The sequence below is a fragment of the Gemmatimonadota bacterium genome (assembly GCA_040882465.1).
In the GTDB taxonomy this organism is placed as follows: Bacteria; Gemmatimonadota; Gemmatimonadetes; order Longimicrobiales; family Gaopeijiaceae; genus JBBEBG01.
Map to the genome: position 1 here is coordinate 57672 of JBBEBG010000018.1, position 57671 is coordinate 115342.

49 protein-coding genes, 1 tRNA gene and 1 pseudogene (2 of these 51 cut by a window edge) are annotated in these 57671 nt (G+C 66.0%); 35 read left to right on the forward strand and 16 right to left on the reverse strand.

What is annotated here, in order from left to right:
• The 4 genes in view from panB to lepB are tightly spaced (at most 54 nt apart) and all read left to right on the forward strand, a layout consistent with a single transcriptional unit that may run on beyond the window.
• A protein-coding gene (gene panB / locus WEG36_05605; GenBank protein ID MEX1257076.1) for a 3-methyl-2-oxobutanoate hydroxymethyltransferase crosses the window boundary here: on the forward strand, window positions 1–629 show its 3' portion. 250 nt of this gene lie to the left of the window's left edge; 629 of the gene's 879 nt are visible here — the last part of the coding sequence; its start codon lies off the left edge, out of view; the stop codon is at window positions 627–629.
• Window positions 626–1546 (forward strand): pantoate--beta-alanine ligase, encoded by a 921-nt coding sequence (gene panC, locus WEG36_05610; GenBank protein ID MEX1257077.1) that lies wholly within the window; start codon window positions 626–628, stop codon window positions 1544–1546. The genes panB and panC overlap by 4 nt, the downstream gene beginning before the upstream one ends.
• A gap of 54 nt (window positions 1547–1600) precedes the next feature.
• Window positions 1601–2056, forward strand: coding sequence for a LytR C-terminal domain-containing protein (locus tag WEG36_05615; protein ID MEX1257078.1), 456 nt, complete (start codon window positions 1601–1603; stop codon window positions 2054–2056).
• A gap of 3 nt (window positions 2057–2059) precedes the next feature.
• Window positions 2060–2851, forward strand: coding sequence for a signal peptidase I (lepB, locus tag WEG36_05620; GenBank protein ID MEX1257079.1), 792 nt, complete (start codon window positions 2060–2062; stop codon window positions 2849–2851).
• 189 nt (window positions 2852–3040) lie between these two features.
• Here the strand turns inward: lepB and rlmN are convergent, their stop codons facing one another.
• The gene (gene rlmN / locus WEG36_05625) at window positions 3041–4225 is read right to left on the reverse strand and encodes a 23S rRNA (adenine(2503)-C(2))-methyltransferase RlmN (protein ID MEX1257080.1); all 1185 of its coding nucleotides are present in this window, start codon (window positions 4223–4225) and stop codon (window positions 3041–3043) included.
• Window positions 4226–4467: 242 nt separating this feature from the next.
• Between rlmN and aspS the strand changes: the two genes are divergently transcribed.
• The 11 genes from aspS to WEG36_05680 all read left to right on the forward strand — a co-directional run bounded on the left by aspS (window position 4468) and on the right by WEG36_05680 (window position 23455).
• Window positions 4468–6267 (forward strand): aspartate--tRNA ligase, encoded by a 1800-nt coding sequence (gene aspS / locus WEG36_05630; protein ID MEX1257081.1) that lies wholly within the window; start codon window positions 4468–4470, stop codon window positions 6265–6267.
• A gap of 17 nt (window positions 6268–6284) precedes the next feature.
• Window positions 6285–7256, forward strand: coding sequence for a PhoH family protein (locus tag WEG36_05635; protein MEX1257082.1), 972 nt, complete (start codon window positions 6285–6287; stop codon window positions 7254–7256).
• A gap of 5 nt (window positions 7257–7261) precedes the next feature.
• Window positions 7262–9583, forward strand: a complete 2322-nt coding sequence (locus WEG36_05640) for an HDIG domain-containing metalloprotein (GenBank protein MEX1257083.1) — start codon at window positions 7262–7264, stop codon at window positions 9581–9583.
• A gap of 47 nt (window positions 9584–9630) precedes the next feature.
• Window positions 9631–10068: an rRNA maturation RNase YbeY gene (ybeY, locus tag WEG36_05645; protein ID MEX1257084.1), complete on the forward strand. Its 438-nt coding sequence runs from the start codon at window positions 9631–9633 to the stop codon at window positions 10066–10068.
• The gene (locus tag WEG36_05650; GenBank protein ID MEX1257085.1) at window positions 10065–11714 is read left to right on the forward strand and encodes an AarF/UbiB family protein; all 1650 of its coding nucleotides are present in this window, start codon (window positions 10065–10067) and stop codon (window positions 11712–11714) included. Before ybeY ends, WEG36_05650 begins: the two co-directional genes overlap by 4 nt.
• On the forward strand, window positions 11689–12525 hold the full coding sequence (gene meaB / locus WEG36_05655; GenBank protein ID MEX1257086.1) for a methylmalonyl Co-A mutase-associated GTPase MeaB: 837 nt from the start codon (window positions 11689–11691) through the stop codon (window positions 12523–12525). Before WEG36_05650 ends, meaB begins: the two co-directional genes overlap by 26 nt.
• A gap of 249 nt (window positions 12526–12774) precedes the next feature.
• Window positions 12775–13752 carry a universal stress protein gene (locus WEG36_05660; GenBank protein ID MEX1257087.1) on the forward strand — a complete coding sequence of 326 codons (978 nt, stop codon included), beginning with the start codon at window positions 12775–12777 and terminating at the stop codon, window positions 13750–13752.
• 21 nt (window positions 13753–13773) lie between these two features.
• Window positions 13774–22260, forward strand: a complete 8487-nt coding sequence (locus tag WEG36_05665) for a glucoamylase family protein (protein MEX1257088.1) — start codon at window positions 13774–13776, stop codon at window positions 22258–22260.
• Window positions 22257–22673: a cobalamin B12-binding domain-containing protein gene (locus tag WEG36_05670; protein ID MEX1257089.1), complete on the forward strand. Its 417-nt coding sequence runs from the start codon at window positions 22257–22259 to the stop codon at window positions 22671–22673. Before WEG36_05665 ends, WEG36_05670 begins: the two co-directional genes overlap by 4 nt.
• Window positions 22670–22885, forward strand: a complete 216-nt coding sequence (locus WEG36_05675) for a hypothetical protein (GenBank protein ID MEX1257090.1) — start codon at window positions 22670–22672, stop codon at window positions 22883–22885. Before WEG36_05670 ends, WEG36_05675 begins: the two co-directional genes overlap by 4 nt.
• Before the next feature lie 24 nt (window positions 22886–22909).
• Window positions 22910–23455: an HPF/RaiA family ribosome-associated protein gene (locus tag WEG36_05680; GenBank protein ID MEX1257091.1), complete on the forward strand. Its 546-nt coding sequence runs from the start codon at window positions 22910–22912 to the stop codon at window positions 23453–23455.
• Window positions 23456–23542: 87 nt separating this feature from the next.
• On the opposite strand, the gene cimA is transcribed toward WEG36_05680, so the two are convergent.
• Complete coding sequence (gene cimA, locus WEG36_05685; protein ID MEX1257092.1) at window positions 23543–25114, reverse strand: citramalate synthase; 1572 nt, start codon at window positions 25112–25114, stop codon at window positions 23543–23545.
• A 127-nt stretch (window positions 25115–25241) separates the two neighbouring features.
• Between cimA and WEG36_05690 the strand changes: the two genes are divergently transcribed.
• The 5 genes from WEG36_05690 (at window position 25242) to WEG36_05710 (ending at window position 30432) form a co-directional block, all read left to right on the forward strand.
• A complete protein-coding gene (locus WEG36_05690) occupies window positions 25242–26624 on the forward strand; it encodes an ATP-dependent DNA helicase RecQ (GenBank protein MEX1257093.1) in 1383 nt (460 codons plus the stop codon).
• A 323-nt stretch (window positions 26625–26947) separates the two neighbouring features.
• Window positions 26948–28570, forward strand: coding sequence for an Rne/Rng family ribonuclease (locus tag WEG36_05695; GenBank protein ID MEX1257094.1), 1623 nt, complete (start codon window positions 26948–26950; stop codon window positions 28568–28570).
• A gap of 100 nt (window positions 28571–28670) precedes the next feature.
• Window positions 28671–28982, forward strand: a complete 312-nt coding sequence (gene rplU, locus WEG36_05700; protein MEX1257095.1) for a 50S ribosomal protein L21 — start codon at window positions 28671–28673, stop codon at window positions 28980–28982.
• A 52-nt stretch (window positions 28983–29034) separates the two neighbouring features.
• Window positions 29035–29289 (forward strand): 50S ribosomal protein L27, encoded by a 255-nt coding sequence (rpmA, locus tag WEG36_05705; protein ID MEX1257096.1) that lies wholly within the window; start codon window positions 29035–29037, stop codon window positions 29287–29289.
• A gap of 204 nt (window positions 29290–29493) precedes the next feature.
• The gene (locus WEG36_05710; GenBank protein ID MEX1257097.1) at window positions 29494–30432 is read left to right on the forward strand and encodes a lytic transglycosylase domain-containing protein; all 939 of its coding nucleotides are present in this window, start codon (window positions 29494–29496) and stop codon (window positions 30430–30432) included.
• A gap of 28 nt (window positions 30433–30460) precedes the next feature.
• Here the strand turns inward: WEG36_05710 and WEG36_05715 are convergent, their stop codons facing one another.
• Window positions 30461–30784: a chorismate mutase gene (locus tag WEG36_05715; GenBank protein MEX1257098.1), complete on the reverse strand. Its 324-nt coding sequence runs from the start codon at window positions 30782–30784 to the stop codon at window positions 30461–30463.
• On the reverse strand, window positions 30781–31077 hold the full coding sequence (locus tag WEG36_05720; protein ID MEX1257099.1) for a hypothetical protein: 297 nt from the start codon (window positions 31075–31077) through the stop codon (window positions 30781–30783). The genes WEG36_05715 and WEG36_05720 overlap by 4 nt, the downstream gene beginning before the upstream one ends.
• 211 nt (window positions 31078–31288) lie before the next feature.
• On the opposite strand from WEG36_05720, the gene WEG36_05725 reads away from it, so the two are divergent.
• From WEG36_05725 to WEG36_05735, 3 genes are read left to right on the forward strand one after another with little or no spacing between them, the layout of a single operon-like run.
• Entirely contained in the window at window positions 31289–32680 is a 1392-nt protein-coding gene (locus WEG36_05725) for an NfeD family protein (GenBank protein MEX1257100.1), read from the forward strand.
• Window positions 32677–33687 (forward strand): flotillin-like protein FloA, encoded by a 1011-nt coding sequence (gene floA, locus WEG36_05730; protein MEX1257101.1) that lies wholly within the window; start codon window positions 32677–32679, stop codon window positions 33685–33687. Before WEG36_05725 ends, floA begins: the two co-directional genes overlap by 4 nt.
• An 18-nt stretch (window positions 33688–33705) precedes the next feature.
• A complete protein-coding gene (locus tag WEG36_05735) occupies window positions 33706–34422 on the forward strand; it encodes a hypothetical protein (protein ID MEX1257102.1) in 717 nt (238 codons plus the stop codon).
• Here the strand turns inward: WEG36_05735 and WEG36_05740 are convergent.
• A complete protein-coding gene (locus WEG36_05740) occupies window positions 34394–37246 on the reverse strand; it encodes an aconitate hydratase (GenBank protein MEX1257103.1) in 2853 nt (950 codons plus the stop codon). The two genes, WEG36_05735 and WEG36_05740, sit on opposite strands and share 29 nt — an antisense overlap.
• Before the next feature lie 212 nt (window positions 37247–37458).
• On the opposite strand from WEG36_05740, the gene WEG36_05745 reads away from it, so the two are divergent.
• Complete coding sequence (locus WEG36_05745) at window positions 37459–38874, forward strand: MATE family efflux transporter (GenBank protein MEX1257104.1); 1416 nt, start codon at window positions 37459–37461, stop codon at window positions 38872–38874.
• Window positions 38875–38992: 118 nt separating this feature from the next.
• A tRNA-Leu gene (locus WEG36_05750) sits at window positions 38993–39076 on the forward strand.
• Between the two features lie 73 nt (window positions 39077–39149).
• On the opposite strand, the pseudogene WEG36_05755 reads toward WEG36_05750, so the two are convergent.
• The 3 genes and pseudogenes from WEG36_05755 to WEG36_05765 all read right to left on the reverse strand — a co-directional run bounded on the left by WEG36_05755 (window position 39150) and on the right by WEG36_05765 (window position 40677).
• A pseudogene (locus WEG36_05755) lies at window positions 39150–39617 on the reverse strand (tyrosine-type recombinase/integrase).
• A gap of 12 nt (window positions 39618–39629) precedes the next feature.
• Entirely contained in the window at window positions 39630–40112 is a 483-nt protein-coding gene (locus WEG36_05760; protein MEX1257105.1) for a site-specific integrase, read from the reverse strand.
• 181 nt (window positions 40113–40293) lie between these two features.
• Complete coding sequence (locus WEG36_05765) at window positions 40294–40677, reverse strand: hypothetical protein (protein MEX1257106.1); 384 nt, start codon at window positions 40675–40677, stop codon at window positions 40294–40296.
• Window positions 40678–41010: 333 nt separating this feature from the next.
• Here WEG36_05765 and WEG36_05770 point away from each other — a divergent pair, with 333 nt between their 5' ends.
• Window positions 41011–41652 carry a hypothetical protein gene (locus tag WEG36_05770; protein MEX1257107.1) on the forward strand — a complete coding sequence of 214 codons (642 nt, stop codon included), beginning with the start codon at window positions 41011–41013 and terminating at the stop codon, window positions 41650–41652.
• A 437-nt stretch (window positions 41653–42089) separates the two neighbouring features.
• Window positions 42090–43355 carry a hypothetical protein gene (locus WEG36_05775; protein ID MEX1257108.1) on the forward strand — a complete coding sequence of 422 codons (1266 nt, stop codon included), beginning with the start codon at window positions 42090–42092 and terminating at the stop codon, window positions 43353–43355.
• Window positions 43356–43416: 61 nt separating this feature from the next.
• Here WEG36_05775 and WEG36_05780 read toward each other — a convergent pair whose 3' ends face one another.
• The 6 genes from WEG36_05780 to WEG36_05805 form a co-directional block, all read right to left on the reverse strand.
• A complete protein-coding gene (locus WEG36_05780) occupies window positions 43417–43827 on the reverse strand; it encodes a hypothetical protein (protein ID MEX1257109.1) in 411 nt (136 codons plus the stop codon).
• Between the two features lies 1 nt (window position 43828).
• On the reverse strand, window positions 43829–44332 hold the full coding sequence (locus WEG36_05785) for an RES family NAD+ phosphorylase (GenBank protein MEX1257110.1): 504 nt from the start codon (window positions 44330–44332) through the stop codon (window positions 43829–43831).
• Between the two features lie 7 nt (window positions 44333–44339).
• Window positions 44340–44687, reverse strand: coding sequence for a helix-turn-helix domain-containing protein (locus tag WEG36_05790; protein ID MEX1257111.1), 348 nt, complete (start codon window positions 44685–44687; stop codon window positions 44340–44342).
• A 205-nt stretch (window positions 44688–44892) separates the two neighbouring features.
• Complete coding sequence (locus tag WEG36_05795) at window positions 44893–45354, reverse strand: hypothetical protein (GenBank protein ID MEX1257112.1); 462 nt, start codon at window positions 45352–45354, stop codon at window positions 44893–44895.
• 1330 nt (window positions 45355–46684) lie between these two features.
• Entirely contained in the window at window positions 46685–47485 is an 801-nt protein-coding gene (locus WEG36_05800; GenBank protein MEX1257113.1) for a CDP-alcohol phosphatidyltransferase family protein, read from the reverse strand.
• Between the two features lie 213 nt (window positions 47486–47698).
• Window positions 47699–48943: a DUF4238 domain-containing protein gene (locus WEG36_05805; GenBank protein ID MEX1257114.1), complete on the reverse strand. Its 1245-nt coding sequence runs from the start codon at window positions 48941–48943 to the stop codon at window positions 47699–47701.
• Between the two features lie 804 nt (window positions 48944–49747).
• Here WEG36_05805 and WEG36_05810 point away from each other — a divergent pair.
• The 6 genes from WEG36_05810 to WEG36_05835 all read left to right on the forward strand — a co-directional run bounded on the left by WEG36_05810 (window position 49748) and on the right by WEG36_05835 (window position 53102).
• The gene (locus tag WEG36_05810) at window positions 49748–49975 is read left to right on the forward strand and encodes a DUF433 domain-containing protein (protein ID MEX1257115.1); all 228 of its coding nucleotides are present in this window, start codon (window positions 49748–49750) and stop codon (window positions 49973–49975) included.
• Between the two features lie 33 nt (window positions 49976–50008).
• A complete protein-coding gene (locus WEG36_05815) occupies window positions 50009–50341 on the forward strand; it encodes a DUF5615 family PIN-like protein (protein MEX1257116.1) in 333 nt (110 codons plus the stop codon).
• A gap of 164 nt (window positions 50342–50505) precedes the next feature.
• The gene (locus tag WEG36_05820; GenBank protein ID MEX1257117.1) at window positions 50506–50724 is read left to right on the forward strand and encodes a hypothetical protein; all 219 of its coding nucleotides are present in this window, start codon (window positions 50506–50508) and stop codon (window positions 50722–50724) included.
• Between the two features lie 190 nt (window positions 50725–50914).
• Entirely contained in the window at window positions 50915–51982 is a 1068-nt protein-coding gene (locus WEG36_05825; protein ID MEX1257118.1) for a hypothetical protein, read from the forward strand.
• A gap of 33 nt (window positions 51983–52015) precedes the next feature.
• Complete coding sequence (locus tag WEG36_05830) at window positions 52016–52699, forward strand: SOS response-associated peptidase (GenBank protein ID MEX1257119.1); 684 nt, start codon at window positions 52016–52018, stop codon at window positions 52697–52699.
• Between the two features lie 73 nt (window positions 52700–52772).
• Window positions 52773–53102 (forward strand): TfoX/Sxy family protein, encoded by a 330-nt coding sequence (locus WEG36_05835; GenBank protein ID MEX1257120.1) that lies wholly within the window; start codon window positions 52773–52775, stop codon window positions 53100–53102.
• A gap of 43 nt (window positions 53103–53145) precedes the next feature.
• Here the strand turns inward: WEG36_05835 and WEG36_05840 are convergent, their stop codons facing one another.
• Complete coding sequence (locus WEG36_05840; protein MEX1257121.1) at window positions 53146–54402, reverse strand: MgtC/SapB family protein; 1257 nt, start codon at window positions 54400–54402, stop codon at window positions 53146–53148.
• A 399-nt stretch (window positions 54403–54801) separates the two neighbouring features.
• Here WEG36_05840 and WEG36_05845 point away from each other — a divergent pair, with 399 nt between their 5' ends.
• Together WEG36_05845 and WEG36_05850 are read left to right on the forward strand one after the other, a co-directional pair.
• Window positions 54802–56340 carry a hypothetical protein gene (locus WEG36_05845; GenBank protein ID MEX1257122.1) on the forward strand — a complete coding sequence of 513 codons (1539 nt, stop codon included), beginning with the start codon at window positions 54802–54804 and terminating at the stop codon, window positions 56338–56340.
• Window positions 56341–56422: 82 nt separating this feature from the next.
• Window positions 56423–57355: an SUMF1/EgtB/PvdO family nonheme iron enzyme gene (locus tag WEG36_05850; protein MEX1257123.1), complete on the forward strand. Its 933-nt coding sequence runs from the start codon at window positions 56423–56425 to the stop codon at window positions 57353–57355.
• 7 nt (window positions 57356–57362) lie between these two features.
• Here the strand turns inward: WEG36_05850 and WEG36_05855 are convergent, their stop codons facing one another.
• Window positions 57363–57671 carry the 3' portion of a DUF5916 domain-containing protein gene (locus tag WEG36_05855; protein MEX1257124.1) on the reverse strand. Its footprint extends 1983 nt past the window's final position, so the window shows 309 of its 2292 coding nt (coding positions 1984–2292); its start codon lies off the right edge, out of view — the gene reads right to left on this strand; the stop codon is at window positions 57363–57365.

Sequence of the window (57671 nt, forward strand, 5' to 3'; positions counted from 1 at the left end):
TCGAGGAGATGATTCATCACGCGGGAGCGGTACGCCGGGGGGCGCCACACACCTTCATCGTGATGGACCTCCCTTTCCTGACTTATCAGGCCTCGGACGAGGATGCGGTGCGAAGCGGGGGGCGGGCCCTGAAAGAGGCCGAGGTGGAGGCAGTGAAGCTCGAGGGGGGGCACGCTTCAGCCTGCGACCGCGTGCGGGCGCTCGTCCGGGCGGGGATTCCCGTGATGGGCCACCTGGGTTTCGTCCCGCAGTCGGTTCATGCCCTCGGCGGCTACAGGGTCCAGGGACGTGGACCGGAGGCGGCGGACCGGCTCCTCGAAGAGGCCAAGGCTCTGGAGGAGGCCGGGTGTTTTTCGATCGTCCTCGAGCTCGTGCCCGGAGAGGTCGCCGCGAAGATTTCCCGGATTCTCACGATTCCGACCATTGGAATCGGGGCCGGCGCGGCATGCGATGGGCAGGTCCTCGTCCTTCCCGACGCCCTCGGCTTGAATCCGGGGTTCACTCCCCGCTTCCTGAAGCGGTTCGCGGAGCTCGGGGCGGCGGCGGAGGAGGGGGTGAGGGCATATCTCGAGGAGGTGCGCGCTCGCCGCTATCCGGGGCCCGAACACACCTTCGGGACGGAGGGATGATCCCCGGTGAGGGCCGGCCCGCAGTGGCGCGCACCCGAGAGGAACTCGACAAGCTCCTCGCCGAGGTGCGTGCGAGCGGAAAGAGCGTAGCCCTCGTCCCGACGATGGGGTCGCTCCACTCGGGTCACCTGACGCTTTTCGACCGCGCAGCGGTTCTCGGAGACGTCGTCGCGGCCTCCATCTTCGTGAATCCGCTTCAGTTCGGACTGGACGAGGATTACGCGCGTTACCCAAGAGACCTCGGCCGCGACGCGGATCTCGCCGGCTCCAGGGGCGTTTCGCTGGTTTTCGCCCCCGATGAATCGGTGATGTACCCGGACGGGGCGGCTCTCGTCCGCGTATCTCCTGGTCCCCTGGGCGAACGGCTCTGCGGCCCTTACCGCCCCGGCCACTTCGAAGGGGTGTTGACGGTTGTCGCGAAGCTGTTCGGGATCGTGCGTCCCGACTTCGCGGTCTTCGGCCGAAAAGACCTTCAGCAGGCGGTCCTCATCGGCCGCATGGTCAAGGACCTCGAGCTCGGGGTGCGGATCGAGATCGCGCCCCTCGTGCGCGACGAAGACGGGCTCGCGCTGAGCTCGCGGAATGCGTACCTGTCTGACCAGGAACGCGCGCAGGCCCTCGGGTTGTCGCAGGCCCTCGCGGCGGCCGACGGACTCTTTCGCTCGGGCGAGATCAGCGCAGGGAACCTGATCGGGCGATTCGCCGAAGTCGCCGCCGGGCATCCCGGGCTCACGCTCCAATACGCGGAGCTCGTTGACCCCGAGACCCTCGAAGCCGCACAAAGCGTCACGGTTGGAACGGTCCTCGCTGTTGCGGCCTTCGTGGGACGGACCCGTCTCATTGACAATCTCGTGCTCGGCGCGAAAGTCCTGGATCCGCGGATCCCCCTAGCGAAGCCCGTGGAGGCAAAACGATGAGAGAGACTCCAGGCCGCCGGAGCGCGGGCGACGCATGCGAGGGCGCGGCGCTCCATGGGTAGGACGAGAAGGCGGGAGCCCATCTGGCCGCTCGGCCTCATGCTTGCAGTCGTCGCCGCCGGACTCGGAATCGGAGGGCTTTTCCCCGGCGTGCTCGGCCGAGGGGACGGGAGCGGCCTTGTCGAGAACCTCGCCGAAGATGGCGCGGTTCCAGCCCCGGGCGCCCGAGTTCGCGTGGAGGTGTTGAACGGGGGCGGGGTGCAGGGGATGGCGGGGCGCGCCACGGAGCTCCTCCGCGACGACGGGTTCGACGTCGTCTATTTCGGGAACGCGCAGAGCGTTGCGCGGGGCGGATCGGTCGTCCTGGCGAGAACCTCGAATCGGGATGCCGCCGCCGAGGTGGCGGCCGCGCTCGGGATCGGGGTGGTCAGGCTCGAGCCGGATTCCACGCTGCTCGTGGATGTGACCGTCCTCCTTGGGTCCGAGTGGGCCCCCGCCGAGGAGAGGTAAGTGATGGATAGGCGCGAACGCATGCGGAGGAGGAGGGACCAACGGCCGCAAGCGGGGGGGCGCGCCTCGGAGCTGGCCGGGCCGTCCGGGGAAGGGCCCCGGGGCGGAAGAGCTCGAGGCGGAGAGCTCTGGGAGTGGACGAAGACCATCCTCCTCACGCTCGGCCTCCTGGTCGTCATCCGCACCTTTCTCGTCCAAACCTTCGTGATCACTTCGGGTTCGATGGAGGACACCCTCCTCGTCGGCGACTTCCTGATGGTGAACCGCGTCGCGCTCGGAACCCGGATTCCCGGGACCCTCACCCTGACCCCTGGATATTCTGAGCCGGAGCGGGGCGATGTGCTCGTCTTCGATCCCGCGCACGAAGAGGGGATGAAGCTGGTGAAGCGCCTCGTAGGGATGCCGGGGGACACGCTCGAGATGCGCCAGAAGCGGCTCTACCTGAACGGGGCCATACAGGAAGAGCCCTATGTGAAATGGAGCGACCCAACTGGCGACGACCAGGATCCGCGCATGCTCTGGCAACGCGACCACCTGGCCCCCGGGGTGGATCCGGCGGCATACCGGCCTACGCGCGACACTTGGGGTCCGCTGGTGGTCCCGATGGGGCACTATTTCATGCTCGGGGACAACCGGGATTTCTCGCTGGATTCCCGATATTGGGGCGTGATCGAACGCTGGCGCCTCGAAGGACGGGCGATGTTCTTCTACTTCTCCTACAACCGCGATTCGACCGAAGCCTTTCCCTTTTTCCGCGAGATCCGTTGGGACCGGATCGGGAACAGGATCGAATAGGGTCGCGGGGAGGGAGGCGGAGGGGAGCATGCGTCTCCCTACCGTACTTTTTCGCCCCGCGCGTTCCGGGGTTCGGCCCCCGGACGGTCGGCGCATGCTCCCCTCCGCCTCCCTCCCCGCGACCCCCGTCGAATAGTGAATAACTGCGGGGGCTTGGGGGAACCGGAGCATGTCGGAAATTGAGTAGACCTACCCTGTCGTAAGTCTCCGGAAGGGCGCGGCTAACCGGAATGGGAGAGCAATCCCACGGTCCAATGCCCTCGCACCCACACGCCCGCCCATATGCACCAGAGACTTCGCCCGTAGCTGCCCGCAAGCCGCGCCGATGTCTCGCCCGCGAGGCTCCCGGACCGCGACCGACACTCCTGCCCGCTCCAACGTCCTGCGGAAATGCTCGACCCGATCGGGAGTGGACGGTTTCCAGTCCTGATCGGGAATCGGGTTGTAGGGGATGAGGTTCACGAAGGCTCGAACCTCCCGCGCGAGACGCGCGAGCTCCGGGGCCAGCTCGTCCGCGTCGTTGATCCCCCCGATCATCGTGTATTCGAAAGTGACCCGGCGCCCCTTTCCCTCGGTGAAGCGCCGGACCGCCTCGATCACCTCGGGGAGCGGGTAACGACGCTCGAGGGGGATCAGTTCACCGCGGAGCTCGTGCACCGGGGCGTGAAGCGAGAGCGCGAGCCCGAACTGTTCCGGGCGCGCGGCGAGTTCGAGGATCCCGGGGACCACGCCGACCGTCGAGACCGTGATTCGGCGCGCGCCCATGCCAAAGCCCTGATTCAGGATGGTCAGAGATGCGTTGACGGCGCTCCTGTTGGCGAGGGGCTCGCCCATCCCCATGTACACCACGTTGGTGAGCGACCCATAACCCTCTTCGTGGGCCCACCGCCGTGACGCCCGGTACTGCCCCGCGATTTCTCCGGCGGAGAGCTGGCGCGAAAACCCGCCCCAACCCGTCGAGCAAAAGGTGCACCCCATCGCGCACCCGGCCTGGGAAGAGATGCAGAGTGTGAGCCGATCCTCCGTTGGAATGAGGACGGATTCGACCAGGTCCCCGTCGTCCAGCCGCCAGAGATGCTTCGCCGTCCCGTCCGCGGACCGTGACATGGTGGCGAGGTGCGGCTCACCCAGGGTGAAGGCGGCCGCCAGGGCCCCGCGCTCCGCGGCGGGGAGATTGGTCATTTCCTCGATGGTGGCAACATCGGACTCGTACACCCATTTTCGTACCTGTTCGGTCCGGAAGGCGGGTTGGCCTCGGGCCGCGAAGTGAGCCCCGACCGCAGAGGCGAGCTCCGCCGGGGTCAGGTCGAGAAGAGTCACGGGCCCGCTTGCCGGGGACGGCGGCTTCCCCGAGCCCCGATCCGATTCCGTCATAGGTCCCCTCGTTGCTTGAGTACCGCAGAGTGCGCCATTAAGTTAGCGATCGCCTCACTCCCGATGAATCGGGCGTCGGACGGCTCCGGAGGGCCGTAGGTTCGGCGACGCGGGAGGCGCTTCCCGGGGTCCCCTTTCTCATTGCGAGAGCTTCGAGAAGCGACGGTTCCGCACTTCCGATCGATCCCGACCCCCTCGCCGGTTCCCCGAACCCGCCGTCTCACGTCAGCCGCAGGAGCCGAATGAAGGGCACGAGCGCGGGGATCTCCGACTTCTCCACCGGGCTGCGCACGCGGCTCGCCGGTTCGCTCGACGCGGGTGCCGCGGGACGCCGGGAGACACTGGTCGGGTGGGTCCATCGCCGGCGTGACCTCGGAGGGCTCCTCTTCGTGGACCTCAGGGACCGGGGAGGTGTGGTCCAACTTTCTTTCGGACCTGAGTGGACCGAGGCCGAAAGCCTGCGTCGGGCGGGAAAGCTCGGGAGCGAGGACGTCATCCGTGTGGAAGGGGAGGTCGCTCCGCGTCCGCCGGAAGCCCGCAACGTAGAGCTGGCCAGCGGCGAGATCGAGGTGAAGGTCCATCGGTTGGAGCTTCTCAATCCCGCCGAAACGCCCGCAATCCCGGTCTACCGAGCCCCCGACGAGGAGCTCCCGGCCGAGGAGTTGCGGCTGAGGCACCGCCACCTCGACCTGCGCCGCGCCGAGCTCCAGGAGCACCTCCGACTCCGGCACCGCCTCCTCCTCACGACGCGGAACTACTTCGACCGAATGGGTTTCGTCGAGGTCGAGACTCCGATCCTCACAAAAACGACGCCGGAAGGCGCCCGCGACTACCTCGTCCCCAGCCGCGTGCACCCCGGCGAGTTTTACGCCCTGCCGCAGAGTCCCCAGATCTACAAGCAGGTCCTGATGACGGCCGGCTTCGACCGGTACCTGCAGATCGCGCGTTGCTTTCGTGACGAGGACCTCCGAGCGGACCGCCAGCCCGAATTCACTCAGATCGACGTCGAGGCCTCCTTCATTACGCCTGAGGACATCGTCCGTTGGATCGAGGGGCTCATGCGCGAGCTCGCGGAGGTGGCGGGGGTCGAAGGAGAGCCCCCCTTCCCACGGCTCACGCACGCGGAGGCCCTCGAACGCTTCGGTTCCGACCGTCCGGACCTTCGTTGGACTCTCGAGGTCTCCGACTGGACCTCGGCGCTCCGGGGGGTGGAGTCCGATCTCCTGCGCAAGATCGTCGCGGAGGGCGGGCGGATTCGCGGCCTTCGGATTCCGGGGGGCGCGCGGCTTCCGAGAAAAGGGGTCGAGGCGCTCGAGGGGGTGGCGAGGTCAGCGGGCGCTCCGGGCCTTCTCTGGGCGAAGCACGGCGCGGACGACACCAGCGGCCCGCTTTCCCGTTGGCTCGGCGATGCGGAGTGGAGTGCGCTCGGAGCGGCCGCAGAGGACCTCTTTCTGGTGGCGGCCGGGCCGGACCGTGTGACATCGCCCGCCCTCTCCGCGGTGCGAGGCGCGGCCATCCGGGCGCTCGAGATTCCACCGGAGCGCGCCCACGCCTGGCTCTGGGTGCTCGACTTTCCCCTCTTCGAGGAAGTGGACGGTGTCCTGTACGCAGGCCACCACCCCTTCGTTCTCCCCCACCCGGACGACATGGAGCTCCTCGACTCCGCTCCGGGGTCGGCGCGGGGGCTCGCCTACGACCTCGTATACAACGGCTCGGAGCTGGGGTCCGGAAGCATCCGTATTCACGAGCCCGGGCTCCAGCGCCGCATTCTCCGAATCCTCGGGCTGGAGGATGCGGCGATCGGCCGCAAGTTCGGGTTCCTCCTGGAGGCGCTCGGCTCGGGCGCGCCTCCCCACGGAGGGATCGCGCTCGGCGTGGATCGCATCGTGAAGGACTTCACCGGGGCGGGAAGCCTCCGTGACGTCATCGCCTTCCCGAAGACGACGGCCGCCCGGGCCCTGTTCGAGGGTGCACCGACGCCGGTCACTCGCGAGGAGCTCGACTCGCTCCGGCTCACGGTGCGCGCCGAGCGGACCGGGTAGAGCCGCGCATGGAGCGGATGGAGCGAACGATCGTCGAACATCGGCTGGACGCCGAAGGAGCCGACCACCTCCTTCTGGCCGGAGTGAATGACGCGAACATGCAGGAGCTCGCCAGGCTCTTCGAGATCCGAGTCGTCCTGCGAGGGGATCAGCTCCTCCTATCCGGCGAAGTCGATCGGATGGAGCGCGCGGTTCCGGTGATTCAGCACCTGATCGAGCTCGCGCGGCTTCGCGCACCCTTCGACACGGGTGACGTGGCGCGAATCGCGGAAGAGTTCGACCGGAGCGGTGCGGTCCGCATTCTCTCCGACGACGAACGGATCCGGATCGCCCTTCCGGGAACCCGTCGTGTGATCACCGCGAAGTCGGCGGGCCAGGAAGGGTACCTGCGCGCGATTCTGGACCACGACATCGTGATCGGGATCGGTCCGGCGGGGACGGGGAAGACCTATCTCGCGGTCGCGGCGGCCGTGGACGCTCTCTACCGGAAACGCGTCCGCCGCATCGTCCTCGCCCGTCCCGCGGTCGAAGCCGGAGAAAACTTGGGCTTCCTCCCCGGCGACCTCCAGGAGAAGGTGGACCCTTACCTCAGGCCACTCTACGACGCGCTCGAGGACATGATGCCGAGCGACCGCGTGAATCGGGCGCTGGAGGACCGCACCATCGAGATCGCTCCTCTCGCCTACATGCGTGGTCGGACTCTCTCGGACGCCTTCGTGATCCTGGATGAGGCACAAAACGCGACCACAGCGCAGATGAAGATGTTCCTCACTCGGCTCGGGTTGAACTCGAAGGTGGTCATCACGGGCGACAAGACTCAGATCGACCTTCCCCGATCGGAGGATTCCGGGCTCCTCGAGGTGGAGCGCATTCTCAAGGGAATCGAGGGGATCTCCTTCATTTACCTGGACGGCGCGGACGTGATTCGGCACCGTCTGGTGAAGGACATCATTCGAGCGTACGCCGAGGCCGGAGACGAGGAGGAATAATCGCGATGCGCGCCTCTTCGACGAGCCGTACCCTGCGGGAAGTGACGACATTGGAGCGCCTCTCCGGCGCTCCCGGGACGGGGTGGAGCGCTCGCCTCACCCACCACGGGACGCGGGCGCTCCTCCTCCTCGCGGTCGCGGTTGCGGTCACCGTGTTCATTCCCCAGCCGCGCGGACAGCGGGTCGGGACCTACCAGATGGGGATGGTGGCCGGCGAGGATGTCATCGCCTCGATGGACTTCGCGGTCCACAAAAACACCGAGGAGCTGGAACGGGAGCGGGCGGCCGCCGCAGCCACGGTCCCACCGACCTTCCGCTTCGACCCGCAGGCTGCGCCCCGGATGGCACGGGCGATCGAAGGGTTTTTCGCCTCCGTGGCCGCGGTCGAACGGGCGAACAACCCAGTGGATGCGCTCGACCGGATCCTCGACGACCACGGACTGGCGGTGTCCGAGAGTCAGCGGGGCCTGCTCCGGGAGGCCGCGACGCGCGAGCTCCTGGAAGTCACGGCGCTCCGCGCGGCGAACGAAATCCTCCCCCTTGGAGTCCTGGACGAAAGTGGCCCGATCCAGCCGGGCACGCCCGGGATCGTGATCCGGGAGATCTCGGGAGTCGAGCGCATCGAGGCGCAGGACGCGGTGCTGACCTCGAGAGAGTTCTTCGAACAGGCGGCGCAGCTCCTTCCCACCGGGTCGAGTCCCGAGGTGAGCGAGCTTCTCCGCCTGACGTTGATTCGCTTCATGGACGCCACTCTGCGCTACGACGCGACGGCGACCGAAATGGAGCGGAACGACGCGCGTCAGGCGGTGAGTACCGTGAAGGTCACCGTGCTCCGGGGCGAGGCGGTCGTCCGCGCCAACCAGCAGGTCGGCGCATCCGAGCTCGAGCGGCTTCGCGCCTACGAAGAGGCACTGCGCACGGAAGGGGGCCTCGAGGACCGAGCACTGGACTTCGGGGGAGTGGTCGCCGGAGTCATTCTCAACTTCGTCCTGCTCGGTGTTTTCGGATTCCTGACCTTTCTTTACGGGCACGATGTCTACCGGAACTTTCGCTGGCTCATTCTCCTCGGCTTCCTCGTCGTGGCCTTCGCGGGCGCGGCGGGGATCGTCGCTCGTAACGACGCCCTCCCGCCCGAGAGCCTGCCGATCGCTTTCGTCGCGCTCGCGGTAGCCGTTCTCTGGGACGGCCGGCTTGCTCTCATCCTGGTCGGGACCCTCGCCGCCCTGATTGGCGCGCAGGCGCCCTTCAGGGACGTCCACGCCTGGCTCCCCGTCTTCGTCGCCGGCTCCGCGGCGGCGCTTTCCGTGCGGGCGGTGCGGCGGCGCGCGCAGACTTGGATCTTCGCCGCGATCATTGCGGCCGCCTACGTGGCGGTCATCCTGACCCTCGGGGTGCTGACAGCGCGGGGACTCCCTTCCCTCGTGACTTCACTTTCCTGGACGACAGGGAATGCCCTGGTCAGCGCCATTCTCGCGATGGGCTTCCTCCCTGTTTTCGAGTGGTTCACCCGGATCACCACGGACCAGACTCTTCTCGAGTGGGCGGATCCCAATCGGCCCCTCCTCAGGAAGCTCTCCATGGAGGCCCCAGGGACTTACGCGCACACGATCAGCGTGGCCAATCTCGCCGAGGCCGCCGCGAATGCGATCGGAGCGAATGGCCTCCTCTGCCGCGTCGGCCTCTATTACCACGACGTCGGAAAGATGCTCAAGCCCCAGTATTTCATCGAAAACCAGCCGTCGGGGAGGAATCCCCACGACAAGCTGAAGCCGGCGACTTCAGCGGCAATCGTCATGGAACATGTGACGGAGGGGGTCCGCATGGCGGAAGAGGCAGGCCTCCCGGACGTCCTCGTGGACTTCATCCCCGAGCACCACGGCACCCAGGAGATCTCTTACTTCTACGAGCGTGCCAAGCAGGAGGCGGAGGCGGAGGGAGAGGATCCACCGGACCGGGAAGCCTATCGGTATCCCGGACCCAAGCCCCAGCGAAAGGAGACCGCGATCTCGATGCTCGCCGACTCGGTGGAGTCCGCGGCACGTGTCCTCCAGGACCCGACCCCCGAGCGCGTACGCGATCTCGTCGAATCGATCGTGGACGACAAGATCCGTCAGGGCCAGCTGGACGAGTCTCCGCTGACGCTGAGGGAGATCGGGAAGATCAAGGACCAGTTCCACAAGGTCATGATGAGCGTGTACCACCACCGAATTGACTATCCCGCCACACGGCATCTCACGGAATCCCCTTCCGCGGCCTCCCCATCCAGCCCTGTGCAGAAGGGGGGGGAGGCCGGGACGGAAGTGGAGGGGAGCGAAGAAGGGAACTGAGCGAACCGGCGATCGTCCTGAGCGCTCCGGATGGCCACGCCCTCCCGGTGCCTCTCCTCGAAAGGGCCGTCAGGGCCACCCTCGCGGGGGAAGGCGTCCCGCGGGGAGAGTTTTCGATCGCCTTCCTGGCGGATCCACCGATTCGAGAGCTGAACCGAAAGTGGCTCGGCCACGACTGGGCTCCGGATGTCCTCTCCTTCGCCCTTCACGATCCCGGCGAACCACCGGTCGCCGACGTCTATGTCGGTGTGGAGCAGGCCGATCGGCAGGCGCGTGAGCACGGCGTGTCCTTCGAAGAGGAACTCGTTCGCCTATGCATCCATGGAACGCTCCATGTCCTCGGATACGACCATGGCGCGCAGGAAGAGGAAGAAGGGACTGCTAAAAGCGCGATGTTCAGAAAGCAGGAAGCGCTCGTCCGCGAAGTGATGGCCGGGGCACGGGTGGCCGGATCCGCGAGCCAGAGCCGGAGACCGGAGATATGAGCCGGATCGCGCGCGGGGGCCGGATCTTTTTTGCTCTCCTTCCATTTCTCGGCGCCTTCCTGAGAGACCGGCACCGATTCGTCCTCGTGGGGCGGCCCGCGAAGCGCGCCCCAGGCCATCATGACCGCCGCGCGAGGAGGCTCGTCGAAACGATCGCGTCGCTCGGACCGACGTTCGTGAAGCTCGCCCAAGTCTTCGGCGCGCGCGCGGACCTCGTTCCGGAGCCCTACCTCTCCGCCATCGGGACGCTGCAAGACCAGGTGCCCCCGGAGTTGGAGGGCGCGATTCGCGCCGTCGTCGAGGCCGAGTTGGGACGGCCGGTCGCGGATGTCTTCGACTCATTCGATTCCGCGCCCGTGGCGGCGGCCTCCCTCGGGCAGGTCCATCGCGCCAGCGTTCGGAATCGGGACGTCGCGGTGAAAGTCCTTCGCCCCGGTGTGGAAGAGGTGGTGGCCCTCGATCTCGACCTCTCGTTCCGGGTCCTCTTTTGGCTCAACATCCTTTTCCCAAATCACCACGTCCGCGGAATCACCAACGTGGTGCGCGAGTTTTCCGTTCGGGTGCGGGAGGAGATGGATTTTCGGCGGGAGGCGGAAAACATGGAGCGCGCGCGGCGCATCTTCCACACGGTGCGCGGCGTGCGGATCCCGGAGGTGCTCGAGGACCTCACGACGCGCCGGGTGCTCGTGATGGAGCACCTCCAGGGCACCAAGGTGGACCGCCTCCAGGATCGCTTCGCCTCCGGCGACCTCCAGTTCGACGACGTGATGGAACGACTCTCGGGGGTCTATCTCCGCATGATGATGATGGAGGGCTTTCTCCACGCGGACCCACATCCGGGGAATCTCCTCGTGGCGGAGGACGGCGCGATCGTAATTCTCGACTGGGGGATGGTCCTCGACGTGCCTCGGTGGAGCCGCGATGCGATCCTCTCGATCGCGTTGGCTGTGGAGCGACAGGAGCTCGATGGCGTGATCAATGGGATGTATCGTCTCGGGATGATCTCCCCCGAAGTGTCGCGAAGCGAAATTCGCGACGGGGCCACGGAGATCATGCGGATCATGGAGCGCGCGCGTGTCTCGGCGCGAGAACGGGCGCAAGAGGTCGTCCAGCAGCTCTGGGACACCTTTTATACATGGCCCCTCCTCCTTCCGCAGGAACTCGTCTATTTTTTTCGCGCTGCCGTTCTGCTGGAAGGGATCGGCTTCCGTTACGACTCCGACTTCAATGGGCTCCACCTGATCCGGCGGGTGATCCGCACCCACCGCGCGGAGCTGCTTCGCCAAACCGGGCGGGAACCGATGGCCGTCGCGCGCGACCTGATCGGGGAGGTGACCCACGTCCTTCGTTCGGTGCGAGAGCTTCTCCACCGGACCGAGAGCGAGGAGCTCCGTGTACGGGTGCACCCCAGGGATGCGCAGGCGCAGGAACGCTTCCTCCATCTCCTGGAGCGTCGCTTCCTCCTTTCGATCTTCGCGACCGCGACCGCGGTGATCTCGGCGATCGTCTTCGTCGCGGTTCAAAGCCTTTGGCTGCTCGGACTGGGCCTGGGGGTCGCGCTCGTTCTTTTCGTCGTGGTGTTTTTCATTCCGACCCACCTGCTCGAAAATCCGCTTCGGCATGCCCGCGGAATCCGACCGCGATAGGGCCGGATCGCATCCGGGGCTCGTGGCGGCGCAACGCGAAGGAGACCTTCGCGCTCTCGCGCGCGCGATTTCCGTCGTGGAGAACCGCGAGCCCGGATTCGACGCCCTCCTCGCGGAAACGCGCCGGGGGCTCACGCCCCGCGCTCATCGGGTCGGAATCACCGGTCCGCCCGGCGTCGGGAAGTCGTCGCTCGTGAGAGAACTTGTGAGACGGCTGCGCGCACGCGGAGAGACCGTCGCCGTCCTCGCGGTGGACCCGTCGTCGGACAAGTCGGGTGGCGCGCTGCTCGGGGACCGGATCCGGATGGGAGAGCTCGGGAGCGACGCCGGGGTCTTCTTCCGATCGATGGCCGCCCGCGAAGCGCTCGGTGGGCTCGCTCCCGGGGCGGCGGACGCCCTAGACCTGATGGATGCCTTCGGCTTCTCTCGCGTGCTGGTCGAGACGGTCGGGGTGGGGCAAAGTGAACGGGCGGTCGCGGGAAGCGTGGATTCCGTCGTGGTCGTCCTCATGCCGGGTCAGGGCGATTCAATTCAGGCGATGAAGGCGGGCATGACCGAAATCGCCGATCTCTTCGTGGTGAACAAGGCCGAGCTCGGCGGAGCGGAACGCCTCTCGCGCGAACTTCGTGAAGCGTTGGAGCTCGGTGTACCACGGGCGGACGGATGGAGTCCACCTATTCTGGCCACAACCGCCGAAAGCGGCGTGGGGGTGGATGCGCTCCTCGATGAGTTGGACAGGCATCGCGCAGCACCGAGGGAGGGCGCGGGTCCCCGAATCAGGGATTGGGGCGGGGTGACCGCGGAAGAATGAGAGGGGCTCTCGATCCCAGGGAAGGGGGGGCAAAATGTCCCGGTCGCCAGGACGCGAAGTCCCGCTCCGTCACCTCATTAGCAGGAGGTCGGCGGAAGCGGGACCTTTCGAGATGGCCCGGGTACACGAGCCTTCCCCCGCTTCGTTGCCGCAGGGCCCGGGTCTTGCATAATATAAAGTCGGGAGGCATCGCCCATCGCGGGCGACTTCGTTTCCCTCGACCCCTCGCACCCTACGGAGGTCGGACGCATGATCCGCCGGATCCTCGTGCCCTTGGATGGTTCGTTCCAGGCGGAGGCGATCTTGCGGCATGTCCTCGTCCTCTCGAAGGTCTTCGAAGCCCGCCTCGATCTTCTCCATGTCATTCCCGGCCAGAGGTGCTTGGCCCACGGGTCCCCCACCGATCCGCTCGGTTCGCGAATGGCGCGTGCCGAGCGAGCCCGGTACCTGGAAAAGGCCGCAGCCCTACTCAGGCGCGCGGGTTGCGAGGTCTGGACGCGCGTCGAGGAGGGCGGTCCCGCCGCCGTCATCGTGGATCGCCTTCGACGCGGCGAACACGACCTGGTGGCTCTGACGCCCCACGGCGCCGGGGACGACCAGCACCTCCGCATGGGATGCACCGCGCTCGCGGTCATCATGAACGCACGGGTGGGGATCTTCCTCGCACCGAGGGGGATGGTGCCCACGGGGAACGGAGATCTGGTGGGCGCCAAGTACGCGCACGTCTTGGCTCCCGTGGACTGCTCCCCGCGAAGCGACTGGTCCCTCGGCCTCGCGGCCGCGATCGCGCGCGCTTCGGGCGGCCGTCTCAAGATCGTGCATGTACTTGATTCGCCGGAAATCGTCAGCCGTCTTCCCAGGTCTCCCGAGGCCGGAAGCCTCGCCGACCGCCTGCGCGAGGAAAATCGCTCCGAAGCGAAAAGTTACCTGGACCAGGTGGCCTGGCGTTTCGGGGCGCCGGACCTGCCGGTTGACTACGAGGTGCTCGATGGCGGGCACGCTCCTGCCGAGGCCCTGCTCGAACTCTGTGAGGCGCGGGACGTGGACCTCGTGGTCCTCAGCGCGCACGGGCGGGGCGCCTCCCCCGCGTGGGCGCTCGGAGGGACCGCAGCCAAGCTCGTCCAGTGCGCCGAACGGCCCGTCCTCATCCTCCAGGACTTCCCCATGGAACGCCCTCAGCACGAACGGGTTTCCCGTTCCATTCGGGCCCTCGCTCGCGATCGGTAATCGTACGTTCTTCGGCGGTAGATGACTTCACTACTCAGCGACGCCTCCCGACGGGACGGCCACCAGCTGGCCACCCGCCACGTCCTCGGTCCGTCCACCTTGCGGACCCGGGAGATCCGGCGGCGCCTCCGCACGCTCGACCGTGAGTTTTCGCGTGTCTTTCGGCGCACCCGCGACGAGCTCTCCAAAGACACGGCGGTCCGCGTCGCCCCGGGCGGAAGGATCTGGCTCCTCGAAAACGACTTCATCATTGCGGAGGCGCTCGAAGAGCTGGAGGGCGCGCTACCAAAGGGATTCGTGGACCGGCTTCCGGGACTGCGACATCCCGAGCCGCTTCGGGGGAAGACGCGCGCCGAGGTGCTCGCGCAAGAGATCGTCCGGAGAGAGGGGGGGCGGGTCGAGGTGGAGGAAATCCTCCTCTTCCTCGAAGGTTATCAGGAAGTGCGTCCTCTCCGGCTCGCGGAGCTCTGGGCTCTGCCTTCCTTTCTCCGCCTCGCCCTCCTCGACGACTTGATTGGACAGGTCTCGGGCGAGGACGGCCGGGTGGAAGTCGGACCGTACATCCTCTCCCTCAGAACGCTCGCCGGCGAAGACTGGCGAGACGTGGTGGAGGCGCTCAGCCGAGTCGAGGCGGTGCTTCGCGAAGACCCGTCCGGCGTGTATCCAGCGATGGACTTCCGCACCCGCGACCGATACCGGAGGGAGATCGAACGCGTCGGGACGCGGGCGAAGCTCGAAGAGGAACTCGTTGCGCGGCAAGTCCTCGAGTGCGCGCGCGCGCGGGCGACCGAGGATAGGGAGGGGCACGTCGGGTATTACCTGGTGGACGAGGGGCGTGCGGACCTCCTTCACGAGCTCGGAATTAAGAGGCCCTGGAACGGCGTCCCGTCCTCGCGGCGCCGGTGGCTGGGGTGGGCTTATTTCGGGGGCATGGCCCTCGTCACCGTCGCCTTTCTCGCCGTTCTCTGGGCGATCGCCCCGCCCACATGGCCCAGGATCGTCGCTCTGGCCATCGGGCTCATTCCCGGGCTGGGGTTGGCGGTTTCCCTCGCGAACCGGGTCGCGGGCCAGCTCAGCGCACCCCGTCCGCTTCCGCGTCTCGACGTGCGACGAGGGATTCCGGAACGCTTCCGCACCGTGGTCGCGGTCCCCGTCCTTCTCAGCTCGAGAGAAGAGGTGGACGATCTACTCCACACCCTCGAGTCGAACTACCAGGCGAACTCGGATCCGGCGTTCACCTTCGCCCTCCTCTCCGATTTCTCCGACGCGAAGTCGAAGCGCGTCGAACATGATGATGCGCTGATCTCCTACGCCGCGGGCGGAATCCGGGCGCTCAACGAGCGCTACGGGACGAAGGGATCGGGCCCTTTCCTCCTCCTCCACCGCCCCCGGCGGTGGAATCCCTCGGAGGGAGTCTGGATGGGATGGGAGAGGAAGCGGGGAAAACTCACCGAGCTGAATCTCCTCCTCCTCGGACGGCCCTCGGAGCTCTGGGTCGTCGAGGGATCGCCGGCTCGCCTGGAGGGAAATCCCTTCGTCCTGACGCTCGACGCCGACACTCGCCTTCCGCGAAGCGCCGCCGCGCGACTCGTGGGGACGCTCGCCCATCCGCTGAACCGGCCCGAGTCCGGAACGGGCGGGCGCGTCCTCCGCGGCTACTCCGTTCTCCAGCCACGGATCGAAATCCTCCCGGACGCCGAAGGGGGCACGCTATTCAGTCGCGTCTCGGGAGGAATCCAGGGGCTCGATCTCTACGCACACGCCGCCTTCGATGTGTACCAGGACCTCTTCGACGTCGGAATCTTCGCGGGGAAGGGGATCTACGATGTCCGCGCCTTCGAAGGAAGCCTCGCGGGGAGGACGCCGGAAAACTCACTCCTGAGCCACGACCTCTTCGAGGGCGCCCACGGCCGCGCCGGTCTCGTATCCGACCTCATCCTCCTCGAGGACTTCCCGGGGCACCTCCTGACGCACGCGCGGCGAGCGCACCGCTGGATCCGGGGCGATTGGCAGATTCTCCCCTGGCTTTTCCCCCGGGTTCCTGGGGAGCGGGGAGAGAAGCTCCGGAATCGGCTCCCCTTCCTGTCGTGGTGGATGATCTTCGACAACCTCCGCCGGTCGCTCCAGCCGGCGGCGCTCCTCCTTCTCCTCGTCCTCGGATGGGCCGTCTTCCCGGCGCGCGCCACGGTTTGGACCCTCCTGCTCGTGGCGATGGTCGGCCTCCCTTTTTTGACCGGGTCGGTGGACGCCACCTTCCGGTTTGTCCGCCAGTTTCCGAGGAGGGCGGACTTCGAAGCGGAAGGGCGCGCGCTGGTCCGTGCCCTCGGGCGGTGGATCCTCGATCTGACGCTCCTCCCCTTCGAAGCATGGAACGCGAGCGATGCGATCGTCCGCGCACTCCATAGGATGTGGGTGACCCGGCGGGGGCTCCTCGAGTGGACCTCGGCAGCCGCCACCGCCCGGTCTATCGGACGCGCCGATTCGGTCGGTTTTATGGTGAAGCACGTCCGGGGGGGGCCGATTCTGGGCCTCGCCTCGGGCACCGTGCTTCTCCTACTGCCGGGCGCGGTCGCGCCGGCCGCGCTCCCCCTCCTCGCACTCTGGGTGCTTTCGCCGCTGGTCGCCCACCAGGTCAGCAAGCAGAGGGGGCCGCTCCGTGAGCCGCGCGGCGAGTTTCCGCGGGCACGCGCTCGCTCGCTCGCGCGAAGGGTGTGGGGCTATTACGAGCGCTTCCAGGGTCCCGAGAACCACTGGCTCGCGCCGGACCACTTCCAGGAGGACCCCGGGGGTGAGATCGCCCGCCGGACCTCCCCGACCAACGTCGGAATGGCAATGGTCGCGGCCGTCACGGCCTGGGACCTCGGGTTCATCGGAACCGCGGGCTTTGTAACGCGCATCCGGAATACCATTGACGGTCTGGGCCGACTCCAGCGTTACCGGGGGCACTTCCTCAACTGGTATGACACCTCGAACCTCGAGCCGCTCCACCCTCTCTACGTCTCGACGGTGGACTCGGGAAATCTTTCCGCGGCCTTCCTCGTCACCCGCGAAGCGCTTCTGGAGACGCGGCACATTCCCGTGCTGGGCCCGCACCGCACCGACGGCCTTGGGGACAGTTGCCAGGTCGTCTCCGAGATCCTGCGCGGGATGAGGGGGGATGGGGCGGCGCAGGCCCTTGCGATCGAGGTGGAGGCCCTGGCCACCTGGGTGCGCCGTCGCCTCACGGGAGCGTGGGCCGAAGGATTCCGGGCTTACCTGAGCGCCCTCGAGGAGCTCCGGGATGTGGAAATCCCCAAAGTGGAGGGGCACTTCCTCGACATCCGAGAAGGGGGTGAAGATCCCGCGTACTCCGAGCGCTGGGGAAGCGTTCACGCCTGGCTCGGACATCTGAGGAATGACGCCGAGCAGGGGATCGCCGAGGTCCTCCTCCTCTTTCCCTGGCTTGAGCGCAGCCGTCGCGAGTCGCCCGAAGGGTTGGAGCTCCATCGCCGGATCGTCCCCGAGCGGGGGAGGATTCCGTCCCTGGCCCGCCTCGTCCTCGTTCTCGAGAGGGAAGTGGCAAGGCCGCGAGTCGCGGCGGTCGCCTCGGGGACCGGGGGACTGGAGGAGGACGGGCTCCGTGCAGGGATCGAAAGCGCCCTCGAGGCGGCTCGGCTCCTGCTCGAGGACGTCTCCCGGCTGGCGGACACACTCGACGATTGGTTCCGGGAGATGGATTTCAGCTTCCTCTACGACCGGCGCCGCGAGCTCTTCCGCATCGGGTTTTCCGTCTCCGGCGGTGAGTTGGATCCGAACCACTACGATCTTCTCGCCTCCGAGGCGCGGATCGCGAGCGCGATCGCGATCGCGAAGGGGGAGGCGCCGCCCGCCCACTGGCTGCACTTGGGGCGTCCCTTCGCCTGGACCGACCGCGGGCCGATTCTCGTCTCCTGGGCCGGGACGATGTTCGAATACCTCATGCCCTCCCTCTTTCTCCAGATGCCTCCCGAGACGGTCCTCGAGGAAGCGTGCCGGCGGGCGGTGGACGTCCAGGTGGACTACGGAAAGTCGGAACGGGTGCCCTGGGGAATCTCGGAGTCGGGCTACCACGTGCTGAGCGCCGAGGGGCACTACCAGTATCGGGCCTTCGGCGTCCCCACTCTGGGACTCCGGAGAAATGCGGGCACCCGACTCGTCGTGGCCCCGTACGCCTCGCTCATGGCGGTGTCGCTCGCGCCCGGCGCCGTGCGCCGAAACCTCGACTTCCTCGAGCGACTGGACGGCATCGGACCGTGGGGGCCTTACGAAGCGCTCGACTTCGGGCGGGGCGCAGAGTGGAAGTACGAGCCGCGCGTCGTCCGGTCCTACATGAGCCATCATCATGGGATGATCATGGCGGCGCTCGGGAACCACCTGACCGGTCACCGGATCGTCGACCGTTTCCATCGCGATCCGCGGATCAGCACGGTCGAGCCCTACCTCTTCGAACGGATTCCCTGGCGCCGGGCGGTGGAACGCAAGTGGGTGGACCGCAGCGTTCCGGTGCTCGCCGGCAGCCTGGGTGCCGGGATCAAGAGCTGGTTCCCGGCCCCCGACGCCGTTCCCGCGCCCGTCCATCACCTGGTGAGCGGGGATCTCGTCGTATCCATGGGCCCCGATGGTCGCGGGGGGAGCCGGTGGGGCGAATGGTCGGTCGTTCGGGGAGGGGTCGGGGACGGACAACCCGAAGGAGGGCCGGACGTCATTCTCTTCGATCGGAACAGCGAGGAGAGTTGGCGGCCCCTTCCCGATCCCATGGCGCCTCCCTCCGATGACCAGCAGCTTCTCTTCGAGCCGCACCGCGCCGAGTTCATGCGGAAGTCGCGCGGGATCCGCACGCGGTTGAGTGTCCTCCTTCCCCCCGTTCCCGGGGTCGAAGTCCGACGCCTCGTCCTCTCGAACGAGTCTCCGCGTCCCCGATTCCTTCGGCTCGCGATTTCCGCGGAAGTGGCGCTGGCCCCCCTCGCGGATGACCTTCGGCACCCGGCCTTTCAGAAGCTCTTCGTGCGCGCGCTCCCACTCCCGGGCGGCGAAGGGGTTCTCTTCGAGCGGCGCCCGAGGGAAGAGGGCGAACGTCCGCCCGTTCTGCTCGTGGCGATCCTGGGTTCGGCCGGCGGGTCGCCCCCGATCCAGTGGGGGACAGGGAGGGACGTCTTCTTAGGGCGTGGCGGGAGCCGGACCCGGCCGATGGGTCTTCTCGATCCTCACCGCCTCGTGTCTCCCACGCGCCCGCACCATCCGCTCGACCCGATGGCCTCGGCGGTGCTCGACCTCGATCTTCTCCCCTGGGGTGACTTCTCCCTGACCCTCCTCCTCGCCGTGGGACCCGACCGCGGGACGGTGATTCAGAACGCGTCGGAGCTTCGGTCGCCACGGCGCCGCGAGTGGGCCCGCATCCAGTCGCGCGCCCGCGCCGAAGGAGAGCTTGTCCGCCTCGGCGCGGACGCCAACGACCCGGCCGTCTGGAGCGAGCTCCTCGCCCACATCCTCCGCCCGCGGGCGATGCACGCTCCGGGGGCCGGGACTGACGGGACGCTGGATCTCCGCCAATCGTCGCTCTGGCGTTGGGGGATTTCCGGGGACCTTCCTTTCATCCTCGTCGAGGGCGAAGCGGGCGAGGGGGCTGCCGTCCTCACCGAGCTCGTGCGCGCGCAGCGGTGGTGGAGCGCCCGCGGACTGAAGGTGGACCTCGTCGTCACGGGGCGAGGCGTCGGGGCGTACCAGGATCTTCTGCGCGACCGTGTCCGCGTTCTCCTCTCCGAGGTCGGAGCCGAACATGCGCTGGGCCGCCCAGGGGGAATCCACATCGTGCGGATGGAGGATCTCGGATCCGAAGAACAGTTGCGACTTCGGACGCTCGCGGCATTTCAGGTGGACACGACCGGACACACGCTCGAGAGCCAGGTCGCCGCCTGGAGACACTCCCGCGCTCCTCTACCGAAACTGGCCGGCACCCTCTTTGAGGAGCGCGCGCCGCTCTCCCATCCGGAAAAAGGCGGCGTAACGCCGGCGCTCCTCGACCGGGCGTCACCGATTGAGAGCCTCACGGCGCCCTCGGGACTCGGTGGATTCGATCCTGCGTCGGGGGACTACGTTATCCGGCTGAAGCCCGGCGAGACGACGCCGGCGCCCTGGGTCAACCTGATCGCGCGGGATCGCATCGGCTTCCTCGTGACCGAGTCCGGCGGGAGCTTCACCTGGACCGAGGACGCGGGGGAATTCCGCTTGACGCCCTGGCACAACGATCCCGTCTTGGGAATGGTCGGTGAGGTTCTCTACCTGCGCGACGAGGAGGACGGCCGCGTCTGGACGCCGGGCCCCGGTCCCCTGGGTCTCGACCGGCCACATCGCGTCCGTCACGGTTGGGGGCGCACGACCCTTTCCGCCACGGCGGGTGGCCTTTCCGAGGAGGTCACCTGGTTCCTCCATCCCACCTTGCCGGCCAAGGTGGTGCGCCTGCGTCTCGAAAACAGCGACCCCCGCCCCCGGCGCTTCTCCGCGACCTTTTTCGTGGACTGGGTGCTCGGCCCTCACCCGATCGCGTCGGCGGGGCGGCTCCAAGTGCGCTTCGACTCCGACCGCGCGGCCGTCGTCGCGAGGAATCCTTATTCGCTCAAGTTTCCGGACCGGGTCGCATTCCTCGCCTCCGACTGGCCCCCCGACGGGATGGCCACGGATCGCGAGGAGTTCCTCGGTTCGGCCGGGCCCCTGGATCAGGTGCCGGTAGGCCTCCGGCAAATCCTTCCCGGCGAGCGCGCGGTCCCCGACGGGCGTCCGTGCGGAGTTCTCAGGAAGGAGATTGTCCTCGGTCCCGGTGGCCACGCTGAGCTCTCCTTCTTCCTGGGCGCGGTGGAGAGCCAGGACCAACTCGATGCCGTGCTGAACGCGCTGCGCTCGGAACGCGGGGGGGAGGATCTCGCCGAGGCCGGCTCGCGGAAGTGGCGGGAGTACCTCGGGAGGGTGCGCGTGCGCACGCCGGATGCGGCCCTCGATCAGCTCCTCAACGGCTGGCTTCCCTATCAGACGCTCACCTCCCGTCTCCGCGGGCGCACGGGGTTCTACCAGTCGGGGGGGGCGTTCGGTTTTCGCGACCAGCTCCAGGACGTGTATACTCTCCTTCCCCTCGATCCGGGCCTCGCGGCGGAGCACCTGGAGGGAGCCGCGCGAAGGCAGTTCCTGGAGGGCGACGTCCTGCACTGGTGGCATCCCGGCACCCTTCGCGGAGTGCGGACGCGCTGCTCGGACGACCTCCTCTGGCTCCCCTGGGTCCTGGCGCACACCATCCGTTGGACGGGGGACGAAACTCTCCTGGATCGAAAGGTCCCCTATCTGGCCGGTCCGGTCCTTTCCGCGGACGCGAACGAGAACTACGACCTCTTCGCCGCGTCGGATGTCCAGGAATCCCTCTGGGAACACGGGCTGCGCGCCGTCGGGCGAGTGGCGCAGCTCCGGTCGCCTCGCGGGCTTCCGCTGATAGGCACGGGCGATTGGAACGACGGCATGGATCGGGTGGGCGAAGAAGGACGGGGAGAGAGCATCTGGCTCGGGTGGTTCTTTGTGGATACCTGCCGGCTACTGACCTCCATCGCGCGGAGCCGGTGCGAGGAGCGCACGGCCCTCCGGCTCGAGGAGTGGGGCGACCAGGTGCGCGACGCGATCGAGACGCACGGATGGGACGGCGCGTGGTACCGCCGGGCCTTCTTCGATGACGGGAGGCCACTCGGCTCCCGCGAGTCTCGCGAAGCGCGCATCGATTCAATCGCACAGTCCTGGGGTGTGATCTCGGGAGCCGCCGACCGGGGGCGTGCGCTCATCGCGCTCGATTCGGCGTGGCGGGAGCTCGTACGGGAAGGCGACGGAGTCGTCCTCCTCCTCACGCCGCCGTTTTCCGGGGCGGGGCCCGATCCGGGGTACATCGCCGCGTACCCTCCTGGCGTGCGCGAAAACGGGGGACAATACACCCACGCGGCCGCCTGGCTCGTGCGCGCCTTCGCCAGCGTCGGCGACGGTGAGCGAGCGGGCGCCCTCCTCCGGCTCCTCTTGCCGACCCGCCATGCCGAAGGGGTCGAGGGGACGCGACGTTATCGCGTCGAGCCGTATGTCATCGCGGCCGACGTCTACGGCGCCGAGCCCCACGTCGGGCGGGGCGGGTGGACCTGGTATACCGGGTCTGCCGGCTGGATCTGGCGGGTGGCCCTCGAGGACGTGCTCGGGATTCGCCGGGAAGGGCGGTACCTTTCGGTGGATCCGTGTATTCCGGTGGGGTGGGGCGAATTCGAAGTCGAGATCCAGATCGAGGGGGTCATGGTGGCGGTCCGCGTTCGCAATCCGGACGGTGTTTCCCGGGGCGTGCGAAGCTGCATCGTGGGAGGGAGGGGAGTGGACCATCTGAAGATCCCGCTTCCCACGGGTGCCGAGTCGGATGCGGAAACCCGGGACGCGGGGTCCCCCTTCGTGGTCGAGGTGACGCTCGGAGCGAACGCGCCGTGAGCGCCGAGGTCCACAGGATCCGCGTTTTGGTCGCCAAGCCGGGGCTCGACGGTCACGACCGGGGCGCCCGCGTGATCGCGGCCGCCTTTCGCGATGCGGGCTTCGAAGTGATTTACACCGGGCTGCACCAGACGCCGGAGATGATCGTAACCGCCGCCCTCCAGGAAGACGTGGACGTGGTCGCTCTCTCGGTTCTCTCCGGTGCGCACATGACCCTTTTCCCCAAGGTGAAGACGCTCCTCGACGAAGCGGGGAGGAGCGACGTTCTCCTCACTGGGGGCGGCATCATTCCCGACGCGGACGCCGCCGCGCTTCATGCGGCGGGAGTGGGTCGGCTCTTCGGTCCGGGAAGCCCGACCGGCGAGGCGGTCGCCTACATCCGGGAGTGGCTCGCGGGGCACCGGGGCGCATGACGCCGCGCCTCTTCCTCGACCGGCGCCGAAGCGGCGAACCCGCACAGCTGTTGGACTGGAAGGTTCGCATCTTCGCGATCGGAGCCGGACTTGCTCTCGGGGGTATGATCCTCGACATCGGGTGGTTGGTGACCTCGGCGATCGTTGTGCTCCTCGCCGGATTCGCCCTGCGGTTCCTCCCATCCGAGGTGCAAGAAGAGGAGTCCGATTGAACCCACCGACGGATCGAGGCCGCGATGCAAGTCCCTCCCGAGATCGTTTTCCGCGACGTTTCCCGCACCCCCGCTGTGGACCGGGCCATCGAAGATGGGATCGCCCAGCTCGAGGAAATACATGACCGGATCATGGCCTGCCGCATCGCCGCGGAGCTTCCCCACAAGCGGCACCGCAACGGGAACCAGTACCGGGTTCGAGTGGATCTGACGATCCCCGGAGCCGAGATCGTCGTCAGCCGCCTTCCCCCTGACGATGAGACCAACGATGACATCGTCGTCGCCATCGCCGAAGCCTTCGACACGACACGCGCTCGGCTCCTCGAACACGAACGGAAGCGTCGGGGCGGCCTGAAGCCGGCCGAGCCCCCTCCTCGAGGAAAGGTGGCGAAGTTATTTCCCGGCGAGGGGTACGGTTTCGTCGAATCGGTGGATGGGCGGGAGCTCTATTTCCACGAGAACGCCGTGCAAGGGAAGGGATTCGCCGCCCTGGAGCTCGGTCAGGCGGTCCGATTCACGGAGGAGCTGGGGGACAAGGGGCCGCAGGCCATCGTGGTCATCCCTTCCTGAGCGGCTCTCCCTGGAAGGCCCACTTTTTTCTCCCCGCGTAGATCCCGAGGACCGGGCGGGCCCGCCAGTGGCGGCGCCACGGGCGGGTCACTTCTGTCGTCTGACGAGAAGCCCGTATTCGAGGCTGTCGGCGAGGGCCCGCCACGACGCATCGATGATGTTGGAGGACGCGCCGACCGTGATCCAGTCGCGCTCCTGGTCTCGCGTCTCGATCAGGACGCGGGTGATCGCGCCGGCCGCGTGCTCTCCGTCGAGGATCCTCACCTTGTAGTCCACGAGCTGGAAATCCGTGACTTCGGGGAAACGGGAGACGAGCGCCTTCCGGAGCGCGCCATCGAGGGCGTCTACCGGTCCCGTCCCCTCGGCGGCGGTGTGATAACGCTCCCCCTCGACTTCGACCTTCACCGTCGCCTCGGCGAAGGTTCCTCTCCCGTCTCGGTGCTCGACGACGACGGTGTAATCCACGAGGCGGAAGGGGGGCCGGTACTCCGTTCCATGGCGCCAGATCATGAGGGCCACCGACGCGTCGGCGGCCTCGAAGGAGAAGCCGCGCGCTTCGAGCACCTTGATCTCGTCGAGGACCGCGCCGATGTCCCCTCCTCCTCCGACCGTGACCGCCATCTCCTCCGCCTTGCTGAGGAGGTTGCCTCGGCCGCTCAGCTCGCTCACGACGACGCGCATCTGGTTTCCGACCATCGCAGGCTCGATGTGTTGGTAGGCACGCTCGTTCCTCCGCATGGCGGCGACGTGGATGCCCCCCTTGTGGGCGAAGGCGCTCCGGCCCACGTAGGGGAGCCGTGGGTCCTCGGCCACATTCGCGATGTCCGCGACGAAGTGCGCGAGGTCGTGCAGCTGCTCCAGCCGACCTTCGGGAAGGGAGCGCTTCCCGAGCTTCAGCTCCAGGTCCGGGATGATCGAGCAGAGGTTCGCGTTTCCGCACCGCTCCCCGTACCCGTTGATCGTCCCCTGGATGTGCACCGCACCGGCCCGAACGGCCGCCAAGGAGTTCGCGACCGCGAGCTCGCAGTCGTTATGCGTGTGGATTCCGAGCTTCGCGCCCAGCTCCTTTCCCACCGTCCCCACCACGGCTTCGACATCCCAGGGCATGGAGCCGCCGTTCGTGTCGCAGAGGACGAGGACGTCCGCGCCACCACGGAGAGCTGCCCGCAGAGTCTCGAGGGCGTAGGAGGGATCGCCGCGGAATCCATCGAAGAAGTGCTCGGCGTCGTAAACGACACGGCGCCCCGCGGAGGCGAGAAAGGCCACGCTCTCCTCGATCATCGCGAGGTTTTCGCCGCGACCGACCTGGAGGACCTCGTCCACATGGAGCGTCCAACTCTTCCCCACGACCGTGCATACCTTCGTCCCCGCCTCGACGAGGGCGCGCAGGTTCGCGTCGTCCTCGGGCGCGGTGTTCCGGCGGCGCGTCGAGCCGAAGGCGGCGATCACCGCGTGACTCCAATCCATGTCGCGCGCGCGCTCGAAGAACTCGACATCCTTCGGGTTGGACCCCGGCCACCCGCCTTCGATGACGTCGATTCCGAACTCGTCCAGCCGGCGGGCGATTCGGATCTTGTCCTCACCTGAGAGGGAGATTCCCTCGGTCTGCGCGCCGTCCCGGAGGGTCGTGTCGTAGATCTCGATCTTGTCCTTGGACATGCTGTCCTTCCTTCGAAGCTCGGGGGTACCCGGGCAACTTCACCAACCGGCCGCCGAGTGGGAAGCCCCAGGTAGGCTGGCATGCCTCGCCATCGCCTCGCCCCGGGGGAGCAGCGATCCATGGTGAATGCCTTCCGCTCCGCCTCCCTCGGGGCCCCCGTCCCGCCGCCCGATCGCGGCCGGGGCCGATCCGGACGAGATCCTCCACCGCCACTTCGGGTATCCCGGCTTTCGCCCGGGGCAACGCGCGCTGGTGGACGCCGCCCTGTCCGGGCGCGACGCGCTCGGGATCCTCCCGACCGGGGGAGGGAAGAGCGTCTGTTACCAGGTGCCCGCGCTGATGCTCCCCGGGCTCACTGTGGTCGTCTGCCCCCTCGTCTCTCTGATGGCGGACCAGGTGCGCCGTGCGCGCGACGCCGGAATGTGCGCGGAAGCCCTCCATGCGGGACTCCTCCCGGAGGAGCGTGAGCGGGTCGAGGCGGAGATCCGCGCCGGGGCACTTCACCTCCTCCTTCTCGCTCCGGAGCGCTTCCAGAGCGAACGATTTCGCGTCCTCCTTCCTCTCCTGCGGCCCTCCCTCCTTACCGTTGACGAAGCGCACTGTATATCCATGTGGGGACATGATTTCCGTCCGTCATATCGCAAACTAGGTGAGGTACGGATGGCGCTCGGCGCGCCCGTACTCGCCCTCACCGCGACCGCCACGCCCCGGGTGCGCGCGGACATCGAGCGCACGCTCGAGATGAGATCGCCCGTGCGGATCGTCGGAACCTTTGACCGGCCGAATCTCCACTGGGTCGTGCGCCGCGCCGAGCCCACGCGGAGGGGTTCGCGAAAGAGTGCCGGAGCCGGGCCGAAGGAGCGGGAGATCCACGACCTCCTCCTCCGCTTTCCGGGCGCCCGCCTCGTGTACGCTTCCACCCGCGGACGTGTCGAGTTGATCCGTGCTTCGCTGGCGCGTTTCGGAATCCGCGCCGAAGCCTATCATGCCGGACTCCCTCCGGAGGAGCGGGCGCGGGTGCAATCCTTTTTTCTCACGCACTCGCGGCCGGTGGTCGTCGCGACCAATGCCTTCGGGATGGGAATCGATCGCCCCGACGTCCGCCTCGTGATCCACGACCAGCTCCCGGGGTCGCTCGAGGATTATTATCAGGAGGCTGGTCGCGCGGGGCGCGATGGGGGTCCCGCGGTCTGTCTCGCCTTTTTCGCTCGAGACGACGCGCGCGTCCATCGTCTTTTCCTCGACGCGACGCATCCTCCCCTCACTTCCCTCGGGGAGTACCGGCGCCTGGGAAGCGCGGAGGCCATTCGAGAACGACTCACCCGGCGGCGGAGCGGGCGCGAAAAACTCAGCGGCGTCGCCCGGTACGCGCGCACGCGGGCGTGCCGAAGATCCCTCCTTCTCGGCTGGTTCGGCGAGGTTCGGGAAGGGGGACCGTGCGGTGGGTGCGACCGGTGCGTAGGTTGGCCCGGCGTTCTCGAGCCCGCCCTCCACGCGGGAGGCAGGTGAACCGGGTCCCGGTACGCCTCCGCTTCCCGCACGGAAACATCGAGGGAGCCTGGGACCGGCCTTCGGGGTAGCAAAACAATCGTTGCGAATGTTAGGAATCCCGGCCATGGGCCGGATGACGATATCCTGCCGTTTTGGCAGTCATTGAAGGGTGGGCGAAGGAAGGCAAAGGGACGACTGCGGGCGTGGGCGGAATCTCGCCGGGCCGCCGAACGGCCGTCTCCGGTGTGTCCGGCGCGTTGCCGGCGCAGGGGAGCGGCGTGCGGGTGGAGCGGTGCGGAACCGATCTCCGGCCTCCGGGAAATTCGGGAGAATAAGGCTACTTGAAGCGAGAAATCTTGATCAGCGCGACCCCGCAGGAATCGTGGGTCGCGCTGATGGAGGACGATCGGCTCGTCGAGCTGATGCTCGACCGACCGGATCAGGACCGCTTGGTCGGGGATATCTACCTCGGGACGGTGGAAGCCGTCCTCCCCGGCATCCAGGCGGCCTTCGTGGCCATCGGAACGGAGAAGGCCGGGTTCCTCCATGCGTCGGACCTCGTCTCCGCGGATGTTGAGGATGACGAGGACGACGACTCCGAGGGAGGGAACGGTCGCGGCCGCGGAGGTGGAGAGGGCCGGTCGGGGGGTGGCGGCAACGGTCGCTCGGGCGGTGACGGTCGCCGCGGGGGGCGCCAGCGAAAGCTTCCCGCCATCCAGGACCAGCTCCGGAAGGGCGACACCCTTCTCGTGCAAGTCACGAAGGAGCCGATCGGGACCAAGGGTCCGCGGCTCACCGCGCAGATCTCACTTCCCGGCCGATTCCTCGTATACATGCCCTTTTCGGCTCACGTCGGAGTGAGCCGAAAAATCGACCAGCGGGACGAGCGTGCCCGCCTCCGCCAACTCGCCAAGGAGATCCGCCCCGCCGACGCGGGTGGGCTGATCATCCGCACCGTGGGCGAGGAGCTGAACCGCGCGAAGTTCGAAGGGGAGTTCCAACGACTCCACGCGCTCTGGCAAAAGATCAAGCGGAGGGCCGATTCGTCCAAAGCCCCGGCTCTCGTCCACGGAGAGGCGAAGCTCATCTCGGGCGTGATCCGGGACCTCTTTTCGGACAAGCTCGACGCGCTGATCGTGGACAACAAGCAGGTGTACAACGAAATCGTCCAATACGTGAAAAGCGTGGATCCGGACCTCATGGGCCGGCTCCGGCTCTATCAGGATCCGGTTCCCCTCTTCGACCGCTATGACATCGAAGAGGAAATCGGCGAGGCGTTCCAGAGGAGGGTGACCCTCGCATCCGGTGGCTACATCATCGTCGAGCCGACGGAGGCACTCGTCTCCATCGACGTGAACACCGGAAAGTTCACGGGCAAAGGAAGGAAGGACCCCGAGGAAACGATCCTTCGCACGAATCTCGACGCGGCGCGGGAGATCGCGCGCCAGCTCCGGCTCCGTGACATCGGTGGAATCGTCGTCGTGGACTTCATAGACATGGAGTCCCAGTCGAACCGGGACCGCGTTCTACAGGAACTGCGGACTCAGCTGGGACGGGACCGGGCACGGACCAAGGCCTTCAGCGTCTCGGATCTCGGACTCATCGAGATGACCCGGCAGCGGGTCCGTCCCTCCCTGTTCCAGACGCTGACGCGGGTTTGTGATCACTGCGGTGGGGCAGGGCGCGTCTTCACGCCGCCGACGGTCATCCGGCGAGTGGAACGAAGCCTCAAGAGGGCGGCCGCTTCCGGGCAGGAGCGGTCCATCCTCATCCGGGTCCACCCCGAGGTGGCGCTCCACGTCATGGAGGAGGAGCCCGACTTCCTGAAGCGCCTGCGCGACCGGATGCGGATTCCACTGGATCTTCGAGACGACCCCCTCCTCCGCGAAGACGAGTTCCGGCTCCTTTCGGGGCCGGCCGGGACCGACGTGACGGAGAAGTACCTGACCCGCCAGCCGGGCTGAAGACCCGAGCCACCCAGTTGACTTGAACCACTCCCAGCGGCAAATTTCTTGGCTGAAGTTGGCTTGGAGCGCCGCCGGATCGTGAAACCAGGAAAGACCGATGTACGCCGTCTTCCGTACAGGTGGTAAGCAGTTCCGGGCCAGGCCCGGAGAACGTCTCAGAATCCCCTCCCTCGCCGCCGAAGCCGGGGAGACGGTCACGTTCGGGGACGTACTCCTCCTGGCGGACGGAGACGCGGTCACGGTGGGACAGCCGACGCTGGCCGGCGTGGCGGTGAAAGCCGAAGTCGTCGCTCACGGTCGGGACCGAAAGGTCATCGTCTTCAAGAGGAAGCGTCGGAAGGGCTATCGCAAGAAGCAGGGCCACCGGCAGGGATACACGGAAATTCGGGTCGAAGAGATCGTCGCTTGAACGGTCTTCTCCCCGCGCCGCCGCGATCGAACGAATAACCGGAAGATTTCCCATGGCACATAAGAAGGGTGTCGGCTCGAGCCGGAACGGACGGGACTCGAACCCACAGTACCTCGGCGTGAAGAGGTACGGAGGGGAACCCGTGCGCGCCGGCGGAATCCTGGTCCGTCAGCGTGGAACCCGCTTCCACCCCGGACGCAATGTTCGTCGCGGAAGCGACGACACCCTCTTTTCTCTCGTGGACGGCGTCGTGCGGTTCGAGACGATCCGCCGCCGCCCCGCCGTCTCGGTCTATCCCGAGAGCTAAGTCCCCTTACTTCATATGTTTCCCTATCCCCTTGCCTGGCAAGGGGATCCTTCAGTCGTTCCCGTCGTATCACGTTGGTCATTCGTCCACTCTGACCGAGGTCGGCGCATGCAACCCGACGGCCAGAAGGATCGCCCCCGAAGTCCCTTGCAGGCGGTAGGGGACGAAACGGGGCCAGAAGGTGTTCCATCCTTTCCCCGACCCGTGAAGCATGCGTTCGCGGCGATGGGATTCCTCTCCGTATCTCTCGTCGCTCTCGCCTGGACGACGAATCGTCCCGTCGAGTCGGTGAGCGCCTTTCCCGAAGTCTCGGACGCCACCGCCGCTCTCCTCGAGACGCGACTCCCGATGTCGGTCAACGCGGAAGTGGAGCGTTGGATCCAACGATTCCTCGGTCCCGAGCGGTCGGCCTTCGAAGGGTACCTCGTCCGTGAGGGACTGTACGGCGGTTTCATCCAAGAGCGGCTACGCGAGCGCGGGATGCCGGAAGAGCTCCTCTACCTCGCGATGATCGAGTCCGGGTTCGTCACCTCGGCGACGTCGCGCGTATCGGCGTCCGGGGTCTGGCAGTTCATGGGCGCGACGGCGCGCGCCTTCGGACTCACGGTGGATTACTGGGTGGACGAACGGAGGGACCCGGTGCGGGCGACGGACGCCGCGCTCGACTACCTGGAGGATCTCTACGAGACCTTCGGATCCTGGTACCTGGCCGCCGCCGCGTACAACGCGGGGCCGGCCGTGGTGCTCCGCGCGCTCGATCGGGAAATGGCCGTGGACGCCGACGACGAGGATCTTTATTGGAAGATTTCCCGGTACCTGCCGGGAGAGACGCGCAACTACGTTCCCAAGATGCTCGCGGCGACGCTGATCGCGCAGCAGCCGGAGCACTTCGGCTTCGAAGTCGAACGGTCGCTCCCTTATCTCTTCGACCGGGTTCTCGTCCCGGGAGGGACCTCGCTCGCTCGGGTGGCCCGCGCGCTCGGTGTCCATCCGGCCCTGATCCGCGAGCTCAATCCGCACCTGATTCGTGGAATGACGCCGCCCGGTGGCGGACATCTGGTTCGCGTCCCGCAGGGCGATTCGCACCGCCTCGTGGCTTCGCTGGACGGGGTGGGGGTCCTCCCCCCGGCGAGGAACGAATAGGACACCTGGGCGGGTAGCGGCCGCCGCCTTAGCGGCCGCTCTGGGCCGACCGAGCGGCCGCGATGATGCGCCAAAACACATCGCGCGTCATCTCCTCGTCGAGCCCGAACTCGCGTGCCCGTTCAACGGCTCCCCGGACGACCTGGGCCTCGCGTCCCGGATCCAGGACCGGAATGCCGAGGATCTCTTTGATCCGACCGACCTGGAGGACCAGGTCCCGCCGCTCGCCGATCGTTCGAATAAGGCGTTCGTCCACCTCCGAGATCTGTTCCCGGAGGCGATCCAATTCTTCCTTCGCGGATTCGGGAGTCCAGTCGGACGGGGTGGGGGCGGGGTCCGTTGCGGCGGTCATTCGTCCTCGTCCGAAGGCGGTGGCGTGTTCGGGGCGCCCAGCCCTTCGGCCACCGCCTCGAGGGCCTGAACGATCTCGTCCAGAACGGTGCGTGTGGCCGCGGGAGTGAGACCTTCCGCGCTGACCTGGGACCGGACCCGCCGGAGCCTCACGACGGCCGTGCGGATTCTCGAAATCGGATCTTTTCCCGGGGAGTCTTCTCCGAAGGGGGAGGCGCCGGGCTCGTCCGGCCGCGCCGCGTCGCCAAAAAGACGCGTCAGTCCTTCCCTCGGATTCTCGGGTTTGCGAGTCATCGGCCAAGCTACCGGCCGCTCGCGCGGCGGGTCAAGGGAGCGGATCCGGCCGTAGGAGGCGCCCCGTCGCGACATCGTGCGGGCCCGCGGCAGAGACGTCTTCGAAGGAATCCCGGCACAGAATCGTACTCTGGGGTAGATTTGAGTCCGGAAGTCGTCCGGCCCCCCATGCGAGTGCGAGTCAAAGCTTCAAGACGAGGCGATCGGCGCGATGCGTCCCACCATCCGATTCAGCGCGGGGTCGGTGCCCTGGCTCCCAACTCTGGTCTGCCTCGCCGCCGTGGGTGTCGGGGCCCAGCTCACCCAGAACCCGTCCGGTCCGGTCTATCGGGTCCCGATCGTCGGAGAGATCGAACTCGGGCTCGCTCCCTTCATCGAGCGAAGCCTCCAGGAAGCGGCTGCGGCCGGAGCCTCCGCCGTCGTCCTCGACATTGACACTCCCGGGGGGCGGGTGGACGCGGCGGAGCGGATTGCCGACGCGATCAACGACTCGCAGGTCCCGGTGTACGCCTTCGTGAACCGCCGCGCCTTTTCAGCCGGCGCCCTCATCTCGCTTGCTACGCACGGGATCTACATGCGGCCCGGGGCGACGATGGGTGCGGTGACCCCGGTGGACGCGACCGGCACGCGCGCGCCCGAAAAGATCGTCTCCGCGATGCGGAGCACGATGCGGGCCCTCGCGGAGGCTCGCGGCCTCGACCCGGCGGTGGCCGAATCCATGGTGGACGAATCGGTTGCGGTCCCGGGGATCAGCCCGGCGGGGAGCCTGCTCACACTTACCACCGAAGAGGCGGCCCGAATCGGATATGCGACGGAGGTGGAGGATTGGGGCGCCCTCATGGCGCTCCTCGGGACGGCTCAGAATCCCGTGGTGAATCAGGCGGTGAACTGGGCAGAGCGTACGGTGCGTTTCCTCTCGAGCTCCTACATTTCGCCCTTCCTCCTCTCGCTCGGCTTCCTCGGACTCCTCATCGAGATTCGGACGCCGGGGATCGGCCTCGCGGGCGCGGCGGGAGGGTTGTCGCTCGCCCTCTTCTTCGGCTCGCACCTGATCGTGGGCCTGGCCGGCTTCGAAGGGATCCTCGTGTTCGCGGCCGGTGTCGTGCTCCTTCTGGTGGAAGCCTTCATCATCCCGGGGATCGGTGTTTTCGCGGTCCTCGGCGCCCTCGCCGTGCTGACGGGCGTCTTCATGTCCCTTCTCGGCGGGCTTCCCACGACGGCGGATTTCGCGCGGGCCGGTGGAGTCCTCCTCTGGTCCCTCGTCCTCGTGCTCGTCAGCTCCTGGATCCTTCTGAAGCGACTTCCGGAAAATCGGCGGCTGACGAACCTCGGGATCTTCCTCGGGCAAAGAACGAGCCGTGAGACCGGATTCATCTCGCAAGCGCGCAGAGCTGACCTCCTGGGAGCCGATGGAGTGGCCATCACCGACCTGCGTCCCGCCGGGACCGGTCAGTTCGGCGAAGAGCGGATCGACGTGGTGAGCGAGTCGGAGTGGATCGAACAGGGAAGCCCGATCAAGATCGTGGCCTCCGAGGGGTATCGGCACGTCGTCCGCGTTCCTCGCGCGGCCAAGGCGATCAATCAAGGAGAACGTCCGGAATGAATGAAGACCTCCTGTTGGGCCTGAACACACTCGCCCTTGTGGCGATCGTGGTCGTGATCATCGTAGTCCTCTGGGCCATTCCCCTCCGGCTCTGGGTGGAGGCCATCTCCGCGGGTGCGCGCGTCGGGATCGGGTACCTCATCGGGATGCGCCTCCGAAAGGTGAATCCGCCGGAGGTGGTGCGCCCCCTGATCTGGGCGACGAAGGCCGGCCTGGACATGACGGTCGGAGATCTCGAAGCGCACTATCTCGCGGGGGGGCGGGTGGATCGCGTGGTGCGCGCTCTGATCTCGGCAGATAAGGCGAACATCGACCTCACCCTCCAGCAGGCGGCGGCGATCGATCTCGCCGGGCGGGATGTCTTCGAGGCGGTGCAGGTCTCCGTGAACCCCAAGGTCATCACAACCCCACGAGTCTCCGCGATGGCCCGCGATGGGATTCAGCTCATTGCGATGGCGCGGGTCACCGTCCGCGCGAACATCAATCGCCTGGTCGGAGGTGCGGGAGAGGAGACGATCCTCGCCCGAGTGGGGGAGGGGATCGTTTCTTCGATCGGGTCCTCCGACTCCCACAAGGCGGTGCTCGAGAATCCGGACTCGATCTCGAAGACGGTACTCTCACGGGGCCTCGACTCGGGGACCGCCTTCGAGATCCTCTCGATCGACATCGCGGACGTGGACGTCGGGAAAAACATCGGAGCCGAGCTCCAGACGGACCAGGCCGAGGCGGACAAGCGGGTCGCACAGGCGCGTGCCGAGGAGCGGCGTGCGATGGCCGTGGCGCTCGAGCAGGAGATGGTCGCCAAGGTGCAGGAGATGCGGGCGCGGGTCGTCGAGGCCGAGGCCGAAGTTCCGAAGGCCATCGCCGCCGCCCTCAGGGAGGGCAACATGGGAATCATGGACTACATGCGGTACCGGAACATCGAGTCGGACACCTCGATGCGCTCCTCGATCGCCGGGGCGAAGGACGACGGCGCCACAGGGAAGCCGGGTTCTTCGAACCCCTAAGGGTAACCGGACGCGCCCATGGATTTTCCTGTCGAGCTCCTCTTCGTCCTCTTTTTCCTCCTCGCATCCGTCCTGGATGCGGTAGGGAGGAGCAAGAAAAAGAAGCGGCGCATCGAAGAGATGGACCGCGACGAGCGGGCGGAAGCCGACCAGCCGATGGCGACAGCCGAAGGGCGCCGGACGGGTGTTCCGGGCCGGCAGGCAGAGGCCCCGCGAGGGACCGCGGGGCCACGCAGCGAGCGAGCGGAATCTTCCCGCGAAACCGCGGAAACGATGATTCCGGACCAGCTCTGGGAGATTCTCACCGGGACACCGGCGCCGTCCCGCGGGAGAACGCCGCCCGTCGAGAGTCCCGTGGAGGCCTCGCTCGAAACGGAGTCGTTGGAAAAGGAGACGCTGGAGGAGAAGTGGTCCGAACCGGTGCCCTTCGAAGACGAGCCGCGGAAGCTCCCGTCCCGCTTCGGGCTGCCGTCGCCCACCCGCCCCCGCCCTCGCTTTTCGGAGTCTCTCGCGCGAGGGCTTCCCGAAGAGGGGGGGCGGCTCATCGCCTCGGGAACGACCTTCATTCCCTCGGCGGTGGGGGGGCCGCGGCGCGTCTCGCCCTACACGAAGCTTCTCGTTTCGGCGCATCCCGGGGACCTGCGCTCCGCGATCGTCCTCGCGGAAATCCTGGGTCCTCCCGTCGCGTTCCGAGATCCTTCCTCCCCTACATCTCTCCTCGGCCCATCTTCCTGAGGACGGTGTGGAGGATCCCGCCGTTCCGGTAGTACTCGACGTCCACATCCGAGTCGAGACGGACCGCGGCGTCGAAACGCAGCTCCGTGCCGTCGTCGCGTCGGGCCACGACCTCGACCGTTGAATGCGGCGCGAGCCCCGCCGCGATGCCACGAATTTCGAAGGTCTCGGACCCGTCGAGCCCGAGATCTCGGGCGGACTTCCCGGCGGGGAACTCGAGGGGGAGGACCCCCATGCCGACGAGATTCGACCGGTGGATCCGTTCATATCCGGTCGCGATGACCGCGCGCACACCGAGGAGTCCGGTGCCCTTGGCCGCCCAGTCGCGCGACGAGCCCGCCCCATATTCGGCGCCGGCCAGGATCACGAGGGGAACCCCTTCCCTCTGGTATTTCATCGAAGCGTCGTAGATCGGCATGACTTCCCCATCGGGGAAGTGTTTCGTGTAGCCTCCTTCTTTTCCTTCGAGGAGGAGGTTTCGAATCCGGACGTTTCCGAAAGTCCCCCTCATCATGACTTCGTGATTGCCGCGGCGCGCCCCGAAGGTGTTGAAGTCCCAGGGCTTCACTCCCTTCTCCTGGAGGAAGCGGCCCGCCGGCTCGTCCTTTGGAATGGATCCCGCCGGCGAGATGTGGTCCGTCGTGACGCTGTCTCCGAGGAGGGCAAGCACGCGCGCTCCCACGATGTCGTCGAGCCTGGGAGCTTCGAGCTCCAGCCCCTCGAAGAAGGGGGGATTCTGAACGTAGGTGGAGTCGGCGTCCCACTCGTAAAGTGAGACGTCTCCCTTCGGGAGCGGAAGCGCCTTCCATAGGTCGTCGCCTTCGAAGACCTCGGCGTAACGCGCGCGGTACATCTCGGGCTTGAGCGCCTCCCGGATCGTGTCCCGGATCTCCGTCTGGGACGGCCAGATGTCCCGGAGAAACACCGGCTCCCCGCTGGAGCCGACCCCCAGAGGATCGTTCAAGAGGTCCACGTCAATGCGTCCCGCGAGGGCGAAGGCGACGACGAGCATCGGAGATGCAAGGTAATTCGCCCGAACCAGGGGGTGGATCCGCGCCTCGAAGTTGCGGTTCCCCGAAAGGACGGCGGCGACCACGAGCCCCTTCGCCTTCACGGCTTCTGCGATCGGCTCCGGGAGCGGGCCGGAATTTCCGATGCAGGTCGTGCACCCGTATCCGACCACGTTGAAGTGGAGCGCCTCGAGGTGGCGCAGCAGGTCCGCGGCCTCGAGGTAGTCCGTCACGACCTTCGAGCCCGGGGCCATCGAAGTCTTCACCCAGGCTTTCGCCTCGAGCCCCCGTTCGACCGCCTTTTTCGCGAGGAGGCCGGCCCCGACCATCACAGACGGGTTCGAGGTATTCGTGCAGGAGGTGATCGCCGCGATCACGATCGTCCCGTCGCCGATCCGGATGGTCTCGCCCTCGAGCTCGATCTGTGCGACGCGGGGGTGGGCGTCGCGGGTGACCGTGGCCGCCGAGTGCCGGGACCCCCCTGTCGAGACCGCCCCGACCGGCTCGTCCCCGCCATTTTCCGTGACCTTCGAGCTTCGCCCGCCCTCTCCGCTCCAGTTGGAGAGCTCGTCGTTTGCCTTCGGAAGGGTGAACCCCTGGGGGAGGAGCCCTTCGAGGTCGCGAAAAAAACCGCTCTTGAGCGCCGAAAGCGCGATCCGATCCTGCGGCCGGCGCGGGCCCGCGAGAGAGGGCTCGATGGAGGAGAGGTCGAGCTCGAGCGCCGAGGTGTAATCGGGGTCCGGCGTGTCGTCCGTGCGGAAGAGGCCGAGCTCTTTGCAGACACGTTCGACGCGTTCGACGAGCTCCGTGCTTCGCCCCGTTCCCTGCAGGTATCTGAGGGCCTCCTCATCCACTGGAAAAAAGCCGATCGTCGCTCCGTACTCGGGGGACATGTTCGCGATGGTGGCGCGATCTGGAAGGGTCAACGACGAGAGGCCGGCGCCGTAGAACTCGACGAAGCAGTCCACGACGCCGTGTTTCCGGAGCATTTCGGTGACCCGAAGCACGAGGTCGGTGGCGGTCGCCCCCTCGGGGAGGGCGCCCGTGATCTTCACGCCGACGACCGCGGGGGTCAGCATATAGTAGGGCTGGCCCAGGAGGACGGCTTCGGCCTCGATCCCGCCGACTCCCCACCCCACGACACCGAGTCCGTTGATCATCGTCGTGTGCGAATCGGTCCCCACCAGCGTGTCGGGGAAGGCCAGGTGCGTCCCGGATTCTTCCCGCCGGTGCACGACGGAGGCGAGGTACTCGAGGTTGACCTGGTGGACAATCCCCGTCCCCGGAGGGACCACGCTGAAGTTCCGGAACGCCTTCTGGGCCCACCGAAGGAGCGCGTATCGCTCGTCGTTGCGTTCGAACTCCTTTGCGACGTTCTGCCGGTAAGCGTCAGGGGTCCCGAAATAATCCACTTGCACCGAGTGGTCGATTACAAGGTCCGCGGGGACCTGGGGATTGATCCGATCGGGGCGTCCCCCGAGGCGAGCGAGGCGCGCCCGCATCGCCGCCAAGTCCACCACCGCGGGAACGCCGGTGAAGTCCTGGAGGACGACCCGGGTGGGCATGAAGGGAATGCTGATGCCGGAGTTCGTCGGGCTCCAGGCCGCAACCGCACGGACGTCGTCCTCTGAGACGTAACCTTTTCCCGCATGCCGGAGCGCGTTTTCGAGGAGAATCCGCATCGAGAAAGGAAGACGATCGAGCGCAGCGATTCCTTCCTCTTCGAGGCGGGAAAGTCGGTAGAATGAGGTCGGGCCTTCCCGCAGATCGAGAGGGGTGAGGGCGCCGAATGGATCTTTGAGGCGAGTTGCCAAGTTGGCTCCTTCTATACTCTATGCAGGACCGGAGATCTGGGGCGAGCGCGCGACGGCGGCGAGCCCCTAAGGTTACGAAAAAATCGGGGGGGAGGACAGGGAAGGGGATCGGGTTCCCGGAGGCGCCGTGACCGCCCCGAGGATGGCGAAAGGGTGCCCACTCCGACATCTTCCTGGGTCCTCGCCTCCGCCCCCCAGCCGATCCCTCGACCTTGGCCGCAAAACCGCTCCCCCACAAAGGGTTCGACCGCCGCATCATCGAGGGGCCCATCCCCGGCGCGGTCTGGCGCCTGGCGTGGCCCACGATGCTTCAGAACGTGATCGGCGGGCTCCAGGGAATCATTGACCACGCGATGGTCGGGCACTACGTCGGCTACGTGGGGAACGCGGCGATCGGGGTCGCGTGGCAGATCTTCCTGGTCGTGATTGTTTTCATCGTATCGGTTTTCACGGGGATGGGGATCCTCGTCGCCCGTTTCACGGGGCAAAACGACGCGGACAAGGTGAACCGGACGGTCTACCAAGCTTTCCTCACCGCCGCGCTTCTCTCCCTTGGCATCCTGGCTCCCCTCGGATATTTCTTTGCCCCGTCCCTGCTGGGGCTCGTGAACGCGACGCCCGAAGTCACCGCCGAGGCGCTTCCCTACCTGCGGATCATGTTCGTGTTTTCCCTCGGGATGATGATGTTTTTCATGACCGCGGGGGCGTTCCGGTCGGCAGGGGACGCACGGACGCCGCTCCGATTGGGAATTCTCCTGACCGCCCTCAACGTCACCTTCAACGTGATCTTCATCCGGGGCCTCGGGCCTATCCCGGCCTTCGGCACCGCGGGGGCCGCAATGGGAACGGTCCTCGCCTCGGGGATCATCGCCGTGATCGTCCTGTCGCTCCTTCTTTCGGGAAGGGCTGTCGTCGCATTCCAGCGGGGGATGAGCTGGCGGCCGGACTGGAAGATCATCCGCGAGCTCTTCCGCTTCGGGCTCCCGACGGGGGTGCAGGGGATCGCCATGAACGTGGGAGGCGTCGTCCTCCTCCGTTTCATCGGGTCGCTGGAGCAAAGCGCAGAAGCTCAAGCGGCGTATGCAGTAGTCTACACTGAACTCTTCTCACTTGTCACATGGACATCGGTGGGGCTGATGGGTGCGGCCGCGGCAGTGGCAGGCCAGAACCTGGGCGCGAACCGGCCCGATCGAACGATCCACGCGGTCCAGGTGGCGTCGAGAATCGGCCTCGGAATGGCGGTTTTCATTGGAGCGCTTTTCCTCACCATTCCCCGGCTCCTCCTCTCGATCTTCGGGATGACGGACCCGGCGGTCGCCGACATCGGAGTGCAGCTCCTCGGATACCTGGCCGTGTCGGGACTCTTCGTCACCGTGGCGCTGACCTATTCCGGAGGCCTTCAGGGCACCGGCGACACCAAGAGCCCTCTCTACATCTCGATCGTCTCGCAGCTGATCATTCCAATCGGAATGTGCCTGACCATCGACGCCGTCTGGGGCCTCCGCGCGGAGCACATCTGGCTCGCCATCGTCATCGGGCATCTGACGCGTGCCGCGCTGAGCGTGGTTCGCTTCCGGCAAGGGAGGTGGCGCGGGATCCGCGTGAGCATAGATCCGGTGCCGGGGTGAGAACGGGCGGCCCTGACTCCTGTGCGACGCTGCACATCACGGTGACGCGCGGCGGTTCGCGGCAACGAGAGGTGCGTGGGCCGCACGGGGAGGCGTTTCGGGGGTATAATAGAGTTTGGCCGGGATGGCGGAATCGGTAGACGCGGAGGTCTCAAAAACCTCTGGGGGAAACCCCTTACGAGTTCGAGTCTCGTTCCCGGCACTTGGGATTCCGGCGGCTTTCCACAACGCCGAGACTCGATTTGGACACAGATTGGACACACGGGGCCGGGCGCTCACCCATCGGCGACCGCCCGGTGCTTGCGCTCGTCTACCGGCTCCACGAGCGCCAGCAGATCCTCCGAGACGAGGTGCGTATAGCGCATCGTGGTCTGGAGATCCGCGTGGCCCATCGCCTTCTGCACGAGAACTGGAGACTTCCCCTCCGCCAGCCACGTCGTAACCCGCCGGTGCCTAAGGTCGTGCTGATTCAGATCCGCCGGTAGCTTCGCCCGCTTCGTTGCTCCCGCGAACGCGGCCCGGAGAGTTTGGATCCGCTCGCCGGCCTTCGCCGTGCGCAGAGATGTGGGGTGGTGGAAGACCCACTCCGAGCGCTTCCCCTTGTAGGTGGCCAACCGGAAGGCCGCCGCGTGATCCCTTAGGGCCTCCCGGAGCCGTGATGTCATGGAAACCTTGCGGCTCTTCCCGCTCTTCGTTCTGAGGCCCTTCCGGACGCTTTCGACGGTGAGGAAGCCGCGCTCGAAGTCGAGATCCTCCTATCGCAACCACAGCGCCTCGGACTCGCAGCGAATGCCGCTTTCCCCGAGGACGAGCACGAAAGCGCGAAGCATTGGCCGGCCCTCGCACGCACCGATGAGCGCCTCGTACTGCTCGGCCTTGAGGATCAGAAGCTCGCGGGAGTCGCCCTTCGGAGGCTTCACCGTTCCGACGGGGCTCCCCTGGACGACTTCGAGCGTCTCCCCGAACCGGAAGACGGCGTGAAGCACGGCGCGGTCCTTCGCGAGCGTGGGTGCCCTGAGGGGTGCCATCCGCTTCCCTCCGTCCGAGTTTCTCATCCGCCTCCAGTGGAGAAAGCCCTGGATGTGACCGGGGCGGACTTCGTGAGCCTTCGGATCCATGCCTTCGTTCACGAAGTACGCCCGGAAGGCCGCCAAGCTGTGCGTGTATGTCTTCCGCGTGTTCGGCGCGAGTCCGGGGAGCTTCACTTCCTCGAAGCGGACGAGAAGCTCGGAGAACACGATCGGCCCGGGGAGGCCTCGCCCCTTCTATCGGCGGAGCTCCGTGTGCTTCTCTCGGGCATGCTGCTCCACGTCCTCCAGGGAGGTGTCTCCGTCGAGCACGAAGACGTGGCGGCGGCCTCCGACGCAAAGACGGATTCTCCAGCTCGCGCCATGACGGTCGATACTCCCAGGGTGGGACTTACGCCTCGCCAACTTCCTCCTCCTCGGTCTCGACGTTGGTAACCTCCGTCAGGTGATTCAATGCGGCGCAGGCCATGAACGTGTAGTCCGTGAGCGCGTCCTCCGGGAGGTGTGCCGGATCCAGCCCAAAGCTCTTGAACGAAGCCCGCAACGCCCCGCCGATGGCTCGGCCCAACTCCACGTCAGGTAATTCAAGCGAGAGGCTGCCATGCCCTCCGAAGCGGAAGCGACTCCACGCATGAATCACGGCCGCGCGCCGGACTCCCTGTAGGAGTCGATCGCCTCCGTCTCCGAACCCGTTATCGACACCGGCAAACAGAGCGTCGGTTAGAACCCCTTCCTGGCGGGCCGCCGCCTCTTCGACCGTGAGCGCAGGGTCCATCTCTCCCTTGCCCGTAACCAACTATTCCAGGCTGCCCCCGAACACTTGAGCAGACGGCTGGATCTCTCCGCACGCCGAGACGACCTCGCGCTCATCCCCGAAACCTGCATCGTCGCTTGCCCTGATGGTTCGGAGAAGCGGGTTATCGCCCCCAGGCGCTGGCTCAAGGACGAGAACCCCCGTCTCGTCAGCCAGGCGCGGCGGTTCGTCGTCTCGCGGCGACCGGAGGCGTTTGTGGAGAAGCTGGCCAGAAAACGGGATCGAGAGGCGTAAGCCGGGTGAGCGACTCAAGGTACGGCAACGGAGGATCAGCCGTCGATCGCGTCGAGCCCTGTGGCACCTGAGGCTTGGAACGCGGACGACCTCGCTTCCCTCGTTGAGACCGCGCACGGGACTGACCGGGCTCACGCCGCGCGGCAGGTGGCCCGCGCCATGGTGCGTGAGGGTCGCTACGCGGAGCTTCACGCGCGTCAGTTTCTAGCGCTCGCCGACTCCGTTGACACGAGCGGGCACCGTGATCCTGGGCGGGGCGCGATGGTCACGATGGCTCGGGCGCTGGAGCGGCTGCCCGGCGGCGAGTCGTTCTCGGAGGGACGCCTCGCTGGCGGTGCGCACCTGCTGGCACTCGTGCGCTCGCTTCACGTCGCCGTGGACCTGTGCGCGACCGTCGTGTTCGAGGCGCTGGATGTGGAACGCCTCTCGGGCGGACGGCTGACGCTCCGGTCCGTCTATCCCGTCAAGGTTGAGGAGGCTCTCCGATCCGCTCGGGCACACGAGCCGGTGGCGGATGCGCTCAAGGCCCTTCGTGAAGGAGAGAGTGTCGTCTACGTGAAGGACGTCTCCAACGCGTCGAAACACCGGACGCTGGTCGAAGTTCCGTACACCGTTTCGATGAAGTTCGACGGCTCAGGCTCGCCCTACGGTGTTCGAGTAGCCGCGTTCAGCTTCGACGGACGGGAGCACCCCGCACGTTAGGGACGGGACGTAGCGACGGAGGTACACACGGACGTCGTAAAGGTGCTGATCGAGACGGCGAGTACGCTGACCGACGAACTGCGTTGAACTTCGGGCCACTTCGGCATATCTTCGGTCTAGCAGGTCGCTGAAAAAGGGGGGCGAGCCGCGTTACGAGCGCCACGGGGCCAGATCCAAGGCGGCGCGACGACGACATAGCCAAGCGCTACGTCGAGGAACGCCAACGTAAGGAGGTGGCCCCGTGCCGCCGTAACCCAGGGGGCGCAAGGGGATTGCGGGCTCATACTTCGTCATGACTCCTCCCCGATGCTTTGGCATCGCATTCGTCGTCCTTCCTCGTCTGAGCCTCGCAAGACCCTTGCGCGCGGCCGCACCCCCCTTTTTCAGCGACCTGCTAGGTTTCATGGTGGCGTCCACACTTCCTTGAGTGCCCTCGCGTGAACGTAGATCAACTCCTGAGCGCGCAGCGTGAGGCCAGCAAGCTGGCCGACATCGCACGTATCATCGGACCCGAGCTGCGCGAGCAGATGCAAGGGCTCGCGACCCTGCGTGAGCAGGAGTGGTTGCAGGAGGCCGTGCGCCAGCAGAGGGAGCTGGCCCAGATGCTCCGCGAGCGGACGCAGTTGCGGGAGATCATCGACGGTGCCCGCATTGCGAGCCAGACCCAGCGGATGGTTGAGGAGTTGAAGGCGGCGTCTCTCCTGGGTCAACACCTGAGCGCCTTTCACGCAGACATCGTGGATCGCATACGGCGTGAAGTGGAGATGTGGTCGCATCTGTATCGGGGCTTCTCGTTTGAGGCATCAGAGATTGCACGGCTAAGCGCCTCGGTGCAGACGTGGCATGAATCGTTCACCGCCGTGGCCGCGCGTCTCAGCGTGCTCGACATTCCCAACCTCTATCCCAACCTGAGCAGCCTTCTGTTGGAGCCCGGCTACGCTTACGGCGCGTTCGCGCGGGGTGTTTGGGAGGAGTTTGACGGTGATGGCGTCCGCGAGGCGGTGATCTCTGCATCCCTCTCGCTGACGGAACGGCACGTGTCAGTGGGGATGGAGTCGGCCATCGAGGTGGCGGGAGGGATCGCAGAGGGAGAGGACACGACCGACACGAAGCTGATCGTCAACATCTTCGAGAGACAGCACGGGGAGATCATCACGGCGTCCGGGCTCGTGATCTCCTCATCCGTCGATGACCTGCTCAACGCGGTTCCGACGGCGCGGCTCATCCGCCGTTCCCTCGACATCGCCGATCTCGCGATGACGATCAACGAGGCCGCTCAGGTTCGTGGTGACGACGAGGTGTTCCGACTCACTACGAGGTACGCGCAGGCGCAGAACCAGTTGCCCTGGGTGGCCGCCCGGAACCGGACGGAGTTGGGGCTCGTCGTGGACTGCCTTTACTTCATGCTGTATGAGGGTACTGGCGAGGCTTCGCGGCTCACGCCGCGTTACGTCACACAGGACGAGTGTGGCTCGATCTGGACTGTGAAGCACCTGCGGAGCAAGTGGTTGCGGCACGACCCGAATAGGGGCGAACCCGGGAAACAGCGCGCTTCGTGGCGAACCATTGGGACGACGCTTTCTCGACTCGGGCTAAACCGTATCCCGGCTACGCCTGACGAGTACCTGCACCTTCAGGAAGCGGTACTCCGCGATGTCGAGGACTTCCTTCGCCGGTTGCACGACCGCATTTCCGAATCCTGAGACCGTAGGGACGGGAAGCGCGCGAGGTCACGGAGCTCACGCGCTCCCCGTCCTCAGTTCATCACGGCCCCCGGCCCAGATTCTTTAGGAAGTGGCTGATGTCGTAGTCGCCCTGCGCGGCCAGCGCCCTCTCCTCCTTCGAGAAGGAGAGCCCTTCACCGAGCACGCCGTCCTCCTCCAGCTTCAACGCCCAGTTCGGTAAGGCGTTCCGCACGGAGTCGAGGGCGCGGGTAAGTTCCGTGATCGGGGTAAAGAGCGAGAACTGCGTCGCGAAGCCAACGGTCCTGCTCATGTCCGCCTGAGTTTCGTGAGGCCGGGGTATGTGAAACTGTCCGCCGTCATCGCCGTCCGCGAGCCTCTCGAGCTCAGCCACGGATTGACCGACCGCTCTCCGGGAAAACTGTCGGGCCTCACGGGGATCCTCAAAGATCAACGTGGAAGCCCCACGGAGCGAGGTGGGCTGAGCGTTCAAGCTAGAGCTCGAGGATCTGATGGCCGACGGCGTGGACCCTGGACCCCGGATGGAGTCGGTCGAGGAACACCGTCAGGTTGGTGCCCGTCCCGGTAGCCGACGGGAACAGGATCGCCTCGTACCCTGACCTACGGGCCGCGCGGGCGACCTGATGACACGCTTCATGGTCCGGACTTGCAAGGTCGTCTTCGCTTAGCCCCCACTCGGTCCTCACCTCGGCGTCCGTGAGGTCGAGCAGCCGGGAGAGCCGGATCTCGACCGTCATGACGACCCGGGGGACGAGATCCTCCACCGGAATTCCTGCCAGCTCGGCCTTGCGGAGAAGCTCCCGCACGGCGGTCTCGATTTCCAGAGCCAGATAGAGGGCGCCGAACTCTCCCTGCGGGTTCATCCGGCCACCCACCCGGCGGCTTGCTTCGAGAACTGCGTCCGAGACCTCGGCCTGATGGGGCGCCGAGTGGCGATACGCTATGACCTGGAAGAACTCCCCGCCGGAGGAGCTCATGCTCCCATCATATCGAAGTGCCGACGTTCAGAGAGAGGAGCACTGCCGTCACGCGCTCGATTCGCCCTTCGAGGAGAAGCTCCCGTGGGCGCTTCGCTTCCAAGGCCTCCACGTCGCGGTCGAGCCAGCCGCGGGCAGCCGCCTCGGATCGGAAAGTCTGTTCCGTCTCACGGAGGAGCTCTTCCAGCGCCTCGAGCCGGCTCAGAAAGACGGGGGAAGGATCGCTGTCTCCACTCCTCCAGCGGTGAACGGTACTTTCATCGGCCCTCAGAGCGGCCGCGATCTCACGGTACGTGAGGCCCAGCACGGCGTGGGCCTGTTCGATCGCCTTGACCTCACCGCGTAGGACGGCCATCAGACTCTCCCGTTGGCGAAGGATCGGGTGCTCAACAAGGATCAGGTATCGTACTTGCAAATGCAAGTGAGCGTTCCGACAGAAAGTTCCGAGGCTCTTCCGCGCGTGAAGACCTTGCCGTCCCCAAGTAAGTAGAGTGGTTCGCTCATCCCGATCCGCTCAAGAGATCCGTCAGTCCGTCGACGACTGTTTTTTCGGCGACCCGTTAAGGGCTCTCCACCGTGTAGAGAACTACCAACGGCACATCAAGTGGATCCTCCTGCACCGCGAGGAGCCACGGCGGGCGGATGTCCAAGATCCGCATCGGGCGCGGCAGCTCGACTCGATGGGTGAGGTGACCTCCCGAGTCGAAGACCAAGTAGCTTGTCGGATCCACTTCGATGATGAACTCTCCCACCCAGACCGCGCCGTCAGGAAGCGCGATGAGTTCATTGAAGTACGGTAGAGTGTCGTTCGCTCTCTCTCGCATGAGACGCACTAGTTCTGCCTCGAGCTCTGGCGGGCGCCGTGCAATGTACTCGGCGTTCAACTCACCATGGAGTGATACATAGTCGTCCAGCATGCTGTCCGTAACGAGCACCGGCTGGGCGGTCCAACGCGCGATCTGCGTGACTCTTCCCGCTCCATCCACCCAAACAATTTCGGGGCGGTCCGAGCGAGCCCTCACGAATCCACCGCTCCATGCGTCCGAAAATCCCATCCCTTGGAATGGGAAGGCCGGAGGCAATCGACCCCTCGCGTCACATGGCACTAGTTGCTCGAACTGCTCTGCAGCCGAAACCGTATCGACGACTCCGGTTTACAGGTCAACATGTACAAGAGGTACCCTCGCCCATGGTTCGGGGCCACACGATGGCTGCACTTCAACTCGACCACCGAGAAACAAGCCTCCTCGTCCATCGCCGCTCAAAGCTCGTATCGCAGACCTTCCTAATAGCCGCATTGTGCGCACCAGGTCTCCGTTTATGAACAGCGACAGCCGCTGAAGCCCCGAATCCTGCACTACCACCGTGTCAGCACCGATCACGGTCACCGAGAAGATACGGCTGAACTCACGGGGTCCCTGACCTGTCCCTCCCCAGGACCAGGACGAAGCGCCGTCTGCCCCAATCATGGTAACCCGGCTTGTCATCACGTCGCCTATTGCCGCCCTGCCATCGCTTAGAAGGGCTCCGGCCTGAATCATCGAGAAGACTGGCTCACCGGGGCGGTCTCCCACTCGATAGACAGGATCGGAGCTCAATCGGAGAGTGGCGAGCGCCTCGATCACCATCTCGTTTCGAATCAGACGCACGTCGGCGATGTCCTCATCTGAGGCGGCGTCATCGGGCGCCGCTGCGGGGCTCCCGCATGCAGCACACCCGACGATCGCGGCAAGACCAATCCCCATGCACAGAGGCCTTCTCACAGTGCGCTGCCGGGACCTCACCGAGCGTTGCTCCCAAAGAATTCCGACAAGTCGCAAGGGAACGTCGGGCGAAGGCCTAAGTACGGAAGTCAGTCTTCGCATCTTACGGTGGCTCCCAGGCGAGTGGCGAATCCGACGGTTCCACGCGGACACGAATGGAACGTCGCGCCGAAGCGTACCCGGCATTTCGCCAACGCAGGTATACAGCCTGCGGCGATTCCGAATTGTAGGCCACAACGCCCACCGTTCCAGCGTTGCCGAATCCGGAGTCTTGGCGCGGGCCGTGCTTCGGCACGGCGCGTGACGAGGCGAAGGGTTGCAGCGGAGGGCCGCCAGGCCCGGAGCCGGCACACGCGTTGTTATACGCTGGCGTAACCCTGTGCCCTAGCGAGAGATACCGATTCTATCAACAATCGACTCGGCATCAAGACATACGTCATGGTCGGACTCCCACCAGACCCGACGCCCCAAAAGTCTCTGGGCGTTCTAAACGCATCGGGTGTAACCTGCGCGGCCCGAACGCAGACGGGCAACCGCCCTGCCGTTTTGCGTCAGGTTCACACTCTTGGTAGGCCCATTCCATCAACTTTCATGGAAGCAGTCGAGCGAGTCTTCGCAATGGATGATCTTGCGAGAGACGGAGAAACAGAACTGAACCGATGTTTTCGTCAACGCGCGCCACGAGGGTCTGTAATAGAAGAGTCTCCGCCGATGAAATAATGAACGCGCTGATTGCGAGGAGGAATAGGGTTGGACTATATCGCTCCACAAGGAATGCGTGGATAACGAACACATATAACACTAGACCGGCGACCTTGGAGAGATACAAGTGCAGGTTAGCAATGCGTCTGAACTTCAGGACCCCAACGGACAGGGAAGTAAGGTACACGCCTATCGCGGCAAGCGAGAGCAGCCGATTCTCGGAGAAGATCTCAGGCATAAGAATATACACCCACGCGATCGCTGATAGCTGGACAAATTGATCCGCAAGCGAGTCGAACCTGGCGCCGAATTGCGATGTCTGATTCAGCCTTCGCGCTAAAGGTCCGTCGATGAGATCGGTTAACCCGGCCACGATAAGACCTAGGCCGATGCCTCTTTCCGATCCAAGAATTGCGCAAATCCACATGGCGGGGACTGACAGAAGCCGGATCAAAGTGAGCTGATTGGGCATACGCCGAAGCTTGGAAAGCATAGCCTCATCCGCTCGCAGGACGCTCAGTACCGACATCACCCGGCTTGGTTCACGGCGTGAATGCGCTAACAAGGGTTCGACGGGTCCTTGTAACACCGGCTGTCCCGGCACGCTTCGCATAAGATACGCAGTGGGAATTCCATCTGCCTCCATCACGCGAGTCGTGCCACGACCGGCCAGGCTGGCCTCTCCCATTTGGCCTTCCGATGCTTGTCACTCCATGGCCTTTTCCGGAAGGGTTACGCTTGCGTATAACGTTCCAGCGTTGCCGAACCCGGAGCGCTCGGCGCGACTCGTGCCCCGCACGGGGCGTGACGAGCCGGAGGGTTGCAGCGGAGGGGCAAAGCCCCGGAGCCGGCACACGCGTTGTTAGGCGACGTTGCTGTGGCCCAGTCGTTGGAGGGACCGTTACAACCCTTCGAACAACTGCCTCAGCCCGTGGTCCGCATGGCGAACGAGATATGATCCCCGCCTCGCCTCGGGCTCCACCACCACATCGCGCATGAAGCTAGTTGTCTGCCCGTCGACGATTAGGGTAGCGGAGTCGAAGGGTGCTTCGGTTCCGATGGAACTTAGCTTGCCATGGTCCAACACCTCTACCTTCATGATTCCCGCGTTGTGGCGAGTCGTTTGGTTGTGCACTGCCACAACGTGATGGCGATACCCGCGCACCAACAATAGAAACGTGCCAGGGGGCATTCCTTCGTACGGAGGCGGTCCAGCCCCCATCTCACCCATCTTCGTCAGCGTTCGAATTCGCCGCAGGTCGGGTTGCGCCGCTAGGACCGATTCGGCGAAGTCGAATTCAGAACCTGCGGCATACAGGAATCGCGCCGATTGACGAATCTGTAGCTCATTCAGATACGTCACGAAGTCTTGCCCGATTTCAACGACGGTCTGCCGACGTATGCCCCGCAACAGTTCTTCATACCACGGGTCGGCAAGCCGTGGCCGAGGGTGCGATGTGTCCAACGATTCGGCTACCTGTTCACCGATGCTCGGGCAATACAGCGCGAGACAGCGGGCAGGGGAGATTGGAAAGTAGATCTCGATGCCAGGTTCCGAGACGCCAACCTCCCCGTAGGGAAAGGTGTTGTACATCACCACCGGATTGTCAGAAAGCCAGAATGCGACACCCGGAACCGAAGCCTGAAGGAGTACCAAGTCTTTCGCAGCCAGCGACTCGGCCAACTCCGAGACTCCGAGCAGCTGCCTAAGGTGTATTCTGCGCGCCTGGTCATCTGAGACGGCGACGGCGCCGAACCCAAGCGACTTGGTGGCCTCATTCAACTGATCGGCGAACGCGGGGATGCTCGATCTCCGCAATTGCGTACGCAGAAGCTGCATGGCGACCAGCATGGGGACGTCCGCCAAGACGTCCTCCGCGAGGCTTGCTACGGCGTCAGTCGCCAGGAGTTCGCGAGTGACAGAAGCCAGGCGGTCGTCCAGCGCTTGAAACGCAGGTTCCCAATTCAGACGCTTCTCTCCGGACCGTACGACGTAGAAGTCCCTCTCCGCTGCCGCATCCCTGATGGCGGACATGAAGCCTCGGCCCTCTTCCTTGTCATAGACCCAGACCTGCTCTCGGTCGTGAGAGGCCGCAAAATGGCGCAAGAGGGACTGAGGTACCGTGTGATGCTTTCGGGCGGTCATTTGGTCAGCAACTAGAGGAGTTCTCTACCTTGCCTCACCTTCCCTTGGATCCACAGCAATGTCGCCTAACATGGAGATTCCCGAATTCGCGTTCGGAGCTGCCGCATCGACTCCAGTTGCGGCCAGTGTTTGAGTGACTCCACCACGACAACGAGCGTGGTCGCACCGCCGCGCGCAATTTGCTTGAAAGCGTCCCAATCATGCACGACCGTGGGTCGAGGACTGAGGTCTTCGAGCTGGGCTAAGTTCCGTTGCTCGGCGCAGAAGACGAGTGTCATGGTGCGCTCTTCCGTCATCGAGATGATGGAAATACATTCGAAGCGGAGTTCAACCGGACGAGGACCCCTCCCTAGCGCTCACGCAAGTAGAGCGAAAATGTATGGCGCCGCAAGCGGCGTGGGACACGCGAGGAGGGTGGTTGGATGCCTTTCTGCATTCGCGGACCGCGAGCCCGCACCACCGTATCCTCATCGCGCGCAGTGCTCCCAGCCTGGGTATGTTCCTGGGTATATTGGTGCCCGGACACGCTCCGGATCGTCCCCGGATCTTTCGGACCCCATCTGACGAAACTCCAATAGATCCGGACTTTCTCCAGATCACCCGGGCAGGGGAGGGCGCCTTACAAGCAGGAGGTCGGGATTCGAATCCCTCAGCGCCGATATGCGGACTCGATCCCAGATGTCGCCGTTGGGGGAACGCGCAAGTCCAGAGGCGCCCTCACCTCCGAGTAGACGTCCAAGCGGTGACCGTCGTGGATTGCCTGGGTGGCTTGACCCCGTTTCTTCCTCAGGGTAGCGTCACCTAATGGACTATCGCAACCGCATCGTCCTGGACCCGCAGGTTCGCTTCGGGAAGCCCACCGTGCGTGGGACTCGCATCACAGTGAGCGATGTCCTGTCTTATCTCGCAGGCGGGATGAGCGAGGACCAGATCCTCGTGGATTTCCCCCAGCTCGCTCTTGAGGACATTCGTGCCTGCCTCGCGTTCGCTGCCGAGCGCGAGCGCCGGCTGGCGAGCGTCCCTGCCCCCTGAGGTGGCTTGGCGGAACGTCTGGGCGAGCCCTCCGTGAAACTTCTGTTCGATGAGAATCTCGCGGCACGTCTGGTCCGGGATCTCGCCGATCTTTACCCTGACTCCTCGGACGCCCTCTCCCTTGGCCTCGGTGGGGCCGGAGATCGAGCGATCTGGGCCCGAGCAGGGGCGGAGGACTTTGTCCTGGTAACGAAGGACGAGGACTTCCACCGGCTCAGCGTCATGCACGGCCCACCTCCCAGGGTCATCTTGATTAGGCTCGGTAATTGCACGACGGCGGAGGTGGCGGCAATCCTCCGCGCTCGTATAGCGGAGATAAGGGCGCTGACGGAGCAAGCAGAGGTTGCCTTCTTGGCGCTTGGATAAGCCCGTTAAGGGAAGGGGCAGGGAAGGGCTGGACACAACCGGCCGTGAAACGCCGCGACCAGGCGCAATGAGGTGCGGCCGACGGAGGACCTAAGCGCCGATCAGCGCCACACTTGGGATTCCGGAAATTTTCCACAATCGCGACTCTCCCCGCTGGACAGAGAATGGAAACGAATAAGAAGCGACCGACCTGGACCCGCGGCGCCGACTTCGCGCGGATGGTGGTTGCGGTCTGCTGGATGATCGGGATCTATGCGATCGTTGCGGCGGCGGACGCATCGGGGTCGCCGGCGAGAGCCGGCGCCAGTGCCATCGCTCTCACAGCCGCCGCGGCCGTTGCGTTCTGGGGCATCCACAGGTTCTCCAAGCTCTCCGACCCGTAAGGCGCTTCACGCTTCCGCCAGGACGCCGAGCTCGCGCAGATGCGGGATCTGGCCTGTGGAAGCCGGGTAGTCTAAGTGAGAGTAAGCTTCCCGACGCTTGGAGGTAGGTTTAGCAGGAGCTCGAGTCTCGTACCCGGCACTATTTCACACACCACGCAAACTCGTTCCGGCTGGTTGTCGGGAGGCTCCCATGGAGCAGATTTCACTCCGTCCTGCGAGACTCGTGTGGGGCGCCGCACTCCTCACGATCTGCGCCTGCCGCGCCGACGATTCGGTGGCCACCTCCGGATCGCCGCTGGAAGGAGTTGAGTTCGACACCCTCGCGGTGGTCGGTGTGCTGGAAGGTGATCCATCGGAGGTCTTTTCACGAATTCGGTCCGTGGCGCTCGCGCCCGACGGTCGCTTCGCCGTATTGGACGACCGCACTCCCATGCTCGCTCTCTTCGATGCGGAAGGCACCTTGCTCGGGGCCGTCACCGCTTCGGGCCAGGGACCCGGTGAGCTCGGCCGTCCCTGGGAGGTGCTCTGGACCCACGACGGGGACCTCCTCGTGCTGGATCCCTCGAATCGCCGGATCTCCCGCTTTCGCCCGACCGACGGCGAGCTCGCGCTCGTCGACACTCGCCAGATCCAGATTTTTGGCGATGGATTCTGCGTTCTCCGCGACCGGATCTTCTTCAACCTGATCTGGGACGGGAGAATGATGCATGAGCTGGGCGACGACGGCAGAGGGGCGAGATCCTTCGGGGAGCCGCCTGAGTTGGCGGTGGCCGAAGGAGTCGTGGGCGTCGCGCGCGAGATCGTGATGGAGATGTGGAGCTCGGGCCGGCTCTTCTGCGACGAGGCGAGTGGTACGCTCCTGGAGGTGGGCATCTCGCACCCGCGCGCGCAGCTGTACGACCTCGATGGAACCCCGCGGTGGACGATCGAGCTGGCCGACCTCTACTTCCTCCTTCCCAACGTATCCTCCGACGGCCGCGGTGTAGGGTACCGCCAGGACGAGGAACGGGGGACGCACATTCTTCGCTCGGTTCTCCCATGGCGGCCCGGAGAAATCCTGCTCCAATACAGCTTTGCTCACCCCGGGGCGGAGAGCGGGCCGGTGGCGGCCGTAGAATCCCGACTTCTCACCGTTGCCGACGGCGGCGAGGTCGCCCGAACCCGAAGCCTTCCGGAGTTCATCGCGGCGTCGGGGGACCGATACGTTCAGATCGAGCGCGAGCCGTTTCCTCGCGTCCTCCTTGTTCAGCGGCGCTGAGCGCCCCACAAGCCGCTAAGCCGCCCCTCCCTCATGTGCACACGCTACAAGCTGACCATCGAGGAGCAGGAGCTTCTCGCCACCTATGTGGCGGAGATGTTCATGGACGACTATCGGCCGCGATACAACATCGCGCCGACCCAGTCCGTCCCCGTCCTCGTGAATCGCGAGGAGAAACGCCGCATCGAGGGCTTCCGCTTCGGGCTCGTGCCGGCCTGGGCGAAGGATTCGTCCATCGGGAACAAGCTGCTGAATGCCCGCTCCGAGACGGTTGCGGAAAAACCTTCGTTCCGCGGGGCGTGGAAACATGCCCGCCGCTGCGCCGTGCTCACCGACGGATTTTACGAGTGGAAAAAGCCCGAGTCGGACAAGGGCTCCAAGGTTCCGCACGTCATCGAGATGGCGGATCGCCGAACCTTCGCGCTCGCCGGGTTGTGGGAGCGGTGGGGACCGGGTGACGACCCGCTCTTCAGCGTGACGATCCTCACGACGAAGCCGAACGACGTCCTGGGCTCGATTCACGACCGCATGCCGGTCGTCCTGGGCGTGGCGGAGGAGTGGGACGCCTGGGTGGATCCGGCGATCGCCTCGGATGACCTGACCGGTTTCTTCCATCCCTATCCGGCCGAGGAGTTGCACGCCTACGCCGTGAGCACCTACGTGAACAAGCCGGGAAACGAGGGGCCGCAGTGCGCGGAGCCGACCCACGGACTCTGAAGCCGTGCCTACTGACAGGCGATGGGCGACGGACCAACATTCACCAGGTTGCTCTTCTCAAACGGGAGGTCTCGTGGCCTTCGATCCTTACCTCGCCGACCGAATTCGTCAGCGCCTCGGAAAGCGTCCGGGCCTGACCGAAAAGGAGATGTTCGGTGGGCTCGGGTTCATGCTCCACGGCAACATGTGCTGCGGGATCATCGGGGACGAGATGATCGCGCGGCTCGGCCCCGAGGGAGGGGAGGCGGCCCTTCGCGATCCCCACACCCGTCCCTTCGATTTTACCGGACGCCCGATGCGGGGGTGGATCTTCGTGGAAGCGGCAGGGCTCGACGATGACGCGGCTCTGGACCGCTGGGTCGCGCGATCGGTCGAGTTCGCGTCCTCCCTCCCGCGAAAATAGGGGGATGCAACCGCGGTCTGTTGGCAGGCCGAGATGAAAGAGGTTACCCCCCAGGCCAGAGCAGGAGGACGAGCACGGCGACCCCCGCCCCGGCGAGGAAATACGGGAGGAGTTGGCGAAGGAGTCGCCGGGACCCGAGGACGCCTACGATCCCGAGCTTGAAGGCCAGGTTGGCGAGCGCCGCCACCATGACGACGCGCCAGAGAGTCTCGGGCCGGATCGTCTCGACTCGCGCGAGATTCGCGCTCGAAAGAGTGATCGCATCGAGGTCCGCGACCCCCGATACCGCTCCGATCGCATACATCCCCGCACTCCCGAACCATTCACGCGACGCGGCCATGGCGAGAATGATGGCGGCGTAGAGCGTTCCGAAGGCGATGGCGGATCCGAACTCGGTCGGATTCGACGGTTCCGGCATCGGCTGATGGTTCGCGTTGCCGCGGCGCCAGGCGAGAATCGAGAGGATCGTGAAGGCCAGGAGAAGGACGAGGAGGGGCGGCGCCGCAATCCTCAGGCTTCCGGGAGCTACGACGGAGATCTCGACAAGGACTCGCACCACCACGATGGTGGACGCGATCAGGATGACGACGACGGAGAGATCGGAGGCCGCTCCCCCCCCGCGGCTCTTTCGCGCGTAGCTTACCGTGGTGGCGGTGCTGGAGATCACACCTCCCAGAATCCCCGCGATCGCGGTTCCGGTCCGCCCCCCGAGAAACTTATAGGCGACGTAGCCCCCCAGGCTGATCGCTGCGATCAGGACCACCATTAGCCAGATCTCCCGCGGGTTCAGCACCGCGAAGGGTCCGAAGGTCTGGTTCGGGAGAACGGGGAAGATGACGAGCGTCACCAGGGCGAACCGCATGATCGCCGTGACATCCTTGTCGCCCAGCCGCTCGACGATTCCGTGGAGACGCGCCTTGGAGTAGAGGAGGATCGCGAGGGTGCCGCCCAGTGCGATCCCGACCTCGAGGGGACCGAGGAGGAGGAAGGCGCCGAGGCCGAACATGAGAAGGAGTGCGACTTCGGTCGTCATCCCGGGATCGTGAAGGCCCGCCCTGAGCTTTCCCACGTTTCCCATCACGGTCAACCCCGCGACAGCCAGGAATCCGGCGGCGAGGACCCATCCTCCGAGCTCGAGCGAAAGGAGCCCGGCGACTCCCCCGAAAAGAGCGACGACGGCGAAGGTGCGAACCCCGGCCAGGGAGCTTCCGCGTCGCTCACGCTCGAGCCCGACGAGAAGCCCGAGCCCCAGGGCGACCCCGAGCCGAAGGACCATCGTCGCGAGGGGGATCGCCTCCACCTGGCCTCCGGGTGTGTGTGATGGGTGGATGGAGGGACCGCCACTCCTCGATGCTCTCCGTCAGGGGAGGGAAAGTACCCTCGCGTCCCAGACAGGATCGCGTGCCCGTCCTCCCCGCAGACGGGTCGTCCGGTAGGCACCGCTCCCAGCGGGAAGTGCGGTGGGGAGGGCCGGTCCTGTCAAGCGGGACGGTGATACGTCGGCACCGGGGCTTGCCCGTTCGGGACCCCTTCGCCAACCTAGGGCCGCATTTGTGGGCTCCCGAGATGATCGGTTCCTCGACTCACCCTCCTCCCTGATTCCATGGCCTCCCCGGGAAGCGCTGGCGCTGCCGAGTCCCCGGATCGCCGTAGCCGATCGGCGAAGGGTGATCCGTCCGGACCCGTCCGGCCCTCGGAGGTGCGCGGGGCGTTCTGGGTTCCGCTCGCGTTGACCGCGGGTCTCGTCCTCCTCTCCTTTACGCCGAGGGTCCTGGAGAACGAGATCCTGGCGCGGTCGTTCTGGGGTGCCGCGGTGGCCCTGCTGGCCTGGCAGGCGATCTACTTCCTTCGCACGAAGCGCCTGGGCACCCTTCCGAAGCTCCTGCTCGCCACGCCACGCAGGCAGCACTACATCCAGGCCCTCTGCCAGATCTCCGTCTTCGCATACTGGGGCTGGTACTGGCGCCCGGTTTATGGGTTCGCCCTCCTTCTCGTGGGCCAGCTCGCCTTCGCCTACGCCTTCGACATGCTCCTCCAGTGGTGGCGGCGGGGCAGCTACCTCCTCGGATTCGGTCCCTTCCCGATCATCTTCAGCGTGAACCTCTTCCTCTGGTTCCGCGACGACTGGTTTTTCCTCCAGTTCCTCATGCTGGCGGTGGGCTTCTTGGGGAAGGAATTCGTGAAGTGGGAGAGGGAAGGGAAAAAGACGCACATCTTCAATCCCTCGGCCTTCGCGCTCGGGCTCTTTTCGCTGATCCTGATCGTGACGGGGACGACAGAGCTGACCTGGGGACAGGAAATCGCGTCCACGCTGAGCCTCGCGCCGCGGATCTACCTCTTTCTCTTCCTGGTGGGGCTGGTGGTGATGTATTTCTTCTCCATCACCCTGGTGGCCTCGGCGGCGGCGGCGGTCCTCTTCGGGCTGAGCGCCCTGCACTCTTGGTGGGCCGGAGTCCCGTACTTCCTGGACACCGAGATCCCCGCCGCGGTTTTCCTCGGGCTCCACCTCCTGGTGACGGACCCTTCGACTTCGCCCCGGACTCCTCCGGGGAAGCTGGTCTTCGGGGCGCTTTATGGGGCGGGAGTCTTCGCGCTTTATTCGCTCCTCGGAGCGCTCGGAGCTCCCACCTTCTACGACAAGCTGCTCATCGTTCCGCTCCTGAACCTGAGCGTCCAGCGGATCGACCGCCTCGTCCAACGCATCCCGGTGCGTCCGCTTCTCGGCCGAGTCTGGCCCGGGTGGACCCCGGCGCGCCTGAACGTCGCTCACATCGGGATCTGGATCGCCTTCTTCGCGCTGATGACGGCGACGGGGCGAACGGACGGCCGGCACACGGGGGACAGCCTCCCGTTCTGGGAAGCCGCCTGTGCGGACGGGCGGCGAACGGGATGCGAACGCCTCCTCCAACTCCAATACGCCTATTGCGCCGACAACTCGGGCTGGGCGTGCAACGAGCTGGGCCGCCACCTCTTCGAAGGGACGATCACGGAGGCCGATCAGGAACTCGCCCTCCAATATTTTTCCCGGTCCTGCGAGCTACGCTTTCAGGCGGCTTGCCTGAACCTCCTTTCAACCGTCGGCGATCTCCGGAAAGGGGACCCACGAGTGATCGACCTCCGCGTCATTCTGAGGGAAGGAGGGGCGAACCTCCTCGAGACCCCCGAGCCGGAGCTCTACGCCCGGGCGTGCGAGCACGACTGGACTTTCGCCTGCGGACGGGTGACCGGTGCGCTCTGAGTCGCGGGCGGGAAAACGCCGATCGAAGCCCGATCCGGCTTCGTCGGGGGAGAATTGGAAGGCGCTCACGGACCCGCGTGGCATGGAGCCGAAATTCAAGGCCTGGGGGGAGCTCATCCTCGCCGCCCTCGTCGTCGTCGCCCTGGTCATCCTCGTGGGGGAGCGCTTCGACATGGCTATCCGCGATGCGGCCGGGCCCGCGCTCCCCCCGATTGTGGGGCTTGAGTCCCTCTCCGGTGTCCGTCCCGCGGCCTGGTATCTCCCGGACGATCGCCTCCTCGGTTTCGTGGAGATTACCGACGGCCGCTTCCTTATGGGGAGTGATCCCCAAGCCGATTCGCTCGCGTACGAAAATGAGTTCTGGCCGGGCGGCGGACAGGCGACCGTAGACCTTCCCACCTACTACATCGGGCGCACCGAGGTCACGATCGCGCAGTTCCGCGCTTTCCTCGCCGACACCCGGTACGCGGTCGATCCCGCGGCGCTCGATGGACCCCCCGACCATCCCGTCGCGTCGGTCACCTGGCCCGACGCGCTCGCGTACGCCCGCTGGCTCGACGGGATGCTGCGGAACTGGTCCGATACCCCTCCGGAACTCGCCCGGGCCCTCGATGAGGGCGCGCGTGTCACCCTCCCCGACGAGGCCGAATGGGAGAAAGCGGCGCGCGGGACGGACGGGCGCATCTTCCCCTGGGGGAACGACCCGGTGGGCGGGAAAGCGAACTTCCAGGGGACGGACGTCGCCCCCGTGGGGAGCGTTGTTTGTGCCGAGTGCGCCCACGGGCTCGCCGATATGAGCGGGAACGTCTGGGAGTGGACCCGGAGCCCCTTCCAGCCCTACCCGTACGATCCTGCCGGACTTCCCCTCGACCTTCAGGCTGACGCCCTCTGGGTCATGCGGGGCGGGTCTTTCTCGGACGGGCTCCAAAACGTGCGTGCCGCCACCCGAGGCGGTGCCGATCCGGGGGCCGGCCGTCCCTTCATCGGTTTTCGAGTGGCGATTTCGGCCCGCTGAGCCCGCCTCAGAGCGAGACGAGGTAGGTCATCTTCACGACCAGCTGGTGGTCCCGGAACTCGGTGGGAAGAGGGGTTCCAGCCACGTCCCGCCGCACTTCGTCGTACACGATGTAGAGGTCGCTTCCAGGGCGGTAGATGTATCGGAAGCGGACGCTCGTGCTCCACTGCTCGTTCGACGAGTTGTACTGCGTCAGCGTGCGGAGAGACGTGTTCGGCGAGAAGGCGTAGTCGAGCTGGAGCGACCCCACCTCCGCCACGAAGGCTCCGGCGGGAAGATCCACGTCGTTGCGCGTGAACCGGGCCGTCGTCGCGAG

Excerpts from the sequence above, each read along its gene's own strand:
- rplU (MEX1257095.1), top strand. The coding sequence starts at position 28,671 with ATGTACGCCGTCTTCCGTACAGGTGGTAAGCAGTTCCGGGCCAGGCCC.
- rlmN (MEX1257080.1), bottom strand. The coding sequence starts at position 4,225 with ATGACGGAATCGGATCGGGGCTCGGGGAAGCCGCCGTCCCCGGCAAGC.
- WEG36_05665 (MEX1257088.1), top strand. The coding sequence starts at position 13,774 with ATGACTTCACTACTCAGCGACGCCTCCCGACGGGACGGCCACCAGCTG.
- WEG36_05635 (MEX1257082.1), top strand. The coding sequence starts at position 6,285 with ATGGAGCGAACGATCGTCGAACATCGGCTGGACGCCGAAGGAGCCGAC.
- WEG36_05790 (MEX1257111.1), bottom strand. The coding sequence starts at position 44,687 with ATGGCCGTCCTACGCGGTGAGGTCAAGGCGATCGAACAGGCCCACGCC.
- lepB (MEX1257079.1), top strand. The coding sequence starts at position 2,060 with ATGGATAGGCGCGAACGCATGCGGAGGAGGAGGGACCAACGGCCGCAA.
- WEG36_05805 (MEX1257114.1), bottom strand. The coding sequence starts at position 48,943 with ATGACCGCCCGAAAGCATCACACGGTACCTCAGTCCCTCTTGCGCCAT.
- WEG36_05640 (MEX1257083.1), top strand. The coding sequence starts at position 7,262 with ATGCGCGCCTCTTCGACGAGCCGTACCCTGCGGGAAGTGACGACATTG.
- rpmA (MEX1257096.1), top strand. The coding sequence starts at position 29,035 with ATGGCACATAAGAAGGGTGTCGGCTCGAGCCGGAACGGACGGGACTCG.
- WEG36_05765 (MEX1257106.1), bottom strand. The coding sequence starts at position 40,677 with ATGGACCCTGCGCTCACGGTCGAAGAGGCGGCGGCCCGCCAGGAAGGG.
- WEG36_05785 (MEX1257110.1), bottom strand. The coding sequence starts at position 44,332 with ATGAGCTCCTCCGGCGGGGAGTTCTTCCAGGTCATAGCGTATCGCCAC.
- aspS (MEX1257081.1), top strand. The coding sequence starts at position 4,468 with ATGAAGGGCACGAGCGCGGGGATCTCCGACTTCTCCACCGGGCTGCGC.
- WEG36_05615 (MEX1257078.1), top strand. The coding sequence starts at position 1,601 with ATGGGTAGGACGAGAAGGCGGGAGCCCATCTGGCCGCTCGGCCTCATG.
- WEG36_05725 (MEX1257100.1), top strand. The coding sequence starts at position 31,289 with ATGCGTCCCACCATCCGATTCAGCGCGGGGTCGGTGCCCTGGCTCCCA.
- WEG36_05820 (MEX1257117.1), top strand. The coding sequence starts at position 50,506 with ATGGAAACGAATAAGAAGCGACCGACCTGGACCCGCGGCGCCGACTTC.
- cimA (MEX1257092.1), bottom strand. The coding sequence starts at position 25,114 with ATGTCCAAGGACAAGATCGAGATCTACGACACGACCCTCCGGGACGGC.
- WEG36_05850 (MEX1257123.1), top strand. The coding sequence starts at position 56,423 with ATGGAGCCGAAATTCAAGGCCTGGGGGGAGCTCATCCTCGCCGCCCTC.
- WEG36_05715 (MEX1257098.1), bottom strand. The coding sequence starts at position 30,784 with ATGACCGCCGCAACGGACCCCGCCCCCACCCCGTCCGACTGGACTCCC.
- WEG36_05650 (MEX1257085.1), top strand. The coding sequence starts at position 10,065 with ATGAGCCGGATCGCGCGCGGGGGCCGGATCTTTTTTGCTCTCCTTCCA.
- panC (MEX1257077.1), top strand. The coding sequence starts at position 626 with ATGATCCCCGGTGAGGGCCGGCCCGCAGTGGCGCGCACCCGAGAGGAA.
- WEG36_05660 (MEX1257087.1), top strand. The coding sequence starts at position 12,775 with ATGATCCGCCGGATCCTCGTGCCCTTGGATGGTTCGTTCCAGGCGGAG.
- WEG36_05675 (MEX1257090.1), top strand. The coding sequence starts at position 22,670 with ATGACGCCGCGCCTCTTCCTCGACCGGCGCCGAAGCGGCGAACCCGCA.
- WEG36_05680 (MEX1257091.1), top strand. The coding sequence starts at position 22,910 with ATGCAAGTCCCTCCCGAGATCGTTTTCCGCGACGTTTCCCGCACCCCC.
- floA (MEX1257101.1), top strand. The coding sequence starts at position 32,677 with ATGAATGAAGACCTCCTGTTGGGCCTGAACACACTCGCCCTTGTGGCG.
- WEG36_05810 (MEX1257115.1), top strand. The coding sequence starts at position 49,748 with ATGGACTATCGCAACCGCATCGTCCTGGACCCGCAGGTTCGCTTCGGG.
- WEG36_05690 (MEX1257093.1), top strand. The coding sequence starts at position 25,242 with ATGCCTTCCGCTCCGCCTCCCTCGGGGCCCCCGTCCCGCCGCCCGATC.
- WEG36_05800 (MEX1257113.1), bottom strand. The coding sequence starts at position 47,485 with ATGGGAGAGGCCAGCCTGGCCGGTCGTGGCACGACTCGCGTGATGGAG.
- WEG36_05825 (MEX1257118.1), top strand. The coding sequence starts at position 50,915 with ATGGAGCAGATTTCACTCCGTCCTGCGAGACTCGTGTGGGGCGCCGCA.
- WEG36_05720 (MEX1257099.1), bottom strand. The coding sequence starts at position 31,077 with ATGACTCGCAAACCCGAGAATCCGAGGGAAGGACTGACGCGTCTTTTT.
- WEG36_05735 (MEX1257102.1), top strand. The coding sequence starts at position 33,706 with ATGGATTTTCCTGTCGAGCTCCTCTTCGTCCTCTTTTTCCTCCTCGCA.
- meaB (MEX1257086.1), top strand. The coding sequence starts at position 11,689 with ATGCCCGCGGAATCCGACCGCGATAGGGCCGGATCGCATCCGGGGCTC.
- WEG36_05830 (MEX1257119.1), top strand. The coding sequence starts at position 52,016 with ATGTGCACACGCTACAAGCTGACCATCGAGGAGCAGGAGCTTCTCGCC.